This is a genomic window from Dactylosporangium sucinum, assembly GCF_014647515.1.
Classification (GTDB): Bacteria; Actinomycetota; Actinomycetes; order Mycobacteriales; family Micromonosporaceae; genus Dactylosporangium; species Dactylosporangium sucinum.
Map to the genome: position 1 here is coordinate 59607 of NZ_BMPI01000039.1, position 45480 is coordinate 105086.

Sequence of the window (45480 nt, forward strand, 5' to 3'; positions counted from 1 at the left end):
GCTCCCTTGAAGACCGGCCTCTGCTTGGCCACGAACGCGGCCGTGGCGTTGCTGTGGTCGGCCGTGTGGCCGCAGGTGGTCTGCGCCTCCGCCTCGATCCGCAGCGCGTCGGCCAGCGAGCCCGACCCGCCCGCGGCCAGCTCGCGCTTGATCTGCGCGTAGGCGACGGTGGGGCCGGCGGCGAGGCGGGCGGCCAGCGCCTGGGCGGCCGGCAGCACGTCGTCGTCGGTGTCGACCAGCCGGGTCAGCATGCCCAGCTGGGCGGCCGTCGCCGCGTCGACCGGCTCGGCGAGCAGCAGCAGCTCGGTGGCCTTGGCGTGGCCGACCAGCCGGGGCAGGGTCCACGAGATGCCGGTGTCGCCGGCCAGGCCGACGTTGGCGAAGGCCATCAGGAACGAGGTCCTGGGGCCGCCGATCCGGAAGTCGGCGAGCAGGGCGAGCGACGCGCCGGCCCCGGCGGCCACCCCGCGCACGGCGGCGACGACCGGCTTGGGCAGGCCTCCGAGCCCGAGCGCGATCGGGTTGTAGTGCTCGGACACGGTCGACAGCGACGCTCCCGTGCCGGCCTCCAGCGCGGCGACATGCTCGCGCAGGTCCTGCCCCGCGCAGAAGGCCTTCCCGGCGCCGGCGACGACCACCGCCCGTACCGCCGAATCCTCCGCGATCTCGCCCAGCGTGTCCCGCAGGGCCACCTTCAGCTCGTCGTTCAGGGCGTTGTACGCGTCGGGTCGGTTCAGGGTCAGCGTGGCGACGCCGTCGGCGCGCTCGACGAGCAGGGTGTCGGACATGGCGGTACCCCTTCTCACACACTCAGGCAATGGTCAACGTACCGGTCGGCGGCCGGGCGGAGGCGGGCGGCGTGCCGGTCGAAGAAGGCGGCTGCCGCGGTGCCGGCCCACCCGGCCGGCAACAGCTCGGGCGGCAGCTGCGGATCACGGAACAGGAACGCGCGCCACGCGTGGACGAGCGTGAACCGCACCGCATACGCCTGCTCGTCGGTGGCGCCCGGCCCGATCTCGGTGACGAGCGGGGTGAGCCGCTCGACGAACTCGTCGTAGGCCGCGCCGATCGCGGTCAGGTCCCACGCCCGCTCGACCAGCCGCACCGCGCCGGTCGTGCCGCCGGCATGGGCGGCGCGGAACCGGTCGTGCCGCACGCCGGCCTCCGCGAGCAGGGCGTCGACCCCCTCACCCGGGCGTGGCGCGATCCACGTCGACCCGTCGATCGAGCCGTACCCGAGGAAACCGAGATTCGCCACCAGTCTCGCCCGCGCGCCGCGATGCTGGGGCGGTTCGAGCATGATGAGATCGAAGTGCCCGTCCCATCCTCCGTCGCTCTTCCGGGTGCGGTAGATGCGGGCACCGGCCGCGTCGAGGCGTCGTGCCGCCTTCGGGGTGATGCCGTAGCCGGGGCCGGTCGGCAAGCGTAGAGGGTGGAGCCAGCCCTGCCGGACCATCCGCGAGACCGCGGTGCGCACGGCGGGGGCGGCAATGCCGAGGGGAGCGAGCAGGCGCACGAGAGCCGCGACGGCGGCCCGTCCACCGCGCGGGCGCAGATGGTCGCCATAGAGATCAAAGAGGGCGGACCGGGCCTGCATGGCCGCTTATTGTGACAGTTGATCGGCATTTTGCGCCACAAGTTGTCACAAGGTTCGCGTCCCGGTTTGGGTCTTGGGGCCATCATCAGGGAAAATCATCGGTTGGTGCGTTCGTCACGGAGCCAACGGGTCTTGGTCGGGGCCCCGTGAGCAGGCGCGCGGGCATGCGGGGACGGCTGTGCCACCTGGTGTCTGGGACATCAGGGAGCGAAGGGAGACAACATGGCGGCCATGAAGCCGCGGACAGGCGACGGTCCGCTGGAGGTCACCAAGGAGGGCCGCGGCATCGTCATGCGGGTCCCACTGGAGGGCGGTGGGCGGCTCGTGGTCGAGATGACCAAGGACGAGGCCAACGAACTGAGCGAGGCGCTGAAGACCGCCACCGGCTGAGGTCTTCCACGACAGGTTTGCCGGAGTGACCCGAGCTGGTCGCTCCCTTCAGTGTGCTCGTCGAATGGGAGTCATCGTGCTGGACATCAGGTTTTCCACAGCCCGCACCGGGTCGGCGGCGGTCGCTGTGGTCGTGCCGTCCGGCGAGCCCTCCGCGGCGGTCGAGCTGCTCGGCGAGGCGACCCGCCTCCGGATGAGCCCGGCCGACCTCGACGAGTGCGCGGCGTTCCTGCAGGACGTCGAGCACTCCGGGTCGGCCGGGTCCGTGCACAGCCTGCCCCGCCCGGGCCGCCAGCCGTCGCGCCTGCTCTTCGTGGGGATCGGCGACGGCTCGGAGGCCGGCTGGCGCGCGGCGGGCGCGGCGCTGGCCAGGTCCGCCCGTTCCGAGCCGGCATTGGTTCTGGTGGTACCGGCTGAGCTCGCCCCGGCGGGACTGCGTGGCCTGGCGGAGGGCCTCTGGCTGGCCTCGTACCGGTTCGAGCTGTCCACCGCGGAGGACTTCGAGCTGAAGCGGGTCACGCTCGGGCTGGAGGCGACGCCCGAGCACGCGGAGGCGCTGCAGCGGGCCCGCGCGGTCGCCGAGTCCACCCGGCTGGCGCGCGACCTGACGAACATGCCCGGCGACCGGAAGACCCCGGCCTGGTTCGCCAAGCAGATCGAGAAGGCCGCCACCGGTGTACCGCAGCTGACGATCTCGGTCCGCGACGAGGCCGCCCTGACCGAGCAGGGCTTCAACGCGATCCTGGCGGTCGGCCGCGGCTCCACGCGCGGCCCGCGGCTGGTCGAGCTGTCCTGGCGCCCGCGCGGCGCCCGGCGGCACATCGTGCTGGTCGGCAAGGGGATCACGTTCGACACCGGCGGCATCTGCATCAAGCCGCTGGCCAGCATGAAGCTGATGCGCAAGGACATGGGCGGCGCGGCGGCCGTGGTCGGCGCGACCCTGGCCGCGGCCGCGATGCGCCTGCCGGTGCGGGTCACCGCGCTGGCCCCGCTGGCCGAGAACGCGATCGGCGCCGACGCGATGCGCCCGGGCGACGTGATCCGCCACTACGGCGGGATCACCAGCGAGGTGCTGAACACCGACGCCGAGGGCCGGCTCGTGCTCGGCGACGCGATGGCGTACGCAGTCCGCCGCCTGCGCCCCGACGTGATCGTCGACCTGGCCACGCTCACCGGCGCGCAGGGTGTCGCACTGGGCAAGCGGACGGCGGCGATGTACAGCCACAGCGACGCCCTGGCCGCCGAGCTCAGCGGCGCGGCCGAGGCGGCCGGCGAGGCGGTCTGGCGGATGCCGCTCAGCGACGACTACGCCGAGGCGCTCGACGGCGACCTGGCCGACCTGGTCAACTCGACGGACATCGGCGCCGGCTCGCTGCTCGCCGCGCTCTACCTGCGCGAGTTCACCGGCGGCCTGCGCGACAACTGGGTCCACTTCGACATGTCCTCGCCGGCGTGGGCCGACTCGGCCGACGGCGAGCTGACGAAGGGCGCGACCGGCTGGGGCGTGCGCACGCTGACCCGCTGGCTGGAGACGACGGCCGCCTGACCCGGCTCGCGCCCGCCTGACCCGGCTCGCGCCCGCCCGGCTCGGCTCGTGACCGCCCGGCTCGGCTCGGCTCCTGACCCAGCCCCGCGCCCGGACCAGGCTCGGACCCAGCGCACGCCAGCTCGGCTCGGACCCGGCTCGCGCTCGGCCCAAGCTCGCCGCCACCCGGCTCCTCTTAGACGTTGGTCGATCTACCCTCGGCTCTCGCGATCCAAATGAGGGTAGATCGACCAACGTCTACGCAAGACCGGCGTGCGGACCGAGCCGGAGCCGGTTGAAGCTACAGGATCGTCCAGGTGTCGCCGCTGTTCAGCAGCGCGCCCAGCTCCTCCTCCGGGGTGCCCTTCACCTTCGCCTTGGCCGTCGTGAGCTGCTCACGGACCAGGTCGTCGTAGGCCGGGCGCTCCACGTTGCGGAACACGCCGATCGGGGTGTTGCGCAGGTCGAGGCCGGGCAGGCGGGACAGCGCGAACGCGTACGCCGGCTCGGCCACCGTCTCGTCGTGCACCACGATCTCGTCCGCCGACACCTCCGCCGTCGGCACGACGGACAGGCCGAAGCCCCCGGGCGGGTGGGTCACCGCCCACTCGCCGTCCTTGCCGAACGTGATCGGCCGGCCGTGCTCCAGCCGGATGGTGAAGTCGTCGCGGGTGGCCGGCTCCTTGAGCGCGTCGAAGGCGCCGTCATTGAAGATGTTGCAGTTCTGGTAGATCTCGACGAACGCCGATCCGCGGTGCTCGGCCGCGGCGCGGAGCACCGACTGCAGGTGCTTGCGGTCGGAGTCGATCGTGCGGGCGACGAACGTGGCCTCGGCGCCGAGGGCGAGCGAGATCGGGTTGAAGGGCGAGTCGGCCGAGCCGGCCGGCGTCGACTTCGTGATCTTCCCCAGCTCGGAGGTCGGCGAGTACTGCCCCTTCGTCAGGCCGTAGATCTTGTTGTTGAACAGCAGGATCTTCAGGTTGACGTTGCGCCGCAGCGCGTGGATCAGGTGGTTGCCGCCGATCGACAGGGCGTCGCCGTCACCGGTGACGACCCAGACCGACAGGTCGGGGCGGGACACCGACAGGCCGCTCGCGATCGCCGGCGCGCGGCCGTGGATCGAGTGCATGCCGTAGGTGTTCATGTAGTACGGGAACCGCGAGGAGCAGCCGATGCCGGACACGAACACGATCCGCTCACGCGGGATGTTGAGCTCCGGCATGAACGACTGGACGGCGGCCAGGATCGCGTAGTCCCCGCAGCCGGGGCACCAGCGGACCTCCTGGTCGGACTTGAAGTCCTTGGTCGTCAGCTTCAGCATCTCAGGCATTCTTGACCACTTCCTCGAACACGCCCTCCAGCTCGGCGGCGGTGAACGGCAGGCCGCGAACCTGGTTGTAGGCGATCGCGTCGACCAGGAACTTCGACCGGATCACGCCGGCGAGCTGGCCCAGGTTCATCTCCGGGATGACGACCTTCTCGTACGACTTCAGGACCTCGCCGAGGTTCTTCGGCATCGGCGAGAGGTGCCGCAGGTGCGCCTGCGCGATCGGCAGGCCCCGCTGGCGCAGGGCGCGGGCGGCGGCGCCGATCGGGCCGTAGGTCGAGCCCCAGCCGAGCACGAGCACGCGGGCGGTGCCGTCGGGGTCCTCGACCTCGATGTCCGGCACGTCGATGTTCTCGATGCGGGCCGCGCGGGTGCGCACCATGAAGTCGTGGTTGGCCGGGTCGTACGAGATGTCGCCGGTCTTGTCGGCCTTCTCCAGCCCGCCGATGCGGTGCTCCAGCCCGGGCGTGCCCGGGACGGCCCAGGGCCGGGCGAGGGTCTGGGGATCGCGCAGGTACGGCAGGAAGGTCTTCCCATCCTCCGCGTTCGGCGCCGTCGCGAACTCGACCCGCAGGTCGGGCAGGTCGGCCACCTCGGGCAGCCGCCACGGCTCGGAGCCGTTGGCGATGTAGCCGTCGGAGAGCAGGATGACCGGCGTCCGGTAGGTCAGCGCGATCCGGGCCGCCTCCAGCGCGGTGGTGAAGCAGTCCGCGGGCGAACGCGGCGCGAGCACCGCGACCGGCGCCTCGCCGTGGCGGCCGTAGATCGCCATGTTCAGGTCGGCCTGCTCGGTCTTGGTCGGCAGGCCCGTCGACGGGCCGGCCCGCTGGACGTCGATGATCACCAGCGGCAGCTCCAGGGCGACCGCGAGCGAGATCGTCTCGCCCTTGAGGGCGACGCCCGGGCCCGAGGTGGTCGTCACGCCGAGCGCGCCGCCGTAGGAGGCGCCGAGGGCCACGCCGACGGCCGCGATCTCGTCCTCGGCCTGCACGGTGGTCACGCCGAACTTCTTGTGCTTCGACAGCTCGTGGAGGATGTCGGAGGCCGGGGTGATCGGGTACGCACCGAGGAAGACCGGCAGCTTCGCCCGTACACCTGCCGCCACGATGCCCAGCGCGAGCGCAGCGTTGCCGGTGATGTTCCGGTAGTTGCCCGCCGACATCTGGGCCGGCTTCACCTCGTACCGCACCGCGAAGTGCTCGGTCGTCTCGCCGTAGTTCCAGCCGGCCTTGAACGCGGCGATGTTCGACGCGGCGAGCTCGGGCCGCGCGGCGAACTTGCGCTCCAGGAAGGAGAGCGTGGACTCGTGAGGGCGGGAGTACATCCACGAGAGCAGCCCGAGCGCGAACATGTTCTTCGCCCGCTCGGCATCCTTCTTGGAGATCTGGAACGACTCGAGCGCCTTGACCGTCATCGAGGTCAGCGCGACGGGGGCGACCGCCCAGCCGTCGAGCGAGCCGTCCTCCAGCGGGTTGGCCGCGTAGCCGACCTTGGTGAGGTTGCGGTTGGTGAACTCGTCGGTGTTGACGATGATCGAGGCGCCCTTGGGCAGGTCGGCCAGGTTGGCCTTCAGCGCCGCCGGGTTCATGGCCACCAGGACGTTGGGCGCGTCACCCGGCGTCAGGATGTCGAAGTCGGCGAAGTGCACCTGGAAGCTCGACACGCCCGGGAGCGTGCCGGCGGGGGCACGGATCTCCGCGGGGAAGTTGGGCAACGTCGAGATGTCGTTGCCGAGCTGGGCGGTCTCCGAGGTGAACCGGTCACCGGTGAGCTGCATGCCATCACCGGAATCGCCAGCGAACCTGATGACCACTCGATCCAGCTGGCGGACCTGCTTGGTCACGTGAGCTGACCTCCTGTTGTGCCGGCGGGGCGGGGTCGGGGCGACGACTTAGCGAAGCCTTACAACCAGAGGGTACGTCGGCCGCGCCCCGCCGCCTGCGGCGCAGGTCTCACCTCAGGGCCGAATGCGGGGCGAATACCGATCGGATCCGCCTGACCTGCGCCGCAAGGTTCGCCGATCAGGATGTTTCCGGCAGCCGATCGTCGTCGTCCCGGCCCGGATCGCGGAATGAACCGTCCGAATGGCGGAACCCGGAACCGGCCACCGGGCCGGGCGGCAGGCGCGGCAGGGTGATCGAGCGCGGGATCGGCGAGCGGGGCATCGGCGCCGCCGGCAGCTCGCCGGCCGGCACCAGCACGACCTCCTCCACCTCGTCCTCGGACAGCTCATCGTCGTCGTCCCGGCCGGCGCCGCTCATCCGCCGGCGCAGCGAGAGCACCACGAGGAAGCCTACGACCGCGACCAGCCCGACGATCCCGACCACGAACGGCGCGCTGGACAGCTGCTCGCTGGAGAGGAGGTTGCTGTCCGAGTCGTCCCGGCGGGCCGCGCCGGTACCGCCGACGAGCGGGACGGGGGCGGGCGAGGCCGGCGCGTCGGTCGGCAGCGGCGACTCGCCGGCGATCGGCGGCCCGGTGATCCGGTAGTCGGCCCGCGTCTCGACGGCGGGCCGGCCGGCCGGCGTCAGGTACCCGTGGACGGCCCCGGTCAGCGGCAGCTGCTCGCGCGCGGCGGCACTGATCGCCAGCCCGAACGTCGCGGCCACCTCCCGCCCGGCGGTCAGGTCGCCCAGGTCGCAACGGTCGCGGTCCTCGGCGATCCTGCGGTGCGACCGGCAGGCGGCCGGGAACGACACCACGTCGACCCCGGGCGGGGTGACCAGCTCGACCGCCCCGGCGCCCTTGGCCGCGCCGGTGTTGCGCAGCTTGACCTGGAGTTGGGCGGTCTGCGCCTGCGGGGCGGCGGCGGCCGGCAACTCGAGCTGCGAGGCCGACAGCGCGATGCCGGGCGTCGGCGGCTGGGCGGTGAACCGGATGGTGAAGTTGCGGGAGCGCACGAGGTCCCGGTTGTGCTCCGTGTCGCGGACGGACGCGGTGACCGTGCCGGGGCCGGAGAGCTTCCAGGCGTTCTCGTCGACGTTTACCTTGACCACGACCCGGCCGACCTTGCCCTCACCGAGCCGGCAGCCGAAGCTCAACGCCTTGACGTCGGTGACGACGCAGCCGGCGGTGCCGTACACGCCGACCGGCTGCGCACCGCTCGGCAGGACGTAGAAGCCGTTGACCTGATCGGCGCCGACGTGGCTGCCGATGTTCTGCACCGCGATGACCAGTTCGGCGGCGCCGTCGCCCTGCCAGTACGCGTCGCCGACCACGATGTCGCTCACGGACAGCTTCAGGTTGTGCGTGGGCGTCGGGCTGGGCGGTGGCGGCTTCGTCGGGGGCCGGGTCGTCGGGGGTGCCTCGGTGGTGGGCGGTGGCCCGGTCGTCGGTTCCTCCGTCGGCGGAGGCGGGTTCGACGTCGGTACCTCCACCGAAGGCGGGTCCGATGGGCCCTCCTCCGGGTCGGCGTGCGCCGGGGCGGTGAAGACCAGGGAGCACACGGTGGTCAACAGCACGAGGGAGCCGGCACGCAGCTGCCACCGGGTGCGGTGGGCCGCGGGTGCGTCCATGAGGGGATGTCCTTTTTGGGGGCTACTCGGTGGCGGCCGGGGGGTGACTTGATTGCACTCCGGCAAGAAGGCCCATTATCTAGAGAGTTTCACGTTTCGGCATGTCGGAGATCGTGACTATCCGGGTACGGTGCGTATCGTGAGTGGATATCTGGGCGGTTATGCAACGCTCGGCCTCCTGCTACTGGTCGGCGCGGGCGTTTTCGTCGCCGCCTTTGCGGCCAATCGGCTCCTCGGTCCGCGCCGATCAGCCGACAGCGCGGCCACACAGAGTGGCAAGTACGAGACCTACGAGTGCGGGCTCGACCCGGTCGGCGGCGACTGGGCGCAGGCCCAGATCCGTTACTACGTGTACGCGTATCTCTACGTGCTGTTCGCGGTCGAGAGCGTGTTCCTGTTCCCGTGGGCCGTGATCTTCGACCGGCCCGGGTACGGCGGAGCGGTGGTCGTCGAGATGGCGATCTTCGTCGCGGTGCTGGCGCTGGGCATCCTCTACGCCTGGCGGAAGAACATCCTGCGCTGGACGTAGCGTTCTCAGGCAAGGCCGCGGCGGGACACGGCGGGCTGGCGATCACCCCGGATCGCGGCCACCGTGTCGAGGACCCGGCGGGTCTCCTTGACCTGGTGGGCGCGGAACACGCGGGCGCCCAGCCAGGCCGAGACCGCCGTCGCCGCGAGCGTGCCCTCCAGCCGCTCCCCCACCGGCAGGTCGAGCGTCTCGCCGATGAAGTCCTTGTTCGACAGCGCGACCAGCACGGGCCAGCCGGTGGCGACGAGCTCGCCGAGCCGGTTGGTGATCGCCAGCGAATGCCGCGTGTTCTTGCCGAAGTCGTGCGCCGGGTCGATGAGGATGCCGTCGCGTCGCACCCCGAGCGAGAGCGCCCGCTCCGCCAGCGCGGTCACTGTCAGTACAACATCTTCCACCGGATCCGTGAACGCCACCCGGTGCGGGCGCGTGCGCGGCGTCAGCCCGCCGGCGTGGGAGCACACGATCCCGGCGCCCGTCTCGGCCGCCACCTCGGCGAGCGCCGGATCGGCCCCGGCCCAGGTGTCGTTGACCAGGTCGGCGCCGGCGGCGATCACCTCGCGGGCCACCTCGGCGCGCCAGGTGTCGATGGAGATCACCACGTCGGGGAAATTTTCCCGGACGGCGACCACGGTCGGCAGCGTGCGCCGCAGTTCCTCGGTGGCATCGACGGTACCGCCGGGGCCGGCCTTCACCCCGCCGATGTCGATGATGTCGGCACCGTCGGTGACGGCCTTCTCCACCGCCCGCAGCGCTGCGTCCTCGGCAAACGTGGCGCCGCGGTCGAAGAAGGAGTCGGGGGTCCGGTTCACGATCGCCATCACCGCGTAGTCGCCGTCGGCGAACCGCCGGTTGCCCAGCCGGAACATCGCATGGCCTCCCTGTTTGCCGCAGAAGGGTGTGCCGGGGTCGCCCGAGCCTCCTCAGCGTGCCACGATTCCCCCTATGGCTGAGTTCCTCCTCGTGTTGATCGCCGCTGTGGTCGTCGGGGCCATCGGGTTCGGCGTGTCGCTGTTGATCACCGGAGACGACCCGGGGATCGAAGGACATGAGCCCGACGGGCGCGCCGTGCCACTGCCGTCGTCCCGCCCCCTGGTGGAGGGCGACGTGAGCCAGCTGCGCTTCGACACGGTGGTCCGGGGATATCGGATGGCCCAGGTCGACACCGCGCTGCGGCGGGCCGGGTATGACATCGGGTACAAGGAAGAGCTCATCCACGTGCTCGAGGCCGAGATCAAGGCGCTGCGCGAGGGCCGGACCGAGGACGCCGACGCGTTGCGCGACGCCCGCGAGGCGGCGGTCTCCGGCGCCGGCGGCAGCGCGGCCGCCGCCTCGGACTCGGTCGAGGCGGCGGAGCCGGCCCCGAAGCGCGCCGCGGACGAGGAGCCGGCCAAGGAGCAGAACGGCTGGGAGATCTCGGCCGACGACTCCTTCGGCCAGCCGTCGCCGGTGGTGAAGTGACCTTCAGCGAGGCGGAACAGCCCGGCACCGGCGAGGTCACCGCCACGGTGATCGTCAACGCGCCCGCCGAGGCGGTGTTCGCGGCGCTGACCGACTGGCGTCGGCAGGGCGACTGGATCCCGTTCACCACCGTGCGGGTGCTGTCGGGCGACGGCGGCGAGGGCAGCCAGATCGAGGCCGTCACCCAGGTCGGCCCGGCGGTGCTGCGCGACCTCATGCGGGTGGTGAAGGTGGACGCGCCGTACGAGGTCCGCGTCGTCCACCACGGCAAGGTCCTGCGGGGTCCGGGCGTGCTGCGCTGCACCCCGCTGGGCAGCTCCCGGACCCAGGTGGTGTGGCACGAGTGGTTCCACCTGCCGGCCGGTCCCGCCGGCAAGGTGGCCTGGCCGGTGCTCTGGCCGGGCTCGAAGGCCGGCCTGACCGCGGCCCTGCGCCGGTTCGCCCGGCTGGTCGAGAGCGGAAAACTGTCATAGCCGCGAGGTAGGTTGCGGGGCATGACGGATGTGGTGGTGGGTGCGGACGGCCTGGCCAGATGCGCCTGGGGCGGCTCGACGCCGGACTATCTCGACTATCACGACAACGAGTGGGGCCGGCCGGTCCGTGACGACAACGGGCTCTACGAACGGCTGACGCTCGAAGCGTTCCAGTCCGGCCTTTCGTGGATCACGATCCTGCGCAAACGCCCCGCCTTCCGCACGGCCTTCGCGGGTTTCGAGATCGAAAAGGTGGCGGCATTCGGCGAGGCGGACGTCGACCGCCTGCTCGCCGACCCGGGCATCGTCCGCAACCGTGCCAAAATCGAGGCCGCGATCGCCAACGCACGCGCCGCCGCCGACTTGCCCGAGGGCGTCGCCGCGCTCCTGTGGTCGTTCGCGCCCGATCCGCGCCCCGCCCGCCCGGTGGACTTCTCGCAGGTCCCGGCGGTGACACCCGAATCGCAGGCAATGGCGAAGTCCCTCAAGAAGCGCGGTTTTCGTTTCGTCGGCCCGACCACGGCCTATGCACTCATGCAGGCGACCGGCATGGTCAACGATCACGTCGCCTCTTGTTTTGTGCAGCTCGACCAGCCATGATCCCCGACGAACGACCACCCGGCGAGCACCTGGCGCGCTGCCTGCGAGCGACTGGAGAGTGAGCGAGATGACGGCCGAGTTCGCGGCGGATTTCGGCGGCCCGCTCGACCTGGTCGACTATGACCAGGGCTGGCCGGCGAAGTTCGCCTATTACCGCGACGAGCTCGCGGATGCTCTCGGCCCGGCCGCATTACGCATCGAGCACATCGGCTCCACGGCCGTCCCCGGCCTGGCCGCCAAAAACGTGATCGACATCCTCGTGATCGTGCCCGACGAGCACGACCAGGCTGCATACCGACCGGCCGTCGAGTCGACCGGCATGGCCCTGGCCAGCCGCGACCCGGCCGCGACGTGGTCTTTCTACCGGCCGTCCGCCCCGCCGCGCACCCGCCACGTGCACGTGACGTCGCGCGGCTCGTCCCATGAGCGCGTCCAGCTCCTGTTCGTGGACTTCCTCCGCGCCCACGACCTGGCCGTGGACGCGTATGCACAGGTGAAGCGCCGCTTGGCGATCCGCTTCGCCGACGACCGCGAGGGGTACACGCGCGCGAAGACGGACTTCATCTTCGACATGCTGGATCGGGCCGAGCAGTGGGCCGACCAGTGCGGCTGGTCGGTGGAGAGCCGCTAACCGCCGTTGCCGGGGGCCGGCGGGCCTTGAGCCTGTCCGAGCCGCGCCGCCCGCCGCGCACTGTTCCGAGCCGCGCCGCTTTTTGAGCCGCGCCGCTGCCGAGCCGCGCTACTTCCGAGCCGCGCCGCTGCGGAGCCGCGCCGCTTTCGAGCCGCGCTGCCCGCCGCACACCGTTTCGAGCCGCGCCGCTCCGAGCCGCGCTGCTTCCGCCTGCGGATGCTTCCGAGCCGCGCTACTTCTCGGCCGTTGCCTCCAAGGGCTGACGCGTCGCCCCGGCCACACGGCTGCCCGAGATCCCGCGCGGGGCGAATTATCCGCTTTGTGTCTGACTGTCGCCCTGGCTGCGCGGGCTGCGCGGGCTGTCCGGCTCCGCGTTCATGATCCATGGAAACTTCTGGCTGTCATGACAGCCAAATCTCTCCATTGATCATGGCGGCTACACAGCAAGCGCCCGGAGTTCACCTGTGCACCCGAGCCGCGACCCACGCCCACCGCATGCCTCGCCAGCTGCCTGCACCCGCCGCCCCCGCATCCCCGCAGCCGCCGCCCGCCGCCCAACGCCCCACGCCCGACGGCCGCCACTCAACGCCCACGCCCGACGCCGCCGCCCAACGCCTCACGCCTGACGGCCGCCGCCCAACGCCTCACGCCTCACGCCCGACACCCCACGAACGCCGCCCGACGCCCCACTGCCGACGCCCCACGACCGACGGCCGACGCCCCACTGCCCGACGGCTGACGGCTGACGGCCGACGAAGGCTTCACCCGCACGCCCGAGCCGCTGTCCCCAATGGATCCCCATGCCTGCGTGACCCAGAGCCGTCTCGGGCAGCGCGCCGCCATGATAGCGAAGGTTTTTGGTACCTATTGGTGCGAAAAGCCTTCGTGATCTTGGGCTGGGGAGTGCGCGAGAGGGTGGGCCGGGAGCGTGGTGGAATGTCTGTATGGCGAAATGGGCGGTCGTTGTGTCACCGGAGCAGTACGAGTCGGAGCGGTTGTATGGCGCCGACAGCTTGGCTGTGCCGGGGGTGGGTGACTCGCTCGACGCCGGGGATGAGGTGCTGCTTGTCGCGGGCGTTGACGAGCCGGTCGTCTTCGGGCTGGCTCGGGCCGATGGTCGCGGCGGGCTGCGGTACACCGTCAATCTTCTCGAAGCGCCGCTGCCCGCGCCCGGGATCGTTGCCGCCGTCGAAGAAGGTGGCGCGCTCGGGGCGCATGCCGTCGATGAGCGGGCCTTTCGGGACATCCAGCAGCGTGTGCGGCCGGTCGACACCGTGCGGCGGACGTGGCTCGTGAGTGTCGATCTTCCCATCGAGGCCGCCTCGCCCGGGGAAGCCGTGCGGGCCTTCTGGAACTACGTGCGGGAGTTGGGGCCGGCCGAGCTGCCCGCGTTCGTCTGGCCGGCCGGGGACGAGCTGGCCATGCAGGCGTTCGTGCTCGGGGCCGAAGCCAACCAGGATCCCGAAGAGGACTGAGCCCGTAGCCAACCGGGATCCCCAGGAGGACCGAGCGCGTAGCCAACCGGAATCCGAAGAGAACTGAGCGCAACCAAATCGGGGGCCGGCGCGTCTCATTGGCAGTAACACGCGAACCGGTGCGAGATGCCGGTGAGCCCTCCCTGAGGTGGGGTGGCGGGCGGTCCAGGGTAACCCCCGAAAGGCCCGCCATCCCACTTGGCGCGAAGCGGGCTACTCCACCGCGGAGAAGCGGATCGAGCCGGCCACCAGGTCGGGGTGCTCGATGGTCAGGGCCGCGGCCACCGCCTCCTCCAGGCTCAGCGCGCCGCCAGCGGCGTAGGCCGCGTCGAAGTCGGCATCGCCCATCGTGGCGCGGAGGCTGGCCTGCTGCTCCGTCCAGTATGCGCCGAAGCCGCCCGACGAGCAGCGCAGGCGGACCCGTGCGGCCTGGGCCGCGCCGAAGAGGCGGGCCGCCGTCTCCAGGTCTGCGCCGAGCGCGCAGCGGACCGCGATGGCGTTCAGGGTCTCGCAGACCCGGCGGTGGAAGCCGAACGTCATCCGCGACCGTAGCGCCACGATGAGGTGGTCGTGGGCGGCCACCAGGTCGCCGCGGGAGAGGGCGACCATGCCCAGCATCATGTCGACCGCGCGGCGGCCGCGCTCCAGGGGGCGGCCGTTCTCCAGCGGGCGGGCGCCGGCCAGCAGCGTGGCGGCCGCGTCCAGGTCGCCGCGGCGCCACAGGAGCTGGGCCAGGGCGTAGACGGCGAACAGGGCCTCGCCCTCGACGCCCTGCTCCTCGGCCCAGGCGATGACCTCGCGGCAGGTGCGCTCGGCCTCGTCGATGCGGCCCATCTCCAGCAGCGGGGCGCCGCGGCCGGCCAGCACGCGGGCGATGAGGCCCGGGTCGCCGGCCCGCTTGGCGGCCGCCTCGGCGCGCTGCGAGAACCGGAGCTCCTCGACCGTCTCGCCGTCGGCGCCGGCGTGGAGGGAGTGCATGTGGTACGCCGCGGCCAGCTCGGCGTCGGGCACCGGCTCGCCCGTCGCGCTGATCCGCTCGTACAGGCGGAACAACCACATCCGGCCCTCGCGCACCAGGCCGCGCTCGCGCCACCACTGGTCGAGCGCGCCGGCGAGGGTCAGTCCCTGGCGGGCGCTGCCCCTGGTCGCGGTCCAGTGCAGGGCCGCGCGCAGCTCGTCGGCCAGGGGGTCCAGGGTGTACAGCGAGAGCGTGACCGGACGCCCGTCGTCATCGAGGTACGCGTCGTGGGCGGCCTGCAGGCACCAGGCGACGTGCCGCTCGCGGGCCGACTCCTCCTCGCCGGACTCGAGCAGCATGCGGGCCGCGTAGGCGCGGATCGGGTCGAGCATGCGGTAGGTCGCGCCGGCCGCGCCGGCCTCGGCCTGCAGCAGCGACTTGTCGACCAGGGTGGCCAGCGGGTCGAGCGGGTCGCCGTCGTGCAGCCACTCGATGGCCGGCAGGTCGACCGGGCTGGCGAAGACGGACAGCCAGCGCAGGAGCTGGGCGGCGCGGGCGTCGAGCGTGCGATACGACCAGGAGACCGCCGCCTGCATCGTGCGGTGCCGGTCGGAGGCGTCGGAGTCGGCCGGGGACAGGCCGGCGTCGAGCGTGCCCAGGACGTCGTCGATGCGCTCCGCGAGCTGGGCGGCCGAGAGCAGCCGCAGGCGGGCCGCGGCCAGCTCGAGCGCGAGCGGCAGGCCCTCGAGCGCCTCGGCGACCCGGGTGAGCTGGGCGATGTCGCCCGGCTCGGCGGCGCGGCCGCCCCGGGCCGCGGCGGCCCGGTCGACCAGCAGGGCCACGGCGTCGCTGAAGCCGCCGCCGCTGTTCGCCTCGACCGACAGGGGCGGGATGCGCCAGACGACCTCGCCGGCCAGGCCGAGCGGCTCCCGGCTGGTGGCCAGGACGGTGACCTCGGGGCCGGCGGCGAGCAGCCGCGCGACCAGCCGGCGGGCGGCGGGCAGCTGCGCGTCGGAGGTGTCGAGGAAGATCAGGAAGCGACGGCCGCGGGCGTGGTCGACGATCGTCTGGATGACCGGGCGGCCGGGCTCGGGGCGCAGGCCCAGCGCGGCGGCGACGTTGACGTCCACGAGGTCGCCGGTGGGGACCATGCTCAGGTCGACGAACCACACGCCGTCGCGGAACTGCTCGACGAGCTCGCCGGCGGCCTCGACGGCCAGCCGGGTCTTGCCGGCGCCGCCCGCGCCGACGACGGTGACCAGCCGGTGCTGGTTGATCAGGTCGCGGACGGCGGCCCGCTCGGCGGCGCGGCCGATGAACCGGGTGGTCTGCGTCGGCAGGTTGTGGGCGGGCGCGTCGATCGTGCGCGGGCGCGGGAACTGCCGGTCGAGGCCGGGCGCGGCGAGCTGGAAGATCCGCTCGCAGCCGTCGAACCCGCGCAGCCGGTGCAGGCCGAGGTCGAGCAGGAAGGCATCGTCGGGGAGCGGGCCGACCAGGGCGGCGGTGGCGGCCGAGCACAGGACCTGGCCGCCGTGCGCGGCGGCGGCGACCCGGGCCGCGCGGTGCACCTCGGGCGACGTGTACTCGCCGCCGTAGGGCTCGGCGAAGCCGGTGTGCAGGCCCATCCGGACCTTGGGCCGCGCCTCGGGCGACGGCCAGTCGTGGGCGGCGAGGGCCCGCTGCGCCTCGATGCAGGCGGTGAGGGCGGCGGCCGCGTCCTCGAACGCGACGAACAGAGAGTCACCCTCGGTGAACAGCTCGGCACCGTCCGCCCGGGACAGCGCGCGGCGAATCACCTGCCGGTGCTCGTGGAGCACCGCGCGATATCCCGCACCGAGCATCTGGGCCAGTCGCGTCGAGCCCTCGATGTCGGTGAAGAGGAATGTCACCAGCCCGCTGGGCAGGTGCGTCCGCCCCGACACGTGAAACCTCCGCCTCCCCTTTTCAGGCGTGCCCCATATTTCCCCACCCCGGGGGACACGCGCATCGTAGAAACGGCCCCCACCATCGACCCTCAAGGTCGATCCGCACCCGCCCTTCGGCGGGTGTATGTGCTGGTCAGCACGGCTGGAGGGAAAAGCTTGAGTGGGTTTCGCGTGACGTAACGACAACGCGCCGGAGGCGGTTGTGGCACGACCGGCCACAACATCAAAACCTCACGGCCGGAAATGCGAAACCGACTTGTAACAATGTTTCAGCAACCGCATGCCCCACCGCAGCATCCGCCCCCGCCGGCGGGCCTCGGTTGGGCCGCCGCACCGGCGCCGCCACCCAGAGCGACCGTCGACAGCAACTTCACGGTGTCGTCGTGACCTGCCGGACAGGCAGTCTTCACGTTCGCTTCACGCATCGGACGCTGGACCTCGAAGGTCTCCCCACAGGCCCGGCAGCGGTACTCGTAACGAGGCATCTCCACAGGTTATGCGACGGTGACACGCGAGCGGGAATTCGCAATACTCGACCACGTGGCACGCGACGACGACCGGACACCCGACCCGCGCGACGAACCCGCCGAGACGGCCGGTCAACCGTCCACCATGGACACACTCTCCGTGACGGCGATCCGCCCACCGGCGCCCGAGCGCGGGCCCGACCTGAAGATTCCCGCCCAGCCGCACGTGCCCCGGCACGCAGCGCCGGAGTCGCCCGGTGACGTGCTGGAGTCGAAGCAGGGCCGGCTCGCCGAGCGGCGCGATGCGGTGCGGACCTGGGCCGGGCGGCCCGGCGGCCGGACGATGGTCGTCGGCGCGGTGATCCTGGCGATGCTCGCGCTGGCGTTCGTCGGCGGGCGGTTCATCGTGCCCGCCACGGCCAAGCCCGACGCCGGCGCCTCGAAGACCGCGATCCCCGCGGGCACCAACGGCGGCAGCGCGGCCGGCCCGGAGACCGGCAACGCGCCGGTGCCACAGGTGCCGACCGAGACCCCGTCGTACAGCCCGCCGCCCGGCACCAAGGAGCGCCCGGCCGACGTGCTCGCGGTCTGGGCGGCGCCACGGGCGGTGAAGCTCGACATCCCGCCGGTGGCGATGCAGGCCTACGGCTACGCCGAGCTGATCACCGCGCGGACCACCCCGAAGTGCAAGCTCACCTGGACCACCCTCGCCGGCATCGCCAAGGTCGAGTCCAACCACGGCCGCTTCAACGGGGCGCTGCTGCAGGAGGACGGCAAGTCGGTGCCGACGATCATCGGCCCGCCGCTCGACGGGCAGAGCGGCCGCCAGGCCATCCGGGACACCGACCAGGGCCTGATCGACACCGACAAGACCTGGGACCGGGCCGTGGGCCCGATGCAGTTCCTGCCGTCCACCTGGAAGCAGTACGGCATCGACGCGGACAACGACGGCGTGATCGACATCAACGACATCGACGACGCCTCCCTCACAGCCGCCGCCTACCTCTGCGCGGACGGCCGCGACCTGTCCACGCTGGAGGGCTGGAACGCCGCGATCCACGCCTACAACGTTCCCGAGGAGTACCGCGCCGCCGTCTTCAACGCCGCGAACGACTACGGCCGCCGGGACCGCACGGGGTAGATCAATGCCACGCTCTGCGCTCTGGTACTTCCGCTCAGCCACAAAGGTGGGCAAGCTTATGGCGTGAGGGTGCGCGAGTGGGACCCGGCGGCGGCGCCGGAGGCCGAGATCGAAACGGTGCTCCGTGCGCTGAACGAGATCGTCGCGGTCGACGTGCCCGAGGATCCACCCTGGCGCATCACCCGCTTCCGGGAGTACCTCGCCGTCACCATGCCGGGTGAGCGGCGCACGTCCTGGCTGGCGGAGGGCGACGACGGCGAGATCCTGGGCCACGCGAGCCTGCTCGCCCTGGAGGAGATCGGCGTCCTGGAGCTGTCGGTGGTGCCCGCGGCGCGCCGCGGCCGGGTCGGCACGGCGCTGCTCGCGGCGGTGGCCCGGCGGGCGGCCGAGGAGGGCTTCGAGTCGGTCGGCGTCGAGGTCATCGGCGGCACCCCGGCCGTGAAGTTCTTCGAGGAGCACGGGTTCGAGTGCGCGTTCATCGAGATGCGCAACCGGCTCGACCTGGGCGGCGTGGACTGGCTGCGGCTGGGCGAGATGGCCGCCGGCATCGGCGCCGGCTACCGGGTCGAGTATCACCCGGGCGGCCCGCCGGAGTCGCACTACGCGGCCTACGCGGCGGCCAAGGAGGCGGCCCGCGCGGCCGTGGTCGAGGACCTGGAGCTGCGCCCGAGCTCGTACGACGCGGAGCGGCTGCGGGCGAGCCTGGCCACGCTGCACGCGCGCGGCCTCAAGCCGTACATCGTGCTCGCCGTCCACGAGGCGACCGACGAGATCGCCGGCCTGACCGAGGTGGTCGTGCCGGCGCAGCGCCCGACCCGCGCCGACCAGTACGACACGATCGAGGTGCCGAGCCACCGCGGCTACGGCATCAGCCGGGCGATCAAGGCCCGGATGCTGTTCGAGCTGCGCGCGGCCGAGCCGGGCCTGCTCGACGTGCAGACCTGGAACGCGCTGGAGAACGAGCCGCTGCTGCAGGTCAACGCCGAGCTGGGGTTCAAGCCCGACCGGGAGTGGCGGGAGTACGAGGCGGACGTCGTCGACCTCCTGCGCCGGCTCAAGAGCTAGCGAACGGGCCCTGCACGAACGTGCCGTCGGCCGTGAACGGCCAGTTGTTGAGCGTGCAGCCGTTCAGCTCGATCGTTTGCGTCTGCATGATCGGGGCCGGGCCGCGGCCGGGGCACTTCATGTGGTCGAAGCCCAGGAAGTGGCCCATCTCGTGGTTGACCGTGTTGGCGTGGAAGTCGGTCGACGCCGGCTGCCCGGGGATGCCCTTGAGCCAGCGGCGCAGGTTGAGCAGGATCGTGTCGCCGTAGCGGCAGGAGTAGACGCCCTCGGTGTCGATGCCGACCGCGCGGCAGAGCTTGTCGACGGTCTTCGGAGTGGCCAGCCGCAGCCGCACGTCGAAGCCGTCGCCGCTCACCCGCTGGAACCGCCAGCTCGCGCCGCTGATCTTGTTCGGGCCGTAGGTGACCGGGTGCTGGGCCGAGAACGTCCAGCCGCGCGGGGCGGCGATCACCCGGTCGACCTCGGCGGCGGTCTTCGATGCGCTCCACACGGGGTTGGTCCCCCACGGGATGCCGTTCTCCACCTCCACCCGATACCGGATGAGCTTCGAGCCGGACCCGACGACGTCCGTGCCGCCGGAGGCGACCGCGAAGGTGCCGTTGCCGCTCGCCGGGACGCCGTCGCTGCCGGGCGCGGCCGGCTTGCCGCCTCCCTCGAAGCCGCCCGACTTGACCGGCGGCTTCGGCGAAGGAGGCGACGAGGTCGGAGCATCACCGGGGGCCGGCTGGGCGATGATCGGCACGGATGGGGGTATGGATTGCGCCGACGAGGGCGATCCGCATCCGGCGAGGCTGAGCAGCAGGACGACCAGAGCAACGCGACGCACCCCGGCAGCCTAAGCACGCCGGGGTGCGTCAAAGTGCCTCTGAGCTGGGATCTCGCCGGAACCCAACGAGATCCTCACAAGGTGACCGGGTGAGCCGGGCGCGGCGGCCGGATGGCGGTCATCGCTTGAAGGTCAGGGCAGCGTCCACTTCTGGTTCGCCGCCCCGGCGATGCACGTCCACAGGTGCACCACCGTGCTGTCGGCCGAGTTGTTGCCCGAGACGTCCAGGCACTTGCCCGACTGCGAGTTCCGCAGGGTCCCGTCGGACTGCGGAGCCCAGTTCTGCGCGCCGGTCCCGTTGCAGGTCCACAGCTGGATCTTCGTCCCGTCGGCCGAACCGCCGCCGGAGACGTCGAGGCACTTGCCCAGGGCCCGCAGCGTCTGGCCGTTGCGGGTCCAGGTCTGCGCCGCGCTGCCGTTGCAGGTGTACAGCTGGATCTGCGTCCCGTCCGCCGTGGCCCCGCCGCGCACGTCGAGACACTTCCCGGCCAGGCCCCGGATCGGCCCGACGCCCGACGAGGGGGTCTTGACGAACGTGAAGTCGTCGACGTCGAACAGCCCGGTGCCGGTGCCGGTGAACGTCAGGAACACGTTGGCCGTCCCGCTCGGCACGCCGGTCAGCGTGGTCGAGACGTTGGCGAACGTCTCCCAGCCGCCGGTGTTCGGCACCGCGACCGTGCCCAGGATCGGGCCCGTCGCCGAGCCGGTGCGCACCTGGATCTGCCCGCCGGGGCCGCCGGACACGACCCGGGCCCGGAACGAGGTCGCCCCGCCGACGTTGACGCCGTTGTAGCCGGCCCAGTCGCCCGGCTCGATGTAGCCGAGGGTCTGGCCGTTGTTGGCGCCGGGCTTGCTGAACGGCTGCGCGCCGTTGACCGAGCTGTAGGACTCGGCCTGCACGGTCACGTCGCCGCCGGTGGAGGTGCCCTCCTTGATCCGGATGTTGCGGAAGGCGACCGTGTCGCCGGTGCCGTGGTTCTGGATCCCGATGTAGCCGTCGAGGTTCCGGTTCGGGTCGGTGTTGGTGAAGTCGTTGATCAGCGTGCCGTTGAGGTACACCCGGACCCGCTGGCCCTCGACGAGCAGCTCGTAGGTGTTCCACTCGCCCGGCGGGTTGAGGGCGGCGTCCCGCGCGGCGATGTCGGCCGACTTGAACGTGTAGATCGCGCCCGTGGTGCGGTCGGCGGCGTCGGTGGCGTCGATCTGGATCTCGTACCCCTGGTTCACCGCGACCCACGGGTCGGTGCCCGGGTTCGGGAACCCGACGAAGATGCCGGAGTTGCTGTCGCCGGTCATCCGCCAGTCGGCCTTGAGCGAGTACGACGTGAACTGCTTCGCGGAGTACCAGAGCAGCCCCATGCCCCCGACGGACGTCAGCGTGGCGTCCGAGTTGGTGAAGCTGCCCGGCCCGGCCTGGGACCATCCGCTGGTCGAGCCGTTGTAGAGGGTGGTGTACCCCGACTCCGGCCGGCAGTCGGCCTTGGCCCGATTGGCGGCGTACCGGATGCCGCCGAGCAGCTGGCCGCGGAAGTTGCCGTCGGCGTACGACTCCTGGGTGTGCCCGAACCCGGTGTAGAACGACCGTCCACTGTCGATGGTCTTGCACCAGGTGATCGGGTGGTCGGCGCCCATCGAGCCGCCGGAGTAGGTCGACTCGTCGAGCGTGGCGAGCACGCGGGCCGACGAGCGTGGGTTGGTCTGGTAGTTGTACAGCTCGTCGGTGCGGGTCCAGCTCTGCGGCAGGTGCGCCGTCGCCGGGTGGGCCCGGTTCTCGGTGCGCGACGTCACCTGCTGGATCGCCGGGTGGGAGGCGAACCAGGCGCCGACGAGCTGGCCGTAGAAGGGCCAGGCGTACTCGGTGTCGGCGGCGGCGTGGACGCCCACGTAGCCGCCCCCGCCCCGGACGTAGGACTCGAACGCGGTCTGCTGCGCGTCGTTGAGCACGTCACCGGTGGTGCTGAGGAACACGACCGCCTCGTACTGCGCGAGGTTGCCGGTCGTGAACGCGTTGGCGTCCTCGGTGGCGGTGACCGTGAAGCTGTTCGCCGCGCCCAGGTCACGGATCGCCTGGATGCCGGCGGGGATCGAGTCGTGCCGGAACCCGGCGGTCTTGGAGAACACGAGCACGTCGTAGGGCGCGTCGGCGGCCGCGGCCGGCGACGCGGTGGACAGCGTGCAGGCGGCGAGGGCGGCGATGACGCCGGCAATCGCCAGTGGCTTGCGCATGGTCACTCCCTTCACGAGTGAACCAGGGTGGGCGCCCGCGTGGCGGCACGGGCGCCCACGCACAGGGTTACGGCATGGTCCACTTCTGGTTGGCGGCCCCGGCGACGCACGTCCACAGGTGCACGACCGTGCTGTCCGCGGAGTTGTTGCCGGAGACGTCCAGGCACTTGCCCGACTGCGGGTTGCGCAGCGTGCCGTCGGCGTTGGGCACCCAGTTCTGCGCGCCCGTCCCGTTGCAGGTCCACAGCTGGACCTTCGTGCCGTCGGCGGTGCCGCCGCCGGAGATGTCGAGGCACTTGCCCAGGGCCCGGAACGTCTGGCCGTTGCGGGTCCAGACCTGCGCGCCGGTGCCGTTGCAGGTGTACAGCTGGATCTGCGTCCCGTCGGCCGTCGCCGCGCCGCGCACGTCCAGGCACTTGTTCGCCAAACCGCGAACCGGCCCGACGCCGGTGCCACCCGGCCCGGTGGTGAAGGTCCACGCGTCCACGTCGAACAGCGCGGCCGTCGAGCTGCCGGAGAAGGTGAGGTACAGCGAGGTCGTGCCGGCCGGCGCGTTGCTGATCGTGCCGGTGACGGTGGTGAACGTCTCCCACGAGCCGGTCACCGGGACCGTCGCCGAGCCGATGACGGTGCCGGTCGGCGAGCCGGTGCGCAACTGCAGCGTGCCGCCCGCGCCGCCGGACGAGACCCGCGCGCTGAACGAGGTCGCGTTGTTCAGCTTGTACGGGTCGAACTGGATCCAGTCGCCGTTGTGGATGTCGCCGACCGTCTTGCCGCCCTCGGCGCCGGTCTTGGTGATCTGGCTGACGCCGGACGAGGTCTTGTAGTGCTCGGCCTGGCGGTGCCGGGGCTGCAGGATGTTCTGGGCGTGCGTGGTCAGCCCGCCCTTGTCGGTGTACTGCGCGTCGAAGATCGGGAAGATGTTCGCCGCGTCGTCGTGCTCACCGTCGACCGGCAGGGTGATCGTGCCCGAGCAGCCCGTCTGGGACGTGATCTGGTGGGCGTGCTGGTCGTGGCCGAGCACGTAGGTCATGGTGACCTTCGTGCAGTCGATCGCGCCGTCCTCCGGGTCGGTGACCGTGACGCTCCACGGCACGGCGTCGCCGAAGGACACCAGCTGGCCGGACGACGGCCCGTGGATGGTGATCGTCGGGGCGGTGTTGCCGACGCTGATGAGCACGCTGGCCGAGCCGGTCGCGCCCTGCGGGTCGCGGACGGTCAGGGTGGCCGTGTAGTTGCCGTTCGTCGAGTACGTCTTCGTCGGGTTCGCCGCGGTCGACGTGGTGCCGTCGCCGAACGCCCACAAGTACGTGAGCGCGCCGCCCTCGGGGTCGGACGAGCCGGCCGACGAGAACGTCACGGCGAGCGGGGCGGCGCCCGAGGTGCGGTTGGCGCTCGCCACGGCCGTCGGAGCCCGGTTGCCGCCGGCCACGTAGTCGTAGCGGTAGAGCGCCGAGTTGACGTCGCCGTTGAAGTAGCCGGTGCCGTAGTCGAGGACGTAGAGCGAGCCGTCGGGGCCGAACGCCATGTCCATGACCTGCTTGCCGTTCCACGGGAACGTGTCGATCGCGCCCGGCGAGCCGTCGGCGTTGAGCTTGATCGGCTTGATCCAGCCGCGGCCGAACTCACCCGCGAAGAACATGTTGTCCAGCGCCTGCGGGAACTTCGTCGCCGACGGGTTGGCGGCGTCGTAGTGGTAGACCGGGCCGGCCATCGGCGACTCCGAGCCGCCGCCGAACTCCGGCGGGCTGCCGGCGTCGCCGCCGTAGCGGATCCAGGCCGGCTTGGCCGCGGGCAGCGTGGTCAGGCCCGTGTTGCGGAACGAGTTGTTCGTCGGGCCACCGGCGCAGTTGTACTTCGCGCCGCCCGTGTTGGTGGCGAAGTCCCACTCGTTGTAGGTCTCGTTCGCCGTGTTCGTGCCGGTGCAGTACGGCCAGCCGAAGTTGCCCGGCGCGGTGATCCGGTTGAACTCGACCTGGCCCGACGGGCCGCGGGTGGCGCTCGTGCTGCCGGCGTCCGGACCGTAGTCGCCGACGTAGACCACGCCGGTCGCCTTGTCGACGCTCATGCGGTACGGGTTGCGGAAGCCCATCGCGTAGATCTCGGGCCGGGTGTTCGCCGTCCCGGGCGCGAACATGTTCCCGGCCGGGATCGAGTACGTGCCGTTGGCGTTGACCTTGATCCGCAGGATCTTGCCGCGCAGGTCGTTCGTGTTGGCGGAGGTGCGCTGCGCGTCGTAGGCCGGGTTGCGGTTGGTCCGCTCGTCGATCGGCGCGTAGCCGGCCGAGTCGAACGGGTTGGAGTCGTCGCCGGTCGACAGGTAGAGGTTGCCGGCCGCGTCGAAGTCGATGTCGCCGCCGACGTGGCAGCAGATGCCGCGGTTGGCCGGCACGTCCAGGACGGTGACCTGGCTGGCCATGTTGACCGTGAAGTCGGCGTTGAGCGTGAACCGGGACAGGCGGTTGACCCCGGTCCAGGTGGCCCAGTCGGTGGCGGTACCGGTGGCCGGCGCGTCGCCCGCGGGAGTGCTCAGCGGGGGCGCGTAGTAGAGGTAGATGTACCGGTTGGTGGCGAAGTTCGGGTCCGCGGCGACGCCCTGCAGACCCTCCTCGTCGTGGGTGTACACGGGGATGTTGGCGATGACGGTCGTCGTGCCGCCCGCGTCGGTGCGCCGGAGCGTGCCGTTGCGGGCGGTGTGCAGGACCGAGCGGTCGGGCAGCACCGCGATGGCGAGCGGCTCGCCCACCTCGGGTTCGCCCTTGGCCAGGGTGACCTGCTGGAAGTCGGCGGCGCTGATGGCCGCCGCCGCGGGGGTCGCGGGGCCGGCGAGGACGCCGATCCCGGCGGAGACGAGCAGGACGGCGACGGCTGACGACCGCCACCTCGAGGGCTTTTGGTTCACGGATGTCCCTTCCTGACTACAGATGCCAGGCAGGGCGCGCGCCGCCGCGCCGGAGCCGTTCAGCATTCACGCCCCGTAACCGCGCCGAACGGATACATTGATGACGCACTCTGAATGCCGTGGAGGACACACTAGGGGTTTCGACTTAGACTGTCCATACTTTTCGATGACTGCTCGAAAGTTCGGTTTGGACAATCGAAAGCCGCCCCTTCTTCGATGCCTATGCTGGTTGCCATGGGGGTTGGGTTGCGAGCCGATGCCGAGCGCAACCGGCGTCAGCTGCTGGACACGGCGCGGGTCGTCTTCGCCGAGCGCGGGCTGGACGCGCCGCTCGACGAGATCGCCCGGCGCGCCGGGGTGGGCAACGCGACGCTCTACCGGCGTTTTCCCACGCGCGGCGAGCTGGTCGCGGCGGTGTTCCGCGACGCGCTGCGGGAGCTGGTGGCCGCCACCGAGCGGGCGCTGCAGGTCGCCGACCCGTGGCACGCCTTCGCCGGGCACGTCACGTTCCTGTGCCGATTACAGGCGGAGGACCGGGCCTTCGCCGACCTGCTCACGGCCACCCTCTCCGGGGTGCCGGAGCTGGAGCGGCTGCGCAGCCTGGCCCTGACCGGCCTGGCCGAGCTCGTCGACCGGGCGAAGGCGAGCGGCCACCTGCGGGCCGACCTGCAGCACGAGGACGTGGTGCTGATGCTCATGGCCAACGCGGGGCTGGCCGAGCGCACCGGCCGGCTGGTGCCGGCGGCCTGGCGGCGGCAGCTGAGCTTCCTGCTCGACGGGCTGCGGGCGTCGAGCGCGACCCGCCCGGCACCGTCGGTCGGCCGCGACGCGGTCCAGCAGGTGATGGAGTCGATCGCCAAGCGCGGCGGCCTGAGCTGACCTTTCTGCGTCGATCTTGCAGTTGTGGTGCCTGACAAACCCGGGCATTCGCGGCGCGTCCGGGCACCACAAGTGCAAGATCGACGGGAGTGGGTCAGCAGGGGGCGCGCCAGGCGTCCAGGTCGAGGTTCTTCTTCATCGACGAGAAGCGCAGTGACTTCGCCTTCGGGCAGAAGGACGCGGTCGAGCCGTCGTACTCGACGTGGAACACCGGCTTGCCGGCGTCGGTGAAGACCTTGAGCGCGTCGCACTCGTCGTACCGCGCGCACTCCTCGTTGACCGCGAAGTCGAACAGCGGCGCCAGCTCGCGGGCCTGCTCCACGTCGTTCTTCAGCCCGACGGCCAGGCCGTGGCGGTGGGCCAGGTCGGCGACGCGGCGGTTGAACGTGAGCTGGTCGGCGGCGCTGAGCGGGAAGCCGCTGTCGTTGCTGTAGGCGTCGACGTTGTCCGGCTCGACCGCGTCGAACCCCTTGTCCCTGCAGGTCGTGAAGCGCGCCGCCAGCAGCGGCTCCAGCACGTCCCAGCGCCGCACGTCGAGCCACTTCTCCCCGGGCCAGCCGTCGAGGCCCTTGCCCTGCACCGACTCGGGGAAGTTCTTCGCGTCGGCCCGGAAGTCCTCGTGCGCGCCGACGTTGACGTAGCAGATGACCCGCCGGCCCTTCGCGCGCAGCGCCGCCACGTCGGCCGTCGAGGTGTTCTCGCCGTCGACGTCGTACACCTCGGCCTCGACGTTCTTGTCGAGGGTGCCGGTGAGCTGCCACTGCCAGGTCATCCCGACGGTGGGCCGCCACCATCCGCTCGCCGCCGGTGGGCTTGCGGTCGCTGAGGCCGAGGCCGGAGCCGATCCGAGGCCATCCGCCGCCGACGGTCCCACGCCGGCCGTCCGCGGCGGCTGGCGCGACGGGTCGGGGACCTTCCGGCCGCCGTCGGCGGTGCACGCCGCCGCGTAGCCGACGACGGCCAGCATCAGGACACAGAGGACGGTCCGCAGGCCGCGGTCGGTCATCTCGCGGCCGCCCGCTCCCGCAGCGACGACGGCAGCCCGTGGTACGGCAGGGGCGCCTTCAGGTCGGTCACCAGCCCGTGCGAGGCGCGCGAGAGCAGCAGCGCGGTCGCCGTGCCGAGCCGCTCGGCCGGCACGCCGTAGACGAGGTGCGCCGCGTTGGGCCAGTCGCGCCCGTCCGGCAGCCCATAGCCGGACTCGGCCGCGACGGAAGCGTCCACGTAGGACTCCCATGGTCCCTCGAAGGTACACACGACGTCGGCCAGCGCCGCGTACCCGGGCAGCGGGCGGGTGCCGGGGTTGAGCACCACCGAGCCGCGGACGGCGCGCACGACCTGGGTGACGTACCGCAGCCCGGCCGCGTCCGACGGCACCTGGTCGAAGAAGATCCCGCCGACCGGGTACTGCGCCCAGCCGACGATGTCGCACCAGACCTCGCCGTTGGCCCGGTTGCCGTAGCCGAGGTCGACGTACCCGAGCATCCGCACGCCGAACCGCTGCAGGCGCGCGGTCGCCACCGCGTACACCTCGTCGCGGCCGGCGCCGGGGCCGTCGTGGACGTTGACGATCGCCGTCGGGCGCTCGGCGGTGCGGCACAGGGCGTCCCACGCGTCGGGGTCGACGAGCGGGTGGACGTACATCGGCAGGAGCATCATCGGTAACTCTCCGGATCACGCAGGACGAGTGCCGCGACGACGAGGCCGGGCAGGGCGGCCCCGAGCAGGGTCGCGACGGCGAGGGTTTCGGCGAAGGCGGGCGCCACCTCCACCAGGGCCGGCGCCCAGTGCCCGACGCCGGTCACCAGCAGGGTCGGCCACCACACGACGACGGCCGCGGTGCCCGCCCGGCCGTGCGCGGCGAGCACGAGGCACAGCGCGTACACGCCGGTGAGCAGCACGGCCGCCGCGACGGCCTGGCCGCCGGGCGGGTGCGCGCCGAGCCACACGGCGCCGGCCACCAGCGCGCCGGCGACGACGGGCAGGCTCAGCACGGCGACGGTGCCGGCGCTGATGCCGCTCAGCCGCCGGTCGAACGCGAACCGGTCGGCGAGCGACGCGCGCGCGTGCGCGATCCGGCGCTGGTGCCACACCAGGGTGAGCTCGATCAGCGGTACCCCGAGCAGCAGCGGCACCGCCTCGACCGGCAGCCGGTGGGGCGCGACGCCGTCGAGGGCCACCGTGCGCAGCAGGGCGGCCTGCCCGGTGCCGACCAGGCCGTAGAGCAGCGCGTACCCGGCGTCGTACCGCCACGACCGCCAGCGCCGCCGCCCTCGCCGCGTCGGGTCGCGGTGCACGACCGGCAGGTAGGCGACGGCGAGCACGGTGGCCACGCTCACGAGCAGGGCCACGACCGCCGGCCGCCCCCACCCCGCGGCGATCCCGGCGGCGGCCAGCCAGCACGGCGCGGCCGCCGCGAGCACCGGCCGCTCCCGGTTGGTGACCAGCGCGACGGACGCGACCGCGAACAGGGCGAGCTGGACGGCGGCGACGAGGTACGCCCGCCCGCCCGTGCCGATCAGCGCCACCGACCAGAGGGCGGCCAGGCCGGCGAAGCCGGCGCCGAGCAGCCGGGCGGCGGCCGTGGTGCCGTGCTCGGAGAGGGCGCGGTAGCCGAGGTAGGACAGCGCCTGCCCGCCGCCCCAGCCGAGCAGCAGGGTGCCGGTCGTGGCGAGGCCGGCCACGCCGTCGACCTGCGCCGAGGCGCCGAGGCCGATGGCGAGCGGGGTGAGGTAGATGAACGCCCGCACGAGCGTGTCGACGACGACCGTTCGCACCCGGGGCCCGTCGGCCGGGACGGCCGGGTAGGTGAGCGTCTCCGCGTTGTCGTACGTCCGGGCGATGACCCGGCTGGCCAGCGCGAACACCGACGGCACGCCGTACTCGCGGTCGGCGACGCGGTCGTTGATCCCGTTGGCCTCGAGGATGGCGGCGATCTCGTCGACGTCCACGGCCCCGACGCAGTCGTCGCGCATCCGGTCGGCGAGCGCGGAGACGGGGTCCGTGCCGACCCGCCCGACGAAGCGCAGCGGCTCCCCGCTCAGCGGGGGCTTCCGCTGCATCGGGACGACGACTAGTGAGTCAGCGCTCATGCGGGGACCAGGACCGGAGCCGGGGAGTCGCTGGTGAGGGCCCTGTAGCGGTCGCGGTACGCCGACAGGCAGCGGTCCAGGGTGTGCTCGGCCAGCGCCCGCTCGCGACCGCGCCGGCCCGTCTCCGCGCGCAGGCCGGGCGAGGTCAGCAGCGACACGCACGCCTCCGCGAAGGCCCGCGGGTCGCGGGGCGGCACCACCGCGCCGGCGTCGCCGACCGCCTCGGCCACCCCGCCCACGTCCGTGCTCACCGTCGGGCGGCCGCACATCATGGCCTCCAGGACGGTGTACGGCATGCCCTCCGAGATGCTCGACAGCGCCGCCACCCGGCCGGCCGCGAACGCGTCGCGGCTCGACGTGCAGGGGCCGGCCCAGGTGACCGCGTCCGCCACACCCAGGTCGGCGGCGAGGCTCCGGCAGGTTGCCGCGTACTCCTCGTTGCCCGCCGGCACCGGTCCGGCCAGGTGCAGCCGCGCGTCCGGCACCGATGCCCGGACCAGGGCCAGCGCGCGGATCAGCGTCTCCAGGTCCTTCAGCGGGTCGATCCGCCCGACCCACGAGATCACGGGCGCCGGCGGCTCCGCGGTGAGGGGCGCGAAGCGGGCCGGGTCGACGCCGTTGCCGATCACGTGGATCTTCGCCGGGTCGGCGCCGTGGCGGACGGCCCAGCGGGAGTTGAAGCCGCTCACCGGGGTGATGAGGTCGGCCTCCCAGTACGCGAGCCGGGCCAGCGCGCGATGGAACCGCAGCAGCGCGGTCTTGACCCCCGCCGACTGGGTGCCGGCCGAGAGGTAGCGCTCGCGGAGGTACACCCCGTGCTCCGTCATCATGAAGGGCACACCCAGGCGCCACTTGGCGGCCAGGGCGACCATCGACGAGAGTCCGTTGGCGTTGGCGTGGACCAGGTCGGCGTCGGACGGCAGGGCCGCGGCGAGCGGACGGAGCGCGTGCTCCAGCAGTACCGCTGCATCGTCCGCGTCCCGAAGCGTCAACCGTGGCAGGGCCAGGCCCTCGAAGCGGGCCCGCGCCCAGGCGTCCAGGAGGATGTCGCCCAGCGGCGCGCCCGCCAGCGGGTGCCGGCCGGCCGCGCGCAGGAACCGCCGTTCCGTGGCGATCGCCGCCAGTTCGCGCAGCCCCTCGCCGAAGACGACCAGGTCGGCCGCGGTGTCGCCGAGCATGCCCCGGCACAGGCGCGCGGCGGCCCGGTCCGGCCGGCCGCGCGCCGGGCGGGCCGGGCCCCAGACCGGCACGGCGGTGAGCGACCGGACGTTGCCGGGCAGTTCCATCGCGGGCCGGTCGGGCTCGGTGCCGACGATGGCCACGAGGTCCCACTCCACATCGGACAGTCCGCGCACCAGCTGGTCGCACCAGGTGCTGACCCCGCCGGTGACGTACGGGTAGGTGCCTTCGTTGACGAGGACGACACGCACGGCCGGTGCCTCAGCTCGGCAGGCGCAGCAGCTGCTGACCGTTGCGCGGCACGGACCGCCAGGCCGAGCGCTCGCCGCCGTAGGCGTCGCCGAAGGCACCGCCACCGATCTCCAGGCCCAGCAGGGAGAGGGTCACCAGCTTGGTGCCGTTCGGCATGGTGAGCGGCACCTCGACCGCCGCGCCCTTGTTGACGATCGTCACCCGGCCGTCCAGTGTGTACGCCTCGACGGTGCCGTTCTGCACCGCCGTGCGCCAGGCGGCCACCCGCTGGTTCTGCTGCGCGCTCTCGGCGAACTTCGGGTTCACGACCGGGGTCGCCGCGGTGTAGGTGGCGCGGTAGCGGGCCAGGATCGCGTCGAGCACCGGGTAGAGGATCCGGTCCTCGGCCAGGTTCGACTGGTGCGCGTAGTGCGGCGCCGGGTTGCCGGAGACGACGTGGTCGTAGGCGATGCGCGCCTCCGTCGGCACGATGTGCTGCTGGAAGCCGGCGGCGCCGAGCGGGTCGATGCACGTGGACGTCGCCGGGTTGTCCTCGCAGATCCCGCTGCCGCCGTCGGCGCGGCTGGTGTAGATCCAGTTGTACTCGTCGACCTCTTCGGCGACGGTGGCGACGTTGTAGTAGATGTTCATCGGGAACCGCGGCACGGTGGTGGCGTTGCCGACCGCCCGGGGCGCCTGCTCGCGCGAGGCGTCCGAGGCGATGTACCGGATCCCGGTCGCGTTCAGCGCCGGCGCGAGGTTCGGGTTGTCGGCCGGCATCTGCGGCAACGTCCTCAGGCCCGAGTGCTCGCCGGTGACCAGCTCGGTCGCGTCGATCGCGATCCCCTTGCCCCGGGCCCAGTCGGCGTTGTTCTTGATCTGGGCGGTGATGTCGGTCTGCGACATCCACTGGCCGGTGCAGCGCCACGGGGTGACGCTGAAGTCCTGCACGCAGCCGAGGTACGGGTGCTCGTAGGTGTGGTTGATCCAGCGGAACTGGCCCTTGTCGGCGAGGTATGCCTTGGTCAACGGGTCACCCGCGCCGGCCTCGACGCTGCCGCCGCCGTTGAACGCCATGTCGAGCTTCACGCCGCTGGCCCGCTGCCACGCGACGGCCGCCCGGACGTCGTCCGGCGTCATGCGGATGGTGCTGTTGTACGGCAGGACGGCCGGGTCCCGCTGGGGGTTGCAGTCGTCGCCGACGGTGCAGTTGTGCACGGTGTCCCAGCGGTCGTCGGGCAGGAAGACGTCGTCGACGTGCACGCTGAAGTAGTTGCGCGTGATGCCGAGGTGCACGCCTTTCGTGAGCCAGGTGACGAGGCCGTGGCCGAGCTCCATGGCGTGGGTCTGGTACCGGTTGGCGGCGAGGGTGACGACCAGTTCCTCCCGCCCGTCGTGCTCGTAGACGCCGAGCAGCGAGCCGGTGGCGCCGCTCTTGGTGCCGGTCACCAGCGGGGTGAAGGTCGCGTTCTGCGCCTTCCGGCCGAGGTATCCGTAGGATTCAATGACGCTGGCATCGCGATCATCGATGCGGACCGTGCCCTTGAGGTAGCCGAACCCGGCCGCCTTGCCCGCGTCCGTCACGGTCAGCGCGGCGCCGTCGAGGGTTCCGCTCCAGACCAGGTCCTGACCCACCGCCGGGTTGGCCCAGGTGTACGCGTCGATCTGGCGGATCTTGAATTCGCGCTCGAAGTCGGCCAGCGCGGTCGCTTCGGCGCCGCTGACCGCGCTCTCGTTCGGGACGACGACACCCTGGAACTTCGCGCGGCGGGTGCCGCTCACCGTGTCGGCGAGGAAGGCGGCGGTGATCTGCGGGCGGCCCGCGGCGCCGAGCGCGACCGTCGTGTAGGGGACGCCCTCGCGGTCGAGCTGGGCGCGGAGCATGTCGATGCCGGTGCTGGCGTCGTCGAGGACCAGGACGCGCAGGTCGATGCGCTGCTTGGGGGCGGCGGCGGCGAGGGCGGGTCGGGCGAGGGCGATGCCGGCGATGCCGACGAGGGCCAGCGCCCCGGCGACGATCCGGCGGCGGGCGCGAAACTTCAACGTGCTTGCTCCTTCAACGGGGGTTTTCAGGCGGCTTGCGCGACTGCTTCCTGGGAGTCGCCCGCGGCGCTGCGCACGATGGCGTCGAGGCCGTAGCGGGCGCGCCAGCCGAGGCAGGCGAGGATTCGGGCGGGGCTGGCCACCACGGCGGCGGGGTCGCCGGGCCGCCTGGGGGCGGCGTCGTAGGGCAGGCCGCGGCCGAGCGCGCGGGAGACGGCCGCGATCATCTGCAGTACCGAGGCACCCTCACCCCGGCCGATGTTGAGGATCTCGTCGCGCAGCTCGCCCCGGTGCAGGGCGAGCGCGGCCCGCACGTGGGCGTCGGCGATGTCGGCGACGTGGACGTAGTCCCGCACGGCCGTGCCGTCGGGGGTCGGGTAGTCGGTGCCGTAGACGGTCGCCGGGATGCCGAGGGCGGCGGCGCGCAGCAGGCGGGGCACGAGGTTGGTGCCGCCGTGGTCGCGCAGGTGCGGCTTCGCGGCGCCGGCGACGTTGAAGTACCGCAGCGCGGCCCACCGGAACCCGCCGCTCGCGGCCGCGTCCCGCAGCATCCACTCACCGACGAGCTTCGTGCGCCCGTACGCGTTCTCGGGCGCGGTCGGGTCCTGCTCCCGCACCGGCGACCTTCGCGGCGTGCCGTAGACGGCCGCGCTGGACGAGAACAGCACCGACCTGGTACCACTGCGCGCCGCCGCGTCGAGCACGGCGCGCAGCCCGTCGAGGTTGTCCTGGTAGTACCGCAGCGGGTACGCGTTGGACTCGGCGACGTCCTTGCGGGCCGCGAGGTGGATCACGCCGTGCGGCTGGTGGCGCCGGAAGATCTCGCGCATGCCGGCGCTGTCGCGGACGTCGGCCCGCACGAGCGGCACCCCGATCGGCAACCGCGCGACGCGCCCGGTCGACAGGTCGTCGACGACGATGGATTCGATGCCCGACGCCCCGAGGGCGTTGACGACGTGCGCGCCGATGTAACCGGCGCCTCCGGTGACGAGCCATCTCACGATGGGGGCAACGAGAACCTACGCCGGCGAATCGGACAAGTGTCGTGTTCCTGACACTCGCCTCAGCCGAAAGTTTCCCCCGGAAGGTCCCGTAACCCCGGGCATGACCAGCCCAAACTATTCTGCCGCGCTGGCCGCCACGGGCCGTGCTCGGACACGCCGGAATTGCCCGATTTATACGCCTTCTGGGGCTTGGTGCGCGGACGGTCTCGGGGCCAGCGCGGACCGAGTCGCGGCCCCTGGCGGGCCGGTTCACCATGATCACGGACGTTTACGTACCGCCGGCGGGCTGAAAACGTCCGCGATCATGACCAACACACGCGCCACGGCGCCACGGCAGCGTGTTCGGCTCGCACCGCCCGCTCGCACCGCCCGCTCGCCCTGCCGGCCCGCACCGCCGGCCCGCACTGCCGGCTCACGTGGCAGGTCACCCTTAGACGTTGGTCGATCTACCCTCGAAACGATCTCGGAAGCTGAGGGTAGATCGACCAACGTCTGAACGAGGACAGCACAGACCACGACGGCGCAGACTACGACGGTGCACGGCAGGACGGTGCAGACCGCGCCGGCACAGACCACGACGGTGCGCAGGGCAGGCGCTCGCCCGTTCCGCTCGCGTGGCAGGCCCGCGTCTAGACGTTGGTCGATCTACCCTCGCGAACCGAGATCATCATGAGGGTAGATCGACCAACGTCTAAGCCAAGACAACGCAGACCAGGACGGCGCACAGCAGGACGGCGCACAGCAGGACGGCGCACAGCAGGACAGCGCACGGCCACGACAGCGCACGGCCACGACAGCGCAGGGGCAGGCGCTCGCCTGTGACGAGCGGCCCGTGGCTGCGGCGAGCTACGTGTGGCGCAGGAGGCGAGCCGCGTCACTCGCCCAGTAGGTCAGGATGAGCTGGGCGCCGGCGCGGCGGATGGACGTGAGCGTCTCCAGGACGACCCGGTCGCGGTCGAGCCAGCCGTTGGCGACGGCGGCCTCGACCATCGCGTACTCGCCGGAGACCTGGTAGGCGGCCACCGGGACGTCGGTCATCTCGGCGACCCGGGCCAGCACGTCGAGGTACGGCAGCGCGGGCTTCACCATGACCATGTCCGCGCCCTCCTCGATGTCGAGGGCCACCTCGCGCAGCGCCTCCCGCACGTTTGCGGGGTCCTGCTGGTAGGACTTGCGGTCGCCGGTGAGCGTCGACTCGACGGCCTCGCGGAACGGGCCGTAGAAGGCGCTGGCGTACTTGACCGCGTAGGCGAGCAGGGCCACGTCGGTGTACCCCGCGTGGTCGAGCGCCCGGCGGACCACGCCGACCTGGCCGTCCATCATCCCGGACGGGCCGAGCACGTGGGCGCCGGCCTCCGCCTGGGCGAGGGCCATCAGCTCGTACTGCCGGAGCGTGGCGTCGTTGTCGACCGACCCGTCGGCGGCCAGCACGCCGCAGTGCCCGTGCGAGGTGAACTCGTCGAGGCACAGGTCGGCCATGACCACCGTGTCGTCGCCGACCTCGGCGATCACGTCGCGGATGGCGACGTTGAGGATGCCGCCGGGGTCGACGCCCCCCGAGCCCGTCTCGTCGCGCGTCTCCGGCACGCCGAAGAGCATGATGCCGCCGACGCCCTCGCTGACCGCCTCGGCGGCGGCCTTGCGCAGCGACTCGCGGGAGTGCTGGACCACGCCCGGCAGGGAGCTGATCGGCCGCGGCTCGATCAGCCCCTCCTTCACGAACATGGGCAGGATCAGGTTCGACGGCTGGACGTGCGTCTCCGACACGAGGCGGCGCATGGCCGCGGTGCGCCGGAGACGGCGCGGACGGACGTCAGGGAACCCCATGGGACGAACCCCCTAGCGGAACCGCAGGGCGGTAGGGCCCTGCACCTTGGAGCCGCGGCGCTGCTTCGCGGGCATCGCGGCCAGCTTCTCGCGGAGCTCGACCGCGTAGCCGGCGAGCGCCTCGACCAGGTCTGACACCGAGGCGTGCGCGGGCTGCACGTCGACCCGCAGGCCGAACTCGACGGCCGTGTCGGCCGTCTTCGGCCCGATGACCGCGACGACCGTGCGGGCGTGCGGCTTGCCGGCGATGCCGACCAGGTTGCGGACGGTGGAGGACGAGGTGAAGAGGACCGCGTCGAAGCCACCGGACTTGATGGCGTCACGGATGTCGGCGGGCGGCGGCGCGGCGCGGACCGTGCGGTACGCGGTCACGTCGTCGACCTCCCAGCCGAGCTCGGTCAGGCCGGCGGCGAGCGTCTCGGTCGCGATGTCGGCGCGGGGCAGCAGCACCCGGCCGACCGGGTCGAGCAGCTCGTCGTGCGGCGAGAACTCGGCCAGCAGGCCCTCGGAGGACTGCTCGCCGCTCGGGATCAGCTCGGGCGAGATGCCGAAGCCGCGCACGGCCTCCGCCGTGGCTTCGCCGATGCAGGCGACCTTGACCCCGCCGAAGTGGCGCGCGTCGAGGCCGTGCTCGGCGAACTTCTCCCAGACCGCGCGGACGGCGTTGACCGAGGTGAAGACGGTCCAGGCGTACCGTCCGTCGACCAGGCCCTTGATGGCCCGCTCCATCTGCGCCGGGGTGCGCGGCGGCTCGACCGCGATGGTCGGCACCTCGCACGGGATGGCGCCGTAGGCGCGCAGCCGCTCGCTCATCGCGCCGGCCTGCTCCTTGGTGCGGGGGACGAGGACCTTCCAGCCGTACAGCGGCCGGTTCTCCCACCAGCCCAGCTTCTCGCGCTGGGCGACACCGGAGCCGAGGCACAGCACGACCCGGCCGGCGAAGCCGAGGGCGGCGGCCACCATGCTGTCGACCGTGGAGGCCGAGCTGTACTGCGTCTCGCCCGTCCCGTCGCCGGTGATCGACACGGGCGTGGTGGGGTCGATGCCGGCGGCCAGCAGGCCGTCGCGGACGGTGGCCAGGTCGCCCGCGTCGACCGCGAGCGCGGAGGAGCCGCGCGCCACGGCGGTGGCGATCGACTCGAAGTCCAAGGACTGCACGTCGTCGACGTCGGCGGTGACGCGGACGCCGGGCAACGGGACGCCGGCGTAGGTGGCGACGCCCGCGGCCTGGCCGATGCCGGGCACGACCTCGAACGGCACCGCGGTGCGGGCGACGGCCTGCACCTCCTTGAGCACCGTGTCGTGCGCGAGCGGGTCGCCGCCGACCAGGTGGATGGCGCGCAGGCCGGAGCGGGCGCCGGACAGCAGCACCTTGGCCACGTCACCGGGTGCGCCCTCGGCGGGGCTGAACTGCGTCTCCGCGTCGGCCTCGGCGCGGATCACGGCGAGCAGCGACTCGGGGACGTTGCGGTCGTAGACGATGTGGTCGGCGGTCACCAGCGCCTCGTGGGCGCGACGCGTCAGCAGGCCTGGATCGCCGGGGCCGGCCCCGACGAAGGCGATCCGGCCGGTGCTGCCCTTACGGGTGCGGGTCATGCTGCACTCCCAGTGCGTTGTCGGCGCCTTCTTCGCGCAGGTCGCGGGCCAGGGCTCGGCCCACCTCCGCGGCGTCGGCGAGCGTTCCGGTGCGCGAGAGCCGGAGGGCGAAGCCGCCGTCCGGGCTGAACACCGCACCGCGCAGATAAATCTCCGGCCCCTCGTCGCCCTCGGCGACCTCGGCCAGTGCCGCGATCGGGGCGGAGCATCCCGCCTCGAGCTCGGCCAACAGCGCCCGCTCGGCGGTGACCGCCGCGCGGGTGTACTCGTCGTCGAGGGCGGCCAGCAGCTCGCGCAGCTCGACATCGTCTTCACGGCACTCGACCGCCAGCGCGCCCTGCGCCGGGGCGGGCAGCATCAGCAGCGGGTCGAGCACCTCGGTCGCCTCCTGGACCCGGCCCAGGCGGGCCAGGCCGGCGCGGGCCAGCACGATCGCGTCGAACTCGCCGTCGGCCAGCTTGCGCAGCCGCGTGTCGACGTTGCCGCGCACCGGCATCGGCTCCAGCCGCCGGCCGAGCGCGTTGAGCTGGGCGATGCGGCGCAGCGCGCCGGTGCCGATGCGAGCGCCCTCGGGCAGCTCGGCGAGCGTCAGGCCGTCGCGGGCGACGAGCGCGTCGCGGGGATCCTGACGCTGCGGGATCGCAGCGATCACCAACCCGTCAGCGCCCGCGGTCGGCAGGTCCTTGTATGAGTGTACGGCGAAGTCGATCTCCTTCGCCAACAGCGCGTCGCGCAGCGCCGACACGAACACGCCGACGCCGAGCTGCTGGATGGGCGCGCTCGACCGGTCGCCCGGCGTCACGATCTCCACCAGGTCGACCGCGCGGCCGGTCCGCTCGCGCACGGCCTCGGCGACCGTGGTCGACTGTGCCAGCGCGAGCGCGCTGCCCCTGGTGCCGAGCCTGAGCGTCACGGGTGCACCTCGCCAGCGGCCGCGGGATTGATCTCGGAAGGAATCTGCAGGTCGAACAGCTCACGCAGCGCCTGAGCATAAGCCTCGCCGCCGGGTGCGGCGGCCAACTGCCGCACGCGGACCGTCGGCTGGTGCAGCAGGCGCTGGACGATCCGGTGGATGCTGTGGGCCACCTCGGAGCGGACCTCGTCGCCCATCTCCGGGCAGCGCTGGGCCAGCCGGCGCAGCTCGGCCTCGACGACCTCGTCGGCGCGGGCCCGCAGCGCGGCCACGGTCGGGGCCACGTCGGCGCCGCGCAGCCAGGTCAGGAACGTCTCGACCTCGGCGGCGACGATGTCCTCGGCCGCTCGCCCCTCCGCGTCGGCGGTGGTCGACAGCGACTCGCTCAGCAGCTCGATGTCGACGAGCGTGACGCCGGGCAGCTCACCGACGCCGGGCGCGACGTCACGCGGCAGCGCGAGGTCGATCACCAGCAGCGAGCGGCCGGCCCCGGCGACGAGCGGCGCGTCGAGCACCGGCTCGGGCGAGGCGGTCGCGGTGACCACGACGTCGACCCGCTCCAGCAGGGACGGGAGCTCCGCGAACGGTACCGCGGTCGCCCCGTGCAGCTCGGCGAGCCGCTCGGCCCGCGCGTGGCTGCGGTTGGTCACGAACAGGGGCCCGGCCCCCGCGCGCCGGAGGGTCGCGAGCGACAGCGCGCCCATCGCGCCGGCCCCGACGACCAGCGCCGGCCGGTGCTCGATCGGCCCGGTGGCGCCCTGCCCGTAGGCGAGGGCGGCGCTGACCACGCTCTGCCCGGCCCGGTCGATCTCGGTCTCGGCGTGCACGCGCTTGCCGACCCGCAGGGCCTGCTGCATGAGCTCGTGCAGCATCCGCCCGGCCGCGGCCTGCTCGCCGGCCACGCCGTAGGCGTCGCGGAGCTGGCCGAGGATCTGCGCCTCGCCGACGACCATCGAGTCGAGGCCGGCCGCGACCCGGAACGCGTGGCGGACGGCGTCGACCTCGTAGTGGACGTACATCTGGGACGCCAGGTCACCGACCGGCAGGCCGGCCCGGCGCGCCAGCACCCCGCCGATGTCGGCCAGACCGCCGTGGAAGGCGGTCACCGCGGCGTAGACCTCGACGCGGTTGCAGGTCGAGAGCACGACGGCCTCGTCGACATACGGCTGCGCGACCAGCTCGGCGAGCGCCGCCTGGACCTCGCCGCCGTTCATCGCGAGCCGCTCGAGGACGGGCACCCCTGCCGTACGGTGCGACATCCCGACGACCAGCAGGTTCACGATCCCACCGCCTCCGCACCGAGCCGATCGGCTCGTTGGAGATCCTGGCCGGCCCGCCCCGGCAGCGCGGTCAGCGCCGACTTGCGGTGCTCGTGGAAGGACAGGATCTGCAGTTCAATAGCCAGGTCGACCTTACGCACGTCGACGCCCTCCGGGACGTTCAAGACGCACGGTGCAAAGTTCAGGACACTCGTGACGCCGGCGGCCACCAGCCGGTCGGCCACGTTCTGCGCGGCATGCGCGGGAGTCGCGATCACCGCGATGGAGATCGACTCCTCGTCGACGACCTCGGGCAGGTCGTCGATGTGCCGCACGACCAGGCCGTTGATGTGCTCACCCACCCGGCCGTGGTCGGCGTCGAAGAGCGCGGCGATGCGGAACCCGCGGCTGCCGAACCCGGCGTAGCCCGCGAGGGCGTGACCGAGATTACCGACGCCGACGAGTGCGACGGCGCGGCGGTGCGTCAGGCCCAGCACCTGCTCGATCTGGTCGATGAGCAGGGTGACGTCGTAGCCGACGCCCCGGGTGCCGGTGCGGCCCAGGTGGGACAGGTCCTTGCGGAGCTTCGCGGAGTTGACGCCCGCGGCCGCGGCCAAACCTTCCGAGGAAACCGTGTCGTGCCCCTCCTCGGCGAGGTGGTGCAGGGCACGCAGGTACTCCGGAAGCCTGGCGACGGTCGCCTCCGGCAGGTCCGGAAAGTCCGGTCCGTCCGTGGGGCCGGTGCGCTGCTGGCTCATGAGTCTCCGTGACGACGACGGTAAGCGAGGCCGCTCGCGACAGCATTTTCCGCCTGTGCTAGCGGGGTTCGTCGTTGCTACAGAGTAGGCGCTTGTGAAGCCGTGCACAAATCGCGATCTTGAAGCGTCGGCGCTCGCCACATAGAGGTCAGCGCCCGCCCGCGCGGACCACACACGCGAGAAATGCCCCCGCGGCACCTGGTGCCCCCCTTCCCGGTCGCGGCCGGCGACGGGCGAGCGCTGGGAATATTATCGCCACAATTCCGACATCCCCCATCGCCGACACGCCCGTGCCGCATCGACCGGTAGCCACACTACACGTGTCCAGTAGGGTTGCCCCTACCATCAAGTGGCTGGGCGACGGGATGGGACGCGGGGGGCCGGATGAATAGCGTCGATGACATGACGACGACCATCACCCCGATGCTCGGCCACGGCCGAATCTCTCGTGTTTTCCGCCAGCTCGGCGTCGACACGCAGTACGTCCTCCTCGGATTCCCGCTGGGCCTCATCACGGTGGTGCTGTTCCTCACCGGGTTCGCCCTGGGCCTCGGGCTCTTCGTGACCGTCGTCGGCTTCCCGCTCCTGACCATCACGATCATGCAGGCCCGCGGGTTCGCGACCGTGGAGCGCGCCCGCCTCGGGCCGGTGCTGCGCACCCGGCTGCCACACCCCTACTACAAGAAGGCGAAGGCGGACTCCGGCTTCTGGCGGCGCACGTTCGTGCCGCTGTCCGACAGCCAGTCGTGGCTCGACCTGGTGCACGGCATCTTCCGGTTCATCCCCAGCACCCTGGCCTTCGCGTTCGTGGTGACCTGGTGGGCCGGAGCCCTGGGCGGGCTGACCACCGTGCTGTGGGACTGGTCGATCCCGCGCCCGCCGGACAACACCGACCTGCCGGAGCTGCTCGGCATGGGCTCGGGCACCGCCACGCGGGTCGCCTTCTACACCGCCATCGGGGTCTTCTTCGCCCTCACGCTCATGCCGGTCGTCCGGGGCGCCGCCCTCATGGAGGCGATGTTCGCCCGGGCCCTGCTCAGCGGCGTCGCCGAGCTGCGCGAGCGGGTGGCCGCCGCGGAGGCGAGCCGCGACGTGGCCCGCGCCCAGACGGTGGCCGCGGTGTCGGCCGAGGCGACCGCCCTGCGCCGGCTGGAGCGCGACATCCACGACGGCCCGCAGCAGCGCCTGGTCCGGCTGGCGATGGACCTGGGCCGCGCCGACCTGCAGTTCGAGACCGACCCGGCGGCGGCCCGCGCCACGATCGCCGAGGCGCTGAGCCAGACCCGCGAGACGCTGGAGGAGCTGCGCGCGCTGTCCCGCGGCATCGCCCCGCCGATCCTGGTCGACCGCGGCCTGCGCGCCGCGCTGACCGCCCTGGCCGGCCGCTCGATGATCCCGGTCGACCTGGAGCTGCCCGAGCTGGACCGGCTCGCCGAGAACGTGGAGACGACGGCGTACTTCGTGGTCGCCGAGTCCCTGACGAACGTCGCCAAGCACAGCCACGCGAGTGAGTGCAAGGTCACCCTGCAGCGCTCCGCCTACGGGATGCTGGTGACCGTCGAGGACGACGGCGTGGGTGGCGCGAGCCTGGCCAAAGGCCACGGCCTGCGCGGGCTGGCCGACCGGGTGAAGGCTGCCGGCGGCGAGCTGACCGTGACCAGCCCGGCCGAGGGCGGCACTCGGGTGACGGCCATCCTGCCGATCTGACATCACCCATGACGACCCGCATAGGATGCCCTCCGTGCGGGTTGTCGTGGCGGATGATGCGGTGCTGCTCCGAGAAGGTCTGGTGCGGTTGCTCGAGGAGAGCGGCCACACCGTCGTCGCGGCGGTCGGCGACGGGCCCAGCATGGTCGCGGCCGTGGTCGAGCACCGGCCCGACGTCGCCATCGTCGACGTGCGGATGCCGCCGTCGCACACCGACGAGGGCCTGCGCGCGGCGGTCGCCGCCCGGCAGCAGGTGCCGGCGACGCCGATCCTGGTGCTGTCGCAGTACGTCGAGGTGTCCTACGCCGACGACCTGCTCGCCGACCGGGCGGGCGCGGTCGGCTATCTGCTCAAGGACCGCGTCTCCGAGGTCGCCGAGTTCCTCGACGCGATGCGCCGGGTCGCCGCCGGTGCCACCGTTCTCGACCCCGAGGTCGTCGCCCAACTGCTGGTCCGGCGGCGCCGGGACGATCCCCTGCGCAGCCTGACCCCGCGCGAGCGGGAGGTGCTCGGGCTGATGGCGGAGGGCCGGTCGAACACGGCGATCGCCCGCAAGCTGGTGGTCACCGACGGCGCGGTCGAGAAGCACGTCAAGAACATCTTCACCAAGCTCGGCCTGCAGCCGGACGACGAGCAGCATCGCCGCGTGCTCGCCGTCCTGGCCTATCTACAGGGCTAGCCCGACCGCCTCGACCAGCGAGTGCGCCACGGGCAGGCCGGTCGCCTCCAGCAGCCGCACGTCGGTGAAGCCGCCCGCGTAGAGCACGCAGGACGCGCCGACCGAGCGGGCCGCGTCGCCGTCGTCGACCGAGTCGCCGATCAGCACCACCTCGGCCGGGTCCAGCTCCAGTGCCGCCAGGTGCCGCTCCAGGTAGGTGGCCTTGAGGTGCCCGCCGACCGTGCCGGGCAACCCGTCGACCCGGACCAGCCGGGCCGCGAGCCCGTGCCGCTCGACCTCGACCAGCAGCTCGTCGTGGAAGAACATCGAGAGCAGCGACTGGGTGCCGGGCCACCCGGTCATCGCGTCCAGCGCGTCGGGCACGAGCTGGACCTGCGGCAACCCCAGCCGGTACGCGCCGTGGAAGGCGTCGTCGAGCAGCTGGAACTCGACTTGGTCGACCGGGCGCTGGAGCACGTACGCGTAGTAGTCAAGGATCGGCCGTCGGAAGTCGCGGCGGTGTTCCTCCGCCGTGATCACCGGCCCGCCCACGGTGGCCAGGCAGACGTTGGTGGCGTCGACGACGAGCTTCAGGTCGTCGAGGAGGGTCCCGTTCCAGTCCCAAACCAGGTGCTTCACCCGGGTGAGGATAGCCGCAGGTCCCGCAGGAGGCGCTCCTCCTCGACCCGCCAGTAGCCGTGCTCCCGGCCGTCGAGGAGCACGACCGGGATGCGGAACCCGTACTCCTCCTCCAGCCGGTCGTCGCCGGTGATGTCGACCTCCGTCCACTCCTCGCCGGTCGCCGCGGCGACGCGCGCCATCGCCTCCTTGGCGTCGTCGCACAGGTGACACCCGGGCCGGGTGAGCAGGGTGAGCCTCATCGCAGGGCCGCCTTCCGGATCTTGCCGGTCGCCGAGTGCGGCAGTTCGGCCGCGAACTCGACGGCCGTCGGGCACTTGAACCGGGCCAGGTTGCGCTCGCAGTGCGCGATCAGCTCCTCGGCCGTGACCTGGGAGCCGGGCCGGCGGACGACGACCGCCTTTACGGTCTGCCCCGTGTACGGGTGTGGCACACCCAGCGCCGCCGCCTCCAGCACCGATTCGTGCGCGTCCAGGACCATCTCGACCTCGTGGGGGTACACGTTGAATCCGCTCACCAGGATGAGCTCCCCCAACCGGTCCACGATGAACAGATCGCCGTCCTCGTCGGCGTAGGCGACGTCGCCGGTCGCCCACCAGCCGTCCGGGTCCGGTCCGCCGCTCGCGTCCGGCCAGTACCCCAGGAAGAGGTTCGCGCCGCGCGCCACGATCTCGCCGGGGTCGGTGCGGACCTCGTCGTCCTCGTCGAGGTCCACCTCGTTGCCGGCGGCGTCCACCAGCTTGATCTCGACGCCGGGGATGGCCTGTCCGATCGAGCCCGGCTTCACCGCGGCGCCCACGAGCGTGCTGGTGAGCACGGGTGCGGTCTCGGTCAGCCCGTACCCCTGGTGCACCGCCTTCCCCGTCGTCTCCGCGAACCGCCGCTCCGCCGCCGGGTCCAGCGGCGAGGCGCCGCACACGGCCAGCCGCACGCGGGCCCAGGCACGGGCCAGCGGCTCACCCATGAGCGACCACGCGACGTACATCGGCGGCACCCCGACCACCCCGGTGACGCCGTGCCGCTCGATCGTGTCGAGGGCGTCGGCCGGGTCGAAGCGCTCGACGAGCACCCCGCAGGCGCCGTGGTAGGCGACGGCGCCGAGGCCGGAGTTCAGCCCGTAGGCGTGGAAGAGCGGGACGGCGAGCAGCAGCACGTCGTCGCTCGTGACCGGCGGCGGGTCGATCCGCGCGAGCTGCTCGTGGTTGGCCAGCAGGGCCCGGTGCGGCAGCATGGCGCCCTTCGGCGCGCCCACGGTGCCGGAGGTGTAGATGAGCACCGCGAGGTCCTCGGCCGCCGTCTCGCGGATCTTCGCCTCGGCCGCTTCGAACAACTCGGCGATGTTCTCGCCCAGTCGGTACTGCTGGGAAGGCCCGTTCGCGGCCTGCACCGACCGGGTCGCGATCAGCACCGCCGCACCGGAGTCGGCGAAGACGTGCTCCAGCTCGCGGGCGGTGTAAGCGGGGTTGACCGGCACGGCGACGAGGCCGGCGCGCAGTGCGCCGAAGAAGACGGCGGCGAACTCGGGGACGTTGGGCAGTGCGATCGCGACGCGGGCCGGGCCGCGCTCGTCGGCGGGGAGGTCGAGCGCCGCGAGGTTGGCGGCCACCGCGTCCACCTGGCGGTCGAGCTCCGCCCAGGTGACGACCGTGTCGTGCGATCGCAGGGCCGGTCGGGCGCCGTTTGTGGCGGCGGCGCGCCGGACCAGATCGGCGAAGTTGGAGACGTCCTGCACGGTCGCTGAGTCTGACACACCCTGTCCGTCAGTGACGGGTGATGGACGGCCGACTGAGAAATCACCCGTCACCAATCACCCTGTCCCATGGCATGGTCCCTAACGCAGTCGAGCAGGGCGCCCGACCGGCGACACGCCGACTGAGTAATTGTCCACCCGTTCGTGTGCAACGCGCGTGTCGTAGGTCAGTAACCGGCGCAGAGTTTCATCCCGTTTCGCCGTTTTCACGGCGTGTCGTACGGCGTGTCGTTGAGCAGTGACGGACAGCATGTGCGCCGGACGGACACCGATCCGTGGAAAGAATGTGCCCTCACGACAAGAGCCGCCCACACGCGGGTGACGCCGGTCCTATCATCAGCGAAGTCGACTCACCCCATTTGTAGCGAGTTGATACCCCTCACCCCGAGGAGGCCCAAGTGCCCGTGATCGCGCCGAATGAGCCGTCTTGTCTGGCTTACGAAGCATGAGCGGTTACCAGCACGTGTTCGACGCCGAACACGCACTCGCCGGTGGGCTGTGGATGCTGCGCGACTCGATGCGCGACATGTTCAGCACGGTGATTCGCGGTGAAGGCGGCAGTGTGCCGCGCACGCGCGGGCGCCCACACACCAACGAGGCGCCGCCCCGCCCCGGCCCGGCCCCGAACGCCCGGCCCAACGCCGGGATGAACGGCAAGCCGGCCGGCGGCGGCGCCGGAGCGAGCCTGCTCGGCGAGGAGACCGTGCCGATCCCGACCAACGTGACGGCGGGGACGACGCTTGTCGACACCGACCCGGAGCCGAGCCCGCCGCCACCGGCGCGGCCCGACCGCGGCGACCCGGCCTCGGAGGTCTGGGCGCTCATCGAGCGGGCCCAGGCCGGCGACGGTGCGGCATTCGGACTCCTCTACGACCGGTACTTCGACACGGTCTTCCGGTTCGTGTACTTCCGGGT

Annotated in this window: 39 protein-coding genes (1 of these 39 cut by a window edge); 14 read left to right on the top strand and 25 right to left on the bottom strand. The window is 72.2% G+C overall.

Annotated features, from left to right (window positions below):
* Together IEZ31_RS33855 and IEZ31_RS33860 are read right to left on the bottom strand one after the other, a co-directional pair.
* On the bottom strand, positions 1-788 hold the 5' portion of the coding sequence (locus tag IEZ31_RS33855) for an enoyl-CoA hydratase-related protein (RefSeq protein ID WP_190254125.1). 4 nt of this gene lie to the left of the window's left edge; only the first 788 of its 792 coding nucleotides appear in the window; it begins with the start codon at positions 786-788; its stop codon lies off the left edge, out of view.
* Between the two features lie 14 nt (positions 789-802).
* Entirely contained in the window at positions 803-1597 is a 795-nt protein-coding gene (locus IEZ31_RS33860; RefSeq protein ID WP_190254126.1) for a PaaX family transcriptional regulator, read from the bottom strand.
* A 222-nt stretch (positions 1598-1819) separates the two neighbouring features.
* Between IEZ31_RS33860 and IEZ31_RS33865 the strand changes: the two genes are divergently transcribed.
* On the top strand, positions 1820-1987 hold the full coding sequence (locus IEZ31_RS33865) for a DUF3117 domain-containing protein (RefSeq protein WP_081971220.1): 168 nt from the start codon (positions 1820-1822) through the stop codon (positions 1985-1987).
* Positions 1988-2063: 76 nt separating this feature from the next.
* A complete protein-coding gene (locus tag IEZ31_RS33870) occupies positions 2064-3533 on the top strand; it encodes a leucyl aminopeptidase (protein WP_373294734.1) in 1470 nt (489 codons plus the stop codon).
* Between the two features lie 280 nt (positions 3534-3813).
* Here the strand turns inward: IEZ31_RS33870 and IEZ31_RS33875 are convergent, their stop codons facing one another.
* The 3 genes from IEZ31_RS33875 to IEZ31_RS33885 all read right to left on the bottom strand — a co-directional run bounded on the left by IEZ31_RS33875 (position 3814) and on the right by IEZ31_RS33885 (position 8354).
* Entirely contained in the window at positions 3814-4842 is a 1029-nt protein-coding gene (locus tag IEZ31_RS33875; protein WP_190254127.1) for a 2-oxoacid:ferredoxin oxidoreductase subunit beta, read from the bottom strand.
* Positions 4835-6682 carry a 2-oxoacid:acceptor oxidoreductase subunit alpha gene (locus IEZ31_RS33880; RefSeq protein WP_190254128.1) on the bottom strand — a complete coding sequence of 616 codons (1848 nt, stop codon included), beginning with the start codon at positions 6680-6682 and terminating at the stop codon, positions 4835-4837. Before IEZ31_RS33880 ends, IEZ31_RS33875 begins: the two co-directional genes overlap by 8 nt.
* A gap of 178 nt (positions 6683-6860) precedes the next feature.
* The gene (locus IEZ31_RS33885; RefSeq protein WP_190254129.1) at positions 6861-8354 is read right to left on the bottom strand and encodes a hypothetical protein; all 1494 of its coding nucleotides are present in this window, start codon (positions 8352-8354) and stop codon (positions 6861-6863) included.
* A gap of 139 nt (positions 8355-8493) precedes the next feature.
* On the opposite strand from IEZ31_RS33885, the gene IEZ31_RS33890 reads away from it, so the two are divergent.
* Positions 8494-8883 carry an NADH-quinone oxidoreductase subunit A gene (locus tag IEZ31_RS33890; RefSeq protein WP_190254130.1) on the top strand — a complete coding sequence of 130 codons (390 nt, stop codon included), beginning with the start codon at positions 8494-8496 and terminating at the stop codon, positions 8881-8883.
* Between the two features lie 5 nt (positions 8884-8888).
* Here IEZ31_RS33890 and folP read toward each other — a convergent pair whose 3' ends face one another.
* A complete protein-coding gene (gene folP, locus IEZ31_RS33895) occupies positions 8889-9749 on the bottom strand; it encodes a dihydropteroate synthase (RefSeq protein WP_190254131.1) in 861 nt (286 codons plus the stop codon).
* 76 nt (positions 9750-9825) lie between these two features.
* Between folP and IEZ31_RS33900 the strand changes: the two genes are divergently transcribed.
* From IEZ31_RS33900 to IEZ31_RS33920, 5 genes are all read left to right on the top strand, one after another.
* Positions 9826-10341, top strand: coding sequence for a DivIVA domain-containing protein (locus IEZ31_RS33900; protein ID WP_190254132.1), 516 nt, complete (start codon positions 9826-9828; stop codon positions 10339-10341).
* On the top strand, positions 10338-10814 hold the full coding sequence (locus tag IEZ31_RS33905; RefSeq protein ID WP_190254133.1) for an SRPBCC family protein: 477 nt from the start codon (positions 10338-10340) through the stop codon (positions 10812-10814). Before IEZ31_RS33900 ends, IEZ31_RS33905 begins: the two co-directional genes overlap by 4 nt.
* A gap of 21 nt (positions 10815-10835) precedes the next feature.
* The gene (locus IEZ31_RS33910; protein WP_190254134.1) at positions 10836-11414 is read left to right on the top strand and encodes a DNA-3-methyladenine glycosylase I; all 579 of its coding nucleotides are present in this window, start codon (positions 10836-10838) and stop codon (positions 11412-11414) included.
* Between the two features lie 67 nt (positions 11415-11481).
* Positions 11482-12045 carry a GrpB family protein gene (locus tag IEZ31_RS33915; protein ID WP_190254135.1) on the top strand — a complete coding sequence of 188 codons (564 nt, stop codon included), beginning with the start codon at positions 11482-11484 and terminating at the stop codon, positions 12043-12045.
* Between the two features lie 944 nt (positions 12046-12989).
* Positions 12990-13520: a hypothetical protein gene (locus tag IEZ31_RS33920; RefSeq protein WP_190254136.1), complete on the top strand. Its 531-nt coding sequence runs from the start codon at positions 12990-12992 to the stop codon at positions 13518-13520.
* A 213-nt stretch (positions 13521-13733) separates the two neighbouring features.
* Here IEZ31_RS33920 and IEZ31_RS33925 read toward each other — a convergent pair whose 3' ends face one another.
* Positions 13734-16400, bottom strand: coding sequence for an ATP-binding protein (locus IEZ31_RS33925; RefSeq protein WP_190254137.1), 2667 nt, complete (start codon positions 16398-16400; stop codon positions 13734-13736).
* A 272-nt stretch (positions 16401-16672) separates the two neighbouring features.
* Positions 16673-16888 (bottom strand): FmdB family zinc ribbon protein, encoded by a 216-nt coding sequence (locus IEZ31_RS33930; protein WP_190254138.1) that lies wholly within the window; start codon positions 16886-16888, stop codon positions 16673-16675.
* Between the two features lie 55 nt (positions 16889-16943).
* Here IEZ31_RS33930 and IEZ31_RS33935 point away from each other — a divergent pair, with 55 nt between their 5' ends.
* Positions 16944-18011 (top strand): lytic transglycosylase domain-containing protein, encoded by a 1068-nt coding sequence (locus IEZ31_RS33935; protein ID WP_190254139.1) that lies wholly within the window; start codon positions 16944-16946, stop codon positions 18009-18011.
* A 63-nt stretch (positions 18012-18074) separates the two neighbouring features.
* Positions 18075-19076, top strand: coding sequence for a GNAT family N-acetyltransferase (locus IEZ31_RS33940; protein WP_190254140.1), 1002 nt, complete (start codon positions 18075-18077; stop codon positions 19074-19076).
* On the opposite strand, the gene IEZ31_RS33945 is transcribed toward IEZ31_RS33940, so the two are convergent.
* The 3 genes from IEZ31_RS33945 to IEZ31_RS33955 form a co-directional block, all read right to left on the bottom strand.
* Positions 19066-19902: a DUF3152 domain-containing protein gene (locus tag IEZ31_RS33945; protein ID WP_190254141.1), complete on the bottom strand. Its 837-nt coding sequence runs from the start codon at positions 19900-19902 to the stop codon at positions 19066-19068. The two genes, IEZ31_RS33940 and IEZ31_RS33945, sit on opposite strands and share 11 nt — an antisense overlap.
* A gap of 132 nt (positions 19903-20034) precedes the next feature.
* Positions 20035-22128 (bottom strand): ThuA domain-containing protein, encoded by a 2094-nt coding sequence (locus IEZ31_RS33950; RefSeq protein ID WP_190254142.1) that lies wholly within the window; start codon positions 22126-22128, stop codon positions 20035-20037.
* Positions 22129-22195: 67 nt separating this feature from the next.
* A complete protein-coding gene (locus tag IEZ31_RS33955) occupies positions 22196-25030 on the bottom strand; it encodes a PQQ-dependent sugar dehydrogenase (protein ID WP_229836078.1) in 2835 nt (944 codons plus the stop codon).
* A 234-nt stretch (positions 25031-25264) separates the two neighbouring features.
* Here IEZ31_RS33955 and IEZ31_RS33960 point away from each other — a divergent pair, with 234 nt between their 5' ends.
* On the top strand, positions 25265-25909 hold the full coding sequence (locus tag IEZ31_RS33960) for a TetR/AcrR family transcriptional regulator (protein ID WP_190254144.1): 645 nt from the start codon (positions 25265-25267) through the stop codon (positions 25907-25909).
* Positions 25910-26003: 94 nt separating this feature from the next.
* Here the strand turns inward: IEZ31_RS33960 and IEZ31_RS33965 are convergent, their stop codons facing one another.
* The 11 genes from IEZ31_RS33965 to IEZ31_RS34015 form a co-directional block, all read right to left on the bottom strand.
* Positions 26004-26915: an endo alpha-1,4 polygalactosaminidase gene (locus tag IEZ31_RS33965; protein ID WP_229836079.1), complete on the bottom strand. Its 912-nt coding sequence runs from the start codon at positions 26913-26915 to the stop codon at positions 26004-26006.
* Positions 26912-27568 (bottom strand): spherulation-specific family 4 protein, encoded by a 657-nt coding sequence (locus IEZ31_RS33970; protein WP_190254145.1) that lies wholly within the window; start codon positions 27566-27568, stop codon positions 26912-26914. The genes IEZ31_RS33965 and IEZ31_RS33970 overlap by 4 nt, the downstream gene beginning before the upstream one ends.
* Positions 27565-29001 (bottom strand): hypothetical protein, encoded by a 1437-nt coding sequence (locus IEZ31_RS33975; RefSeq protein ID WP_190254146.1) that lies wholly within the window; start codon positions 28999-29001, stop codon positions 27565-27567. The genes IEZ31_RS33970 and IEZ31_RS33975 overlap by 4 nt, the downstream gene beginning before the upstream one ends.
* Positions 28998-30431 (bottom strand): GT4 family glycosyltransferase PelF, encoded by a 1434-nt coding sequence (gene pelF / locus IEZ31_RS33980; RefSeq protein WP_229836080.1) that lies wholly within the window; start codon positions 30429-30431, stop codon positions 28998-29000. The genes IEZ31_RS33975 and pelF overlap by 4 nt, the downstream gene beginning before the upstream one ends.
* A 10-nt stretch (positions 30432-30441) precedes the next feature.
* Positions 30442-32454: a hypothetical protein gene (locus tag IEZ31_RS33985; RefSeq protein WP_229836081.1), complete on the bottom strand. Its 2013-nt coding sequence runs from the start codon at positions 32452-32454 to the stop codon at positions 30442-30444.
* Positions 32455-32480: 26 nt separating this feature from the next.
* On the bottom strand, positions 32481-33455 hold the full coding sequence (gene galE, locus IEZ31_RS33990) for a UDP-glucose 4-epimerase GalE (protein ID WP_190254148.1): 975 nt from the start codon (positions 33453-33455) through the stop codon (positions 32481-32483).
* An 849-nt stretch (positions 33456-34304) separates the two neighbouring features.
* Positions 34305-35285, bottom strand: a complete 981-nt coding sequence (hemB, locus tag IEZ31_RS33995; RefSeq protein ID WP_190254149.1) for a porphobilinogen synthase — start codon at positions 35283-35285, stop codon at positions 34305-34307.
* A 12-nt stretch (positions 35286-35297) separates the two neighbouring features.
* Complete coding sequence (locus IEZ31_RS34000; RefSeq protein WP_190254150.1) at positions 35298-36881, bottom strand: bifunctional uroporphyrinogen-III C-methyltransferase/uroporphyrinogen-III synthase; 1584 nt, start codon at positions 36879-36881, stop codon at positions 35298-35300.
* Positions 36865-37794 carry a hydroxymethylbilane synthase gene (hemC, locus tag IEZ31_RS34005; RefSeq protein ID WP_190254151.1) on the bottom strand — a complete coding sequence of 310 codons (930 nt, stop codon included), beginning with the start codon at positions 37792-37794 and terminating at the stop codon, positions 36865-36867. The genes IEZ31_RS34000 and hemC overlap by 17 nt, the downstream gene beginning before the upstream one ends.
* Complete coding sequence (locus tag IEZ31_RS34010) at positions 37791-39074, bottom strand: glutamyl-tRNA reductase (RefSeq protein ID WP_190254152.1); 1284 nt, start codon at positions 39072-39074, stop codon at positions 37791-37793. The genes hemC and IEZ31_RS34010 overlap by 4 nt, the downstream gene beginning before the upstream one ends.
* Positions 39071-39811: a redox-sensing transcriptional repressor Rex gene (locus IEZ31_RS34015; protein WP_190254153.1), complete on the bottom strand. Its 741-nt coding sequence runs from the start codon at positions 39809-39811 to the stop codon at positions 39071-39073. Before IEZ31_RS34015 ends, IEZ31_RS34010 begins: the two co-directional genes overlap by 4 nt.
* Positions 39812-40213: 402 nt before the next feature.
* Here IEZ31_RS34015 and IEZ31_RS34020 point away from each other — a divergent pair, with 402 nt between their 5' ends.
* Both IEZ31_RS34020 and IEZ31_RS34025 read left to right on the top strand, forming a co-directional pair.
* Positions 40214-41518, top strand: a complete 1305-nt coding sequence (locus tag IEZ31_RS34020; RefSeq protein WP_190254154.1) for a sensor histidine kinase — start codon at positions 40214-40216, stop codon at positions 41516-41518.
* Positions 41519-41552: 34 nt separating this feature from the next.
* Positions 41553-42197 carry a response regulator gene (locus IEZ31_RS34025; RefSeq protein WP_190254155.1) on the top strand — a complete coding sequence of 215 codons (645 nt, stop codon included), beginning with the start codon at positions 41553-41555 and terminating at the stop codon, positions 42195-42197.
* Here IEZ31_RS34025 and IEZ31_RS34030 read toward each other — a convergent pair.
* From IEZ31_RS34030 to IEZ31_RS34040, 3 genes are read right to left on the bottom strand one after another with little or no spacing between them, the layout of a single operon-like run.
* Entirely contained in the window at positions 42186-42815 is a 630-nt protein-coding gene (locus tag IEZ31_RS34030; protein ID WP_229836082.1) for an HAD family hydrolase, read from the bottom strand. The genes IEZ31_RS34025 and IEZ31_RS34030 overlap by 12 nt on opposite strands.
* A complete protein-coding gene (locus IEZ31_RS34035; RefSeq protein WP_190254156.1) occupies positions 42812-43057 on the bottom strand; it encodes a glutaredoxin family protein in 246 nt (81 codons plus the stop codon). The genes IEZ31_RS34030 and IEZ31_RS34035 overlap by 4 nt, the downstream gene beginning before the upstream one ends.
* Positions 43054-44565, bottom strand: coding sequence for an AMP-binding protein (locus IEZ31_RS34040; protein WP_190254157.1), 1512 nt, complete (start codon positions 44563-44565; stop codon positions 43054-43056). Before IEZ31_RS34040 ends, IEZ31_RS34035 begins: the two co-directional genes overlap by 4 nt.
* Positions 44566-45010: 445 nt before the next feature.
* On the opposite strand from IEZ31_RS34040, the gene IEZ31_RS57050 reads away from it, so the two are divergent.
* A partial coding sequence (locus IEZ31_RS57050; protein ID WP_373294731.1) for an RNA polymerase sigma factor occupies positions 45011-45480 on the top strand: 470 nt, incomplete at its 3' end.

Bases quoted from the DNA above. Each gene is read 5' to 3' on its own strand.
- IEZ31_RS33860 (WP_190254126.1), bottom strand. From the start codon at position 1,597: ATGCAGGCCCGGTCCGCCCTCTTTGATCTCTATGGCGACCATCTGCGC.
- IEZ31_RS33865 (WP_081971220.1), top strand. From the start codon at position 1,820: ATGGCGGCCATGAAGCCGCGGACAGGCGACGGTCCGCTGGAGGTCACC.
- IEZ31_RS33875 (WP_190254127.1), bottom strand. From the start codon at position 4,842: ATGCCTGAGATGCTGAAGCTGACGACCAAGGACTTCAAGTCCGACCAG.
- IEZ31_RS33885 (WP_190254129.1), bottom strand. From the start codon at position 8,354: ATGGACGCACCCGCGGCCCACCGCACCCGGTGGCAGCTGCGTGCCGGC.
- folP (WP_190254131.1), bottom strand. From the start codon at position 9,749: ATGTTCCGGCTGGGCAACCGGCGGTTCGCCGACGGCGACTACGCGGTG.
- IEZ31_RS33900 (WP_190254132.1), top strand. From the start codon at position 9,826: ATGGCTGAGTTCCTCCTCGTGTTGATCGCCGCTGTGGTCGTCGGGGCC.
- IEZ31_RS33910 (WP_190254134.1), top strand. From the start codon at position 10,836: ATGACGGATGTGGTGGTGGGTGCGGACGGCCTGGCCAGATGCGCCTGG.
- IEZ31_RS33915 (WP_190254135.1), top strand. From the start codon at position 11,482: ATGACGGCCGAGTTCGCGGCGGATTTCGGCGGCCCGCTCGACCTGGTC.
- IEZ31_RS33920 (WP_190254136.1), top strand. From the start codon at position 12,990: ATGGCGAAATGGGCGGTCGTTGTGTCACCGGAGCAGTACGAGTCGGAG.
- IEZ31_RS33930 (WP_190254138.1), bottom strand. From the start codon at position 16,888: ATGCCTCGTTACGAGTACCGCTGCCGGGCCTGTGGGGAGACCTTCGAG.
- IEZ31_RS33950 (WP_190254142.1), bottom strand. From the start codon at position 22,128: ATGCGCAAGCCACTGGCGATTGCCGGCGTCATCGCCGCCCTCGCCGCC.
- IEZ31_RS33960 (WP_190254144.1), top strand. From the start codon at position 25,265: ATGGGGGTTGGGTTGCGAGCCGATGCCGAGCGCAACCGGCGTCAGCTG.
- IEZ31_RS33965 (WP_229836079.1), bottom strand. From the start codon at position 26,915: ATGACCGACCGCGGCCTGCGGACCGTCCTCTGTGTCCTGATGCTGGCC.
- IEZ31_RS33970 (WP_190254145.1), bottom strand. From the start codon at position 27,568: ATGATGCTCCTGCCGATGTACGTCCACCCGCTCGTCGACCCCGACGCG.
- IEZ31_RS33975 (WP_190254146.1), bottom strand. From the start codon at position 29,001: ATGAGCGCTGACTCACTAGTCGTCGTCCCGATGCAGCGGAAGCCCCCG.
- hemB (WP_190254149.1), bottom strand. From the start codon at position 35,285: ATGGGGTTCCCTGACGTCCGTCCGCGCCGTCTCCGGCGCACCGCGGCC.
- IEZ31_RS34000 (WP_190254150.1), bottom strand. From the start codon at position 36,881: ATGACCCGCACCCGTAAGGGCAGCACCGGCCGGATCGCCTTCGTCGGG.
- IEZ31_RS34015 (WP_190254153.1), bottom strand. From the start codon at position 39,811: ATGAGCCAGCAGCGCACCGGCCCCACGGACGGACCGGACTTTCCGGAC.
- IEZ31_RS34020 (WP_190254154.1), top strand. From the start codon at position 40,214: ATGACGACGACCATCACCCCGATGCTCGGCCACGGCCGAATCTCTCGT.
- IEZ31_RS34035 (WP_190254156.1), bottom strand. From the start codon at position 43,057: ATGAGGCTCACCCTGCTCACCCGGCCCGGGTGTCACCTGTGCGACGAC.